General features: G+C 45.5%; 55 protein-coding genes and 2 pseudogenes (1 of these 57 running past the window's edge). 33 read left to right on the forward strand and 24 right to left on the reverse strand.

Annotated elements, in window-relative coordinates:
- Positions 1–369 precede the first annotated feature (369 nt).
- The 6 genes and pseudogenes from QUA27_RS12010 to QUA27_RS12035 all read left to right on the forward strand — a co-directional run bounded on the left by QUA27_RS12010 (position 370) and on the right by QUA27_RS12035 (position 6,751).
- Positions 370–705 carry a hypothetical protein gene (locus QUA27_RS12010; RefSeq protein ID WP_333068199.1) on the forward strand — a complete coding sequence of 112 codons (336 nt, stop codon included), beginning with the start codon at positions 370–372 and terminating at the stop codon, positions 703–705.
- A 166-nt stretch (positions 706–871) separates the two neighbouring features.
- On the forward strand, positions 872–1,744 hold the full coding sequence (locus tag QUA27_RS12015; protein ID WP_333068200.1) for a TetR/AcrR family transcriptional regulator: 873 nt from the start codon (positions 872–874) through the stop codon (positions 1,742–1,744).
- A gap of 111 nt (positions 1,745–1,855) precedes the next feature.
- Positions 1,856–3,568: a DHA2 family efflux MFS transporter permease subunit gene (locus QUA27_RS12020; RefSeq protein ID WP_333068201.1), complete on the forward strand. Its 1,713-nt coding sequence runs from the start codon at positions 1,856–1,858 to the stop codon at positions 3,566–3,568.
- Between the two features lie 1,645 nt (positions 3,569–5,213).
- Positions 5,214–5,717: pseudogene (locus QUA27_RS12025) on the forward strand (chlorophyll a/b binding light-harvesting protein); the annotation flags it as partial.
- Positions 5,718–5,808: 91 nt separating this feature from the next.
- On the forward strand, positions 5,809–6,015 hold the full coding sequence (locus tag QUA27_RS12030) for a hypothetical protein (protein ID WP_333068202.1): 207 nt from the start codon (positions 5,809–5,811) through the stop codon (positions 6,013–6,015).
- 220 nt (positions 6,016–6,235) lie between these two features.
- On the forward strand, positions 6,236–6,751 hold the full coding sequence (locus QUA27_RS12035) for a Fur family transcriptional regulator (protein ID WP_015174051.1): 516 nt from the start codon (positions 6,236–6,238) through the stop codon (positions 6,749–6,751).
- Between the two features lie 252 nt (positions 6,752–7,003).
- Here the strand turns inward: QUA27_RS12035 and QUA27_RS12040 are convergent, their stop codons facing one another.
- The 3 genes from QUA27_RS12040 to QUA27_RS12050 all read right to left on the reverse strand — a co-directional run bounded on the left by QUA27_RS12040 (position 7,004) and on the right by QUA27_RS12050 (position 8,623).
- Positions 7,004–7,855: an Npun_R2479 family HD domain-containing metalloprotein gene (locus QUA27_RS12040; protein ID WP_333068203.1), complete on the reverse strand. Its 852-nt coding sequence runs from the start codon at positions 7,853–7,855 to the stop codon at positions 7,004–7,006.
- A gap of 218 nt (positions 7,856–8,073) precedes the next feature.
- Positions 8,074–8,277 (reverse strand): hypothetical protein, encoded by a 204-nt coding sequence (locus QUA27_RS12045; protein ID WP_015174049.1) that lies wholly within the window; start codon positions 8,275–8,277, stop codon positions 8,074–8,076.
- Positions 8,278–8,377: 100 nt separating this feature from the next.
- A complete protein-coding gene (locus QUA27_RS12050; protein WP_333068204.1) occupies positions 8,378–8,623 on the reverse strand; it encodes a hypothetical protein in 246 nt (81 codons plus the stop codon).
- A gap of 109 nt (positions 8,624–8,732) precedes the next feature.
- Here QUA27_RS12050 and rpsL point away from each other — a divergent pair, with 109 nt between their 5' ends.
- The 5 genes from rpsL to rpsJ all read left to right on the forward strand — a co-directional run bounded on the left by rpsL (position 8,733) and on the right by rpsJ (position 13,999).
- Positions 8,733–9,113, forward strand: a complete 381-nt coding sequence (gene rpsL, locus QUA27_RS12055; RefSeq protein ID WP_006632197.1) for a 30S ribosomal protein S12 — start codon at positions 8,733–8,735, stop codon at positions 9,111–9,113.
- Between the two features lie 145 nt (positions 9,114–9,258).
- A complete protein-coding gene (gene rpsG, locus QUA27_RS12060) occupies positions 9,259–9,729 on the forward strand; it encodes a 30S ribosomal protein S7 (RefSeq protein WP_006632196.1) in 471 nt (156 codons plus the stop codon).
- 349 nt (positions 9,730–10,078) lie between these two features.
- Positions 10,079–12,151, forward strand: a complete 2,073-nt coding sequence (fusA, locus tag QUA27_RS12065) for an elongation factor G (RefSeq protein WP_333068205.1) — start codon at positions 10,079–10,081, stop codon at positions 12,149–12,151.
- A 102-nt stretch (positions 12,152–12,253) separates the two neighbouring features.
- Positions 12,254–13,483 (forward strand): elongation factor Tu, encoded by a 1,230-nt coding sequence (gene tuf / locus QUA27_RS12070; RefSeq protein ID WP_190660866.1) that lies wholly within the window; start codon positions 12,254–12,256, stop codon positions 13,481–13,483.
- Between the two features lie 198 nt (positions 13,484–13,681).
- A complete protein-coding gene (rpsJ, locus tag QUA27_RS12075; protein WP_006632193.1) occupies positions 13,682–13,999 on the forward strand; it encodes a 30S ribosomal protein S10 in 318 nt (105 codons plus the stop codon).
- Positions 14,000–14,221: 222 nt separating this feature from the next.
- On the opposite strand, the gene QUA27_RS12080 is transcribed toward rpsJ, so the two are convergent.
- Positions 14,222–14,359: a hypothetical protein gene (locus QUA27_RS12080; RefSeq protein WP_333068206.1), complete on the reverse strand. Its 138-nt coding sequence runs from the start codon at positions 14,357–14,359 to the stop codon at positions 14,222–14,224.
- Between the two features lie 49 nt (positions 14,360–14,408).
- On the opposite strand from QUA27_RS12080, the gene QUA27_RS12085 reads away from it, so the two are divergent.
- Both QUA27_RS12085 and QUA27_RS12090 read left to right on the forward strand, forming a co-directional pair.
- On the forward strand, positions 14,409–15,050 hold the full coding sequence (locus QUA27_RS12085; RefSeq protein ID WP_006632192.1) for an LON peptidase substrate-binding domain-containing protein: 642 nt from the start codon (positions 14,409–14,411) through the stop codon (positions 15,048–15,050).
- Positions 15,051–15,258: 208 nt separating this feature from the next.
- Positions 15,259–16,197 (forward strand): PspA/IM30 family protein, encoded by a 939-nt coding sequence (locus QUA27_RS12090; protein ID WP_333068207.1) that lies wholly within the window; start codon positions 15,259–15,261, stop codon positions 16,195–16,197.
- A gap of 33 nt (positions 16,198–16,230) precedes the next feature.
- Here QUA27_RS12090 and QUA27_RS12095 read toward each other — a convergent pair whose 3' ends face one another.
- On the reverse strand, positions 16,231–16,872 hold the full coding sequence (locus QUA27_RS12095; protein WP_333068208.1) for a pentapeptide repeat-containing protein: 642 nt from the start codon (positions 16,870–16,872) through the stop codon (positions 16,231–16,233).
- A gap of 50 nt (positions 16,873–16,922) precedes the next feature.
- Positions 16,923–17,870, reverse strand: coding sequence for a prephenate dehydratase (gene pheA / locus QUA27_RS12100; RefSeq protein ID WP_333068209.1), 948 nt, complete (start codon positions 17,868–17,870; stop codon positions 16,923–16,925).
- Between the two features lie 208 nt (positions 17,871–18,078).
- Here pheA and QUA27_RS12105 point away from each other — a divergent pair, with 208 nt between their 5' ends.
- Positions 18,079–18,657 carry a DUF1997 domain-containing protein gene (locus QUA27_RS12105; RefSeq protein ID WP_333068212.1) on the forward strand — a complete coding sequence of 193 codons (579 nt, stop codon included), beginning with the start codon at positions 18,079–18,081 and terminating at the stop codon, positions 18,655–18,657.
- A 146-nt stretch (positions 18,658–18,803) separates the two neighbouring features.
- Here QUA27_RS12105 and QUA27_RS12110 read toward each other — a convergent pair whose 3' ends face one another.
- The 5 genes from QUA27_RS12110 to pgl form a co-directional block, all read right to left on the reverse strand.
- Positions 18,804–19,259, reverse strand: coding sequence for an FHA domain-containing protein (locus tag QUA27_RS12110; protein WP_333068213.1), 456 nt, complete (start codon positions 19,257–19,259; stop codon positions 18,804–18,806).
- Positions 19,260–19,835: 576 nt separating this feature from the next.
- Positions 19,836–20,573, reverse strand: a complete 738-nt coding sequence (locus QUA27_RS12115) for a PRC-barrel domain-containing protein (protein ID WP_333068214.1) — start codon at positions 20,571–20,573, stop codon at positions 19,836–19,838.
- Positions 20,574–20,628: 55 nt separating this feature from the next.
- Positions 20,629–21,120 (reverse strand): FHA domain-containing protein, encoded by a 492-nt coding sequence (locus QUA27_RS12120; protein ID WP_333068215.1) that lies wholly within the window; start codon positions 21,118–21,120, stop codon positions 20,629–20,631.
- A gap of 82 nt (positions 21,121–21,202) precedes the next feature.
- Complete coding sequence (locus tag QUA27_RS12125) at positions 21,203–21,994, reverse strand: double zinc ribbon and FHA domain-containing protein (protein ID WP_333068216.1); 792 nt, start codon at positions 21,992–21,994, stop codon at positions 21,203–21,205.
- A 206-nt stretch (positions 21,995–22,200) separates the two neighbouring features.
- Positions 22,201–22,920 carry a 6-phosphogluconolactonase gene (pgl, locus tag QUA27_RS12130; RefSeq protein ID WP_333068218.1) on the reverse strand — a complete coding sequence of 240 codons (720 nt, stop codon included), beginning with the start codon at positions 22,918–22,920 and terminating at the stop codon, positions 22,201–22,203.
- Between the two features lie 465 nt (positions 22,921–23,385).
- On the opposite strand from pgl, the gene QUA27_RS12135 reads away from it, so the two are divergent.
- Entirely contained in the window at positions 23,386–24,756 is a 1,371-nt protein-coding gene (locus tag QUA27_RS12135; protein ID WP_333068220.1) for a hypothetical protein, read from the forward strand.
- Between the two features lie 172 nt (positions 24,757–24,928).
- Here the strand turns inward: QUA27_RS12135 and QUA27_RS12140 are convergent, their stop codons facing one another.
- The 5 genes from QUA27_RS12140 to QUA27_RS12160 all read right to left on the reverse strand — a co-directional run bounded on the left by QUA27_RS12140 (position 24,929) and on the right by QUA27_RS12160 (position 28,770).
- On the reverse strand, positions 24,929–26,095 hold the full coding sequence (locus tag QUA27_RS12140; protein WP_333068221.1) for an LptF/LptG family permease: 1,167 nt from the start codon (positions 26,093–26,095) through the stop codon (positions 24,929–24,931).
- A gap of 79 nt (positions 26,096–26,174) precedes the next feature.
- Positions 26,175–26,903: an LPS export ABC transporter ATP-binding protein gene (gene lptB / locus QUA27_RS12145; RefSeq protein ID WP_333068222.1), complete on the reverse strand. Its 729-nt coding sequence runs from the start codon at positions 26,901–26,903 to the stop codon at positions 26,175–26,177.
- A gap of 173 nt (positions 26,904–27,076) precedes the next feature.
- Positions 27,077–27,547 (reverse strand): LptA/OstA family protein, encoded by a 471-nt coding sequence (locus tag QUA27_RS12150; RefSeq protein ID WP_333044586.1) that lies wholly within the window; start codon positions 27,545–27,547, stop codon positions 27,077–27,079.
- Between the two features lie 305 nt (positions 27,548–27,852).
- Positions 27,853–28,260, reverse strand: a complete 408-nt coding sequence (locus tag QUA27_RS12155) for a DUF309 domain-containing protein (RefSeq protein WP_333068223.1) — start codon at positions 28,258–28,260, stop codon at positions 27,853–27,855.
- A gap of 147 nt (positions 28,261–28,407) precedes the next feature.
- Positions 28,408–28,770 carry a ferredoxin thioredoxin reductase catalytic beta subunit gene (locus QUA27_RS12160; RefSeq protein ID WP_333068224.1) on the reverse strand — a complete coding sequence of 121 codons (363 nt, stop codon included), beginning with the start codon at positions 28,768–28,770 and terminating at the stop codon, positions 28,408–28,410.
- A 300-nt stretch (positions 28,771–29,070) separates the two neighbouring features.
- Between QUA27_RS12160 and QUA27_RS12165 the strand changes: the two genes are divergently transcribed.
- Together QUA27_RS12165 and cas6 are read left to right on the forward strand one after the other, a co-directional pair.
- Positions 29,071–29,421 (forward strand): hypothetical protein, encoded by a 351-nt coding sequence (locus tag QUA27_RS12165; protein WP_333068226.1) that lies wholly within the window; start codon positions 29,071–29,073, stop codon positions 29,419–29,421.
- A 153-nt stretch (positions 29,422–29,574) separates the two neighbouring features.
- Positions 29,575–30,186: pseudogene (gene cas6 / locus QUA27_RS12170) on the forward strand (CRISPR system precrRNA processing endoribonuclease RAMP protein Cas6).
- A gap of 91 nt (positions 30,187–30,277) precedes the next feature.
- Here the strand turns inward: cas6 and QUA27_RS12175 are convergent.
- Both QUA27_RS12175 and QUA27_RS12180 read right to left on the reverse strand, forming a co-directional pair.
- Positions 30,278–31,678 carry a DUF2079 domain-containing protein gene (locus QUA27_RS12175; protein WP_333068227.1) on the reverse strand — a complete coding sequence of 467 codons (1,401 nt, stop codon included), beginning with the start codon at positions 31,676–31,678 and terminating at the stop codon, positions 30,278–30,280.
- Positions 31,679–31,729: 51 nt separating this feature from the next.
- The gene (locus QUA27_RS12180) at positions 31,730–33,313 is read right to left on the reverse strand and encodes a DUF2079 domain-containing protein (protein WP_333068229.1); all 1,584 of its coding nucleotides are present in this window, start codon (positions 33,311–33,313) and stop codon (positions 31,730–31,732) included.
- A gap of 127 nt (positions 33,314–33,440) precedes the next feature.
- Between QUA27_RS12180 and dxr the strand changes: the two genes are divergently transcribed.
- Positions 33,441–34,631, forward strand: coding sequence for a 1-deoxy-D-xylulose-5-phosphate reductoisomerase (dxr, locus tag QUA27_RS12185; protein WP_333068230.1), 1,191 nt, complete (start codon positions 33,441–33,443; stop codon positions 34,629–34,631).
- Positions 34,632–34,860: 229 nt separating this feature from the next.
- Here dxr and QUA27_RS12190 read toward each other — a convergent pair whose 3' ends face one another.
- Complete coding sequence (locus QUA27_RS12190; protein ID WP_333068231.1) at positions 34,861–35,373, reverse strand: phosphoribosyltransferase; 513 nt, start codon at positions 35,371–35,373, stop codon at positions 34,861–34,863.
- Between the two features lie 54 nt (positions 35,374–35,427).
- Here QUA27_RS12190 and QUA27_RS12195 point away from each other — a divergent pair, with 54 nt between their 5' ends.
- Complete coding sequence (locus QUA27_RS12195) at positions 35,428–36,177, forward strand: pentapeptide repeat-containing protein (protein WP_333068232.1); 750 nt, start codon at positions 35,428–35,430, stop codon at positions 36,175–36,177.
- 327 nt (positions 36,178–36,504) lie between these two features.
- On the opposite strand, the gene QUA27_RS12200 is transcribed toward QUA27_RS12195, so the two are convergent.
- The 3 genes from QUA27_RS12200 to QUA27_RS12210 form a co-directional block, all read right to left on the reverse strand.
- Positions 36,505–36,705: a hypothetical protein gene (locus QUA27_RS12200; protein WP_041622289.1), complete on the reverse strand. Its 201-nt coding sequence runs from the start codon at positions 36,703–36,705 to the stop codon at positions 36,505–36,507.
- 693 nt (positions 36,706–37,398) lie between these two features.
- Positions 37,399–37,596 carry a hypothetical protein gene (locus tag QUA27_RS12205; protein WP_333068233.1) on the reverse strand — a complete coding sequence of 66 codons (198 nt, stop codon included), beginning with the start codon at positions 37,594–37,596 and terminating at the stop codon, positions 37,399–37,401.
- 132 nt (positions 37,597–37,728) lie between these two features.
- Positions 37,729–37,869: a hypothetical protein gene (locus tag QUA27_RS12210; protein WP_333068234.1), complete on the reverse strand. Its 141-nt coding sequence runs from the start codon at positions 37,867–37,869 to the stop codon at positions 37,729–37,731.
- 152 nt (positions 37,870–38,021) lie between these two features.
- On the opposite strand from QUA27_RS12210, the gene QUA27_RS12215 reads away from it, so the two are divergent.
- Positions 38,022–38,240, forward strand: a complete 219-nt coding sequence (locus QUA27_RS12215) for a hypothetical protein (protein WP_333068235.1) — start codon at positions 38,022–38,024, stop codon at positions 38,238–38,240.
- Positions 38,241–39,241: 1,001 nt separating this feature from the next.
- Positions 39,242–39,427 (forward strand): hypothetical protein, encoded by a 186-nt coding sequence (locus QUA27_RS12220; RefSeq protein WP_333068237.1) that lies wholly within the window; start codon positions 39,242–39,244, stop codon positions 39,425–39,427.
- Positions 39,428–39,757: 330 nt separating this feature from the next.
- On the opposite strand, the gene QUA27_RS12225 is transcribed toward QUA27_RS12220, so the two are convergent.
- Positions 39,758–39,925: a transposase gene (locus QUA27_RS12225; RefSeq protein ID WP_333068239.1), complete on the reverse strand. Its 168-nt coding sequence runs from the start codon at positions 39,923–39,925 to the stop codon at positions 39,758–39,760.
- 64 nt (positions 39,926–39,989) lie between these two features.
- Between QUA27_RS12225 and QUA27_RS12230 the strand changes: the two genes are divergently transcribed.
- The 12 genes from QUA27_RS12230 to QUA27_RS12285 all read left to right on the forward strand — a co-directional run bounded on the left by QUA27_RS12230 (position 39,990) and on the right by QUA27_RS12285 (position 56,697).
- Positions 39,990–40,229 (forward strand): hypothetical protein, encoded by a 240-nt coding sequence (locus QUA27_RS12230; protein WP_333068240.1) that lies wholly within the window; start codon positions 39,990–39,992, stop codon positions 40,227–40,229.
- A gap of 561 nt (positions 40,230–40,790) precedes the next feature.
- Positions 40,791–41,654, forward strand: coding sequence for a calcium-binding protein (locus tag QUA27_RS12235; protein WP_333068241.1), 864 nt, complete (start codon positions 40,791–40,793; stop codon positions 41,652–41,654).
- A 277-nt stretch (positions 41,655–41,931) separates the two neighbouring features.
- The gene (locus QUA27_RS12240) at positions 41,932–44,715 is read left to right on the forward strand and encodes a tetratricopeptide repeat protein (protein ID WP_333068242.1); all 2,784 of its coding nucleotides are present in this window, start codon (positions 41,932–41,934) and stop codon (positions 44,713–44,715) included.
- A gap of 24 nt (positions 44,716–44,739) precedes the next feature.
- The gene (locus tag QUA27_RS12245; protein ID WP_333068243.1) at positions 44,740–48,831 is read left to right on the forward strand and encodes a tetratricopeptide repeat protein; all 4,092 of its coding nucleotides are present in this window, start codon (positions 44,740–44,742) and stop codon (positions 48,829–48,831) included.
- Positions 48,824–50,686 (forward strand): tetratricopeptide repeat protein, encoded by a 1,863-nt coding sequence (locus tag QUA27_RS12250; protein ID WP_333068244.1) that lies wholly within the window; start codon positions 48,824–48,826, stop codon positions 50,684–50,686. Before QUA27_RS12245 ends, QUA27_RS12250 begins: the two co-directional genes overlap by 8 nt.
- A gap of 42 nt (positions 50,687–50,728) precedes the next feature.
- Positions 50,729–51,370, forward strand: coding sequence for a Uma2 family endonuclease (locus tag QUA27_RS12255; RefSeq protein WP_333068245.1), 642 nt, complete (start codon positions 50,729–50,731; stop codon positions 51,368–51,370).
- A gap of 160 nt (positions 51,371–51,530) precedes the next feature.
- Positions 51,531–52,265, forward strand: a complete 735-nt coding sequence (locus tag QUA27_RS12260) for a glutathione peroxidase (protein WP_333068247.1) — start codon at positions 51,531–51,533, stop codon at positions 52,263–52,265.
- 205 nt (positions 52,266–52,470) lie between these two features.
- Positions 52,471–53,442, forward strand: a complete 972-nt coding sequence (locus tag QUA27_RS12265) for a sodium-dependent bicarbonate transport family permease (RefSeq protein WP_333068249.1) — start codon at positions 52,471–52,473, stop codon at positions 53,440–53,442.
- A 1-nt stretch (position 53,443) separates the two neighbouring features.
- Positions 53,444–53,755: a P-II family nitrogen regulator gene (locus QUA27_RS12270; protein WP_223300725.1), complete on the forward strand. Its 312-nt coding sequence runs from the start codon at positions 53,444–53,446 to the stop codon at positions 53,753–53,755.
- 493 nt (positions 53,756–54,248) lie between these two features.
- Positions 54,249–55,280 carry a type I glyceraldehyde-3-phosphate dehydrogenase gene (gap, locus tag QUA27_RS12275; protein ID WP_333068251.1) on the forward strand — a complete coding sequence of 344 codons (1,032 nt, stop codon included), beginning with the start codon at positions 54,249–54,251 and terminating at the stop codon, positions 55,278–55,280.
- A 148-nt stretch (positions 55,281–55,428) separates the two neighbouring features.
- A complete protein-coding gene (locus tag QUA27_RS12280) occupies positions 55,429–55,794 on the forward strand; it encodes a DUF1823 family protein (RefSeq protein ID WP_333068252.1) in 366 nt (121 codons plus the stop codon).
- Between the two features lie 207 nt (positions 55,795–56,001).
- A complete protein-coding gene (locus QUA27_RS12285) occupies positions 56,002–56,697 on the forward strand; it encodes a CsgG/HfaB family protein (RefSeq protein WP_333068253.1) in 696 nt (231 codons plus the stop codon).
- A gap of 182 nt (positions 56,698–56,879) precedes the next feature.
- On the opposite strand, the gene QUA27_RS12290 is transcribed toward QUA27_RS12285, so the two are convergent.
- Positions 56,880–57,671, reverse strand: partial view of a PP2C family protein-serine/threonine phosphatase gene (locus tag QUA27_RS12290; protein WP_333068254.1) — the end only. The gene runs 1,590 nt beyond the window's last position; only the last 792 of its 2,382 coding nucleotides appear in the window; the start codon falls outside the window, past its right edge; the stop codon is at positions 56,880–56,882.

A 57,671-nucleotide genomic window follows, 5' to 3' on the forward strand; every position in this document is an offset into this window, starting at 1 on the left:
ACAAATCATTTCGCTATCTTCTTACAATTTCATTCTTGAGGCTTTATTCTATGCAGCTTCATATTAAATTGGTATTAGTTGTTGGGGACACCTGAAATCGAGGCCGTATAAAGGCGGTGGATGCGGCCCCGACTCCGCTCTTGAAAGTGTTAGATCGCAAGCTGCCGCCAGAGATGTAAAGTTGAGTCAAATCTAGATACAATAATAGTTAGGATGCCTGGTTTAAAACAATCCATTGGCTGCTAATTTATCTGTACCGTCATGTTTTACGAACCGCCGCAACTTTAGGGTAAAATCAGAAACATTAAGCGGAGCACCAACAAATTTAATTCGACAATTTGGACTGGTTAGATATTCCTGAGAGAGCGCTTGGTTTATGATGGCGAACTTCCTTTGGCTGTGACACAAAAAGAAGCTATTGAGGCTGCCTTGCAACTGGCAAAACGTATCAAGAAAAAAGCTTTGCTGGAGATTGAATTAAAAGCTATAGGCACTGAACTCTATGTCAAATTGGTTGATTTAGAACTCGTTAACGGTGATAACGGATACTATGCCATTTTTCATAAAGGAGTGCAGCAGTTTCCTGTGAAACCTGCTTCATCTCAAGATGTTCAAGCAGTATTAGAACACCTAAAAACGCTTAAATTAAAACCTGCTCTGATAGATTGCGGATATGTAGATCCAGACTGGCAATCAGAACTCTAAAATTCTTAACGCGATCGCACAGCTCCGCACGCACAGAATTACTTAATAGGGCGAATAAGTGAATTTTGACCCATCTTTTTTTAGATCAAGTTTCCCTCCTGGGCTACAGGTAAGGCTTTTGACGGAATTGTCGCCCCGTCAATCTGTGCGGTGAACAATCGCAAGCATGGTTTCGGAACAGAGGTGGTGGAGTGGCAACACTCCCTCAACTCTACCTCTCGGCTTTAGCCTAGAAACCGGGTTTCCTGCTGCGATCTCTAGTTTCTTTGCGCGACGATTTTTCCTAGTTTCCCGGCATCTGAGCGTAAATCCCACCCGATGTGTTTCAAAAATCCGTCTTTCGGCTAAAGTTACAGCCCTTTGGCGATCTAGAATATGTAAGTTAGTGCTTACATTAATTGAGATGAGTAGAACGAATCGAAGTGCAGCAGAAACCCGCGATCGCCTGTTGAAAGCCGCGATTGAAGTTTTCTCTACAGAAGGCTACGTTGGAGCGACAACTCGTGAAATTGCTCGTGTTGCAGATGTGAGTGAAGTCACTTTGTTTCGCCGCTTTCAGAGCAAAGAGCAAGTGTTGAGTGCGGTTGCCCACCACATTACAGCATTGCGGACGGAGGCGTTGGCGCATCAAGACGAATGGACTTATGACCTACGCCGCGATCTCCTGCATTATGCAAAGCTCCACGACGACATGCTGGAGGAGTACGAAGCTCTATTTCGGATGTTTATTGGTGAAGCTCACCGGCATCCGACAGAAGCACTGGAGGTGCTTCAGCAATCATTTTTACCGCTGCGTGAAAAACTAATTTCCTATCTACAAACCTGTGTTGAACGCGGCAGTATTCGTCCGAATGTGGATCTGGCACTGGCAGTGGATCAATTGACTGGAATGCTGCTGTCTGGTATGATTCGCCGCCATGTTTCTCAAGTAAACCGGGGCTATAGCCGTAAACGATACATCGAAGGCTGTGTGGATTTATGGGTGCGGGGAGTTAGCACAGCAGCGTCTTCTGTAAGTCGTACTTCGTCTCCAGAATGAAGGTTCCTGACAATTTTCGTATGAATTTGGCATTTCCCGATTGAAGCACCCTAACCCGTTGCGGTGGTGCGAAGCACCTGCCGGAGCCGATCGCAAAAGTAGAGACTAAAAATGAAACGCCCTCAAATACAGAGTCATGCAACTGAACCAGATTCTATTGATATTAAGGCTTTGACCGATTTGGAACAGTCTGAGCCTCAAGACCAGCAAAACGCTCAACAAAAGCGAGCCAAACCATTAAAAAAATTGAAACAATCTGCCTCTGATGCAGCGGGGTACGTGCAGGGACCGCTCAAGTGGGCGATCGCCCTGACGGCTTCTTTAGGAGCCATTCTAGAAGTCATTGATACCAGCATTGTGAACGTTGCTTTAACAGAGATGCAGGCGACATTAGGCGCAACCGTGACCGAAATTGCTTGGGTCGTAACGGGTTACGCGATCGCCAACGTTGTGATGATTCCGCTCTCTGCTTGGTTGGGGGACTTCTTCGGCAAGAAAACCTACTTTGTCTTTTCAATGATCGGGTTCACAGCCGCCTCGATGTTATGCGGTCTATCCATCAACCTGCCGGTGCTGGTGGTAGCTCGAATTCTTCAAGGCTTTTGCGGAGGCGGACTGTTGGCAAAAGCGCAAGCGATTCTGTTTGAAACTTTTCCCCCTGCGGAACAGGGGTTAGCGCAGGCGGTGTTTGGAGTTGGGGTGATTGCAGGTCCGGCTATTGGTCCCACGCTAGGCGGCTATCTGACCGATACATTAGGCTGGCGCTGGATTTTCTTTATCAATTTGCCCGTCGGCATTGTGGCTGTCATCATGGCGGTCGTGTTTCTCCGACCAGACTCGAAGCAACACGAACGGAGCCAGCAGAATGTGGACTGGACAGGAATTGTACTTCTGTGTATTGCGGTAGGCAGTTTGCAAGCATTTTTGGAAGAAGGGGAAAAAGAAAACTGGTTTGAATCGGGTTTCATTACGCTCCTGGCGTTTGTGGCGGTTATGGGGCTGTTTCTGTTCATCTGGCGAGAACTCAGCACAAAAGCACCAGCAGTTGACTTGCGGGTTCTGCGGCATAAATCCCTGGCAGCCGGTAGCCTTTACTCTGGTATTTTGGGCATGGGGTTGTACGGAGCCTTGTTTGCTGTACCGCTATTTGCTCAAGGCGTGCTGCGCTTTTCGGCAACGCAAACCGGATTCCTACTAGCTCCAGGAGCTTTAGCGTCCGCCATCATAATGGTTTTACTCGGCAAAATTTCGACTAAGGTGGATGCCCGCATTTTAATTGCGCTGGGAGCAGGTGGAACGGCAGCAGTCATGTTCGAGTTGGCAAAAATCACGCCCCAAACCGGAACTGATGATTTGTTTTGGCCCTTAATCTGGCGTGGTGCAACTACGGTTTTGATGTTCCTGCCCCTGAGTTTGGCAACATTGGGTTCCATCCCCAAAGAAGATGTATCGGCTGGATCTGGCTTCTATAACTTGACTCGTCAGCTCGGCGGTAGTATTGGCATTGCCATTCTGACCTCATTACTAGCTCAACGAGAGGCTTTTCATCGAGCCATTTTGTTGGCAAAGTTAACGCCTTACGATCCAGAAACAACTGAGCGGCTCAGTGCACTAACTGGTTTGTTTCAGAGTCGCGGTTTTGATGCCGCAACTGCCCAACAACAAGCCCTCGCCGTGCTCTCCCAATTAGTCAATACACAGGCAGCCGTTCTATCCTACGCAGACATTTTTCGCTTTGTCGGCATTCTCTTTATCTGCTCGCTGCCATTGCTGCTGTTTCTCGGCAAGGGAGGCGCTGGAGCCAAGGCACCTGCTGCTCACTAATTACTTGATTTTAATTCTGTAGCGATTACTCCACAGCCTCCGGTTGGATAGACTTTGAGATTGCTTGCCTAAAACAACCAATTTGTAAGGAGATGAATATTTCAACAAGTAGGCATTAACTCTCTTGATTAAAAAAGAAACAATCCCGCACCCCCCTCTAACCGTAATTTTACAATACCCCGGACAGTTTTTAAATAAGGATGCGATGCCTTCAGCAAGCTTCGCTCTTTAAAAACTGTCCGGAGTATTGACTGTAAAGCTTATTTTTATAATGGTGTACCTGGTAAATCGGAACAGGGGTTGGAAATTTCTGTGATTTATATTATCGAAATTGAGACGAGTTTATTTTATAGCTTAAGCCTACAGCAAACTCCATCACGCCCTAAAATAAGTTTCGCAAGAAAAAATCCCACAAAATCCTAAGAATTGCCCATCACAAAAATCGCAAAAAACAGGATTTTTAAATTTCAAACCCTTACCTCAAAAGAGTTAATGGTTATGCAGAACATTGGAAAAATACTCGTTATTCCTTCCCCACTTCTGTACGTTATTTGGTGGCTAATGGCTATTATTATCGCTCTAAATTCTGAGATGCTGTGCGGGAGTTAAATTTAAACTTTATTGGCAAGTAAGCGAGTTGATGCTAACTTACGCTATCTCTATACACGTGAACAAAAGAAACGGGGAACTCAGGAGTAAATATGATGGCAAGGTTGACTGCCATGATTTGAGGAATCTTAATTTTGTTAAATAAATAAAACCGGGAGTTTCATTATACACATTGGTTGTAGGCGAGTGGTCGTTTAAATTTCCAATTTTTTTTTGCTTGCATCTCTGAGGTTAAGCCCACGGAAAAATCAATAATGCTTTATTATTGAGCACTGATATTCACTTGCCACCTGAGCAAATTGTTGAATATTATCAGGTTAGTTTTCCGATTAAATTTATTTTTCGTGATGGCAAGCAATTTACGGGATTGTCTGATTGTCAATCTCGTCATTTACACGGCTGGATTTTCATTTTAATGCCAGTATTATTGCCTTAAATTTAGCCAAATATCAACTCTCTAGTTGTCATTCATCTGCCAAGTCGTTTGTGTTTTCAATCTGTTATTATAAACGTCGGGAATTCAATAAACACCTACTGTGTACCTTTATTGACACGTTAGATTTAGACCCGGATTTGATTTTAAATCATCCTAATCTTCCTTCAGTCTTGTATGACGGTACTCTGGCTGCTTAAAAACTGTCCGGAGTATTGCTTTTAGAGAAGCTTGTCCATCGCAAAGTACCGGATTTCTTTTTCCATCTTGTCTTTTCCGAGAAAATTGGATAGCTACTTAAACAATACTCTAGCCCTCATACTGCTTAATAATATTTTTTATCAATAAATTTAGAGGTATTCCTTTAGCCACTATTTTTGCTAACGAGAAGCCAAATTCCGCTCAAGCGCCGAAAACAGTCAGAATCGTGATATAGCGATGTTTTTTCCTACTGATTTACATACCTGAACTCAAATCAGTGAAAATTTTTCTCAAATACCCCTTGACGAAACTACTAAAATTGTTGATTATCTATATCAATAACCTGCGATCGCTTAAAACTCCCCTGACATCTTTCTCAAGAGGTAAATAGCCGTGACCAGCATGGCAGAAAAATCCTTCGCAGCCGAAGGAAAATCATTTCCTTGGTGGGTCGGCAACGCCCGCTTAATCAACCTTTCCGGCCCTTTGCTCGGTACCGACGTTGCCTGCGCCGGCCTCATCGTCTTCTGGGCGGGAGCCTATACCCTATTAGAGCTTTCCCGCTTTAACTCAGAATTGCCCATGTACGAACAAGGCTTAATCCTGTTGCCAAACTTAGCCAGACTCGGCTTGGGTGGGGGTGCGGGAGCCAAAATTGTTGATACCGATCCGTACTTCGCCGTTAGGGCGATTCACCTAATCAGCTCAGCCTTTCTAGGCTTCGGCGGCATCTTTCACTCCCTCAAAGGGCCAGCAACCCTCGAAGCAAGAACTTCTTTCTTTGGCTACACATGGGAAGACCCAGACAAAATGACCACCCTCTTGGGCATCCGCCTAGTTTTGCTTGGTGTCGCTACCTTCTTGTTGGTACCCAAAGCATCGATGGTGCAATTCCTATTTTTTACCTACAAACGCCGTTTAGATTTCGGTCAACCTTGAGACAATAACCGCATGACTGTCTTTTTCTAAAATTTATGTATTGCCACTTTGATTATTTTTGTGGAGTCTGTCCGTAACATTGCCAGAAGGAGCGCATCAAATCAAGCGCTTGTATCCAATTCCTTGTTATTGGGATTTTTTTAGTAACGACTACCGCCTCACATTTACAGTGCGCCCGTGCGTTGCTTGTACTGAAGATGCGATCGGTTTCACTGACTTTGACCCTAAGACTTGTTTTACCAACGCTTATCAGCAACATTGCTAGAAACTTCACAAAAATTACGCATAAATACCGAAAACTACTTTTTCAGTACCACTTTTACGAAGGGGGATAGATGGCTAGCAGATTACCCTTAAGTAAAGGGGAAGTCGAGAATTAGATGGATTATGAGGGGAAATACACTTTAGGAGAATCTAAAAAAGAGCGCGAATAAATAACAGATAATCCACTAGAAGCCTCGTTCAACTTTTTTATTTTTGGCGACATGAATTTATACAGTGCTAACTCACTCAAAGTCGAACTAAACCAGAGAGGTTGCCGCCTAACTCCCCAGCGAGAAACTATTTTGAGCGTCTTTCAAAATCTGCCACAAGGCAATCATTTAAGTGCGGAAGAGTTATACAGGACTTTGCAGAATAAAGGAGAACGAATAGGCTTGTCTACTGTCTACCGAACCCTGCATTTATTAGCAAGAATTGGAATTTTGCGTGAACTAGAATTAGCAGAAGGGCACAAACATTACGAACTGAATTTTCCCGAATTGCACCACCACCACCACCTGGTTTGCATTCAGTGTCACAAAACCTTTGAATTTAGCGATGAATCCATTTTAAAAATTGGCAAAAAGCAAGTTGAAAAAGCTGGGGTCGAACTGCTTGACTGTCAATTAACTGTGCGAGCTGTTTGTTTGGAAGCGCTGCGGGAGGGATGGCCTTCTTTGGTGCCGAGTAATTGGTTGTGTCCGAGATATCATTCAAAAATTGAGGAGGAAATTAGTTGAGTTGGATGAAATACATTTGGGTAATGGGGAATTAGTAATTGGTAATTGGTAATTGGTCACTATTGAACTCAGGTAGGGCAATCGCGTTGCAAGTAATGCTAGCAAAGTGATTCTTAGGAAACCAATCTCACCCATTGAAAACTCGCCGTCTTTCCCTTCCCCTTAATACCGCTGCAAGGAATGTTAGCGAAGAAATTATTAGGAAAGCAATCTCACGCATTCAAAACTTGCTGCATTTCCCTTCTCCTTCCGTCAAGCAACCTCAGAATCGCCACGTTGGTGTTCCATCCGAAATATGTTAGCGTACAAACTAGCCACAATCTGTTTGCCTTCCTGCGTCAACTGCAAGTAACCTAGAGATTCGCTGATGTGAGGATAAATGCCACTCCAGTAAAACTTAGAGTAGCTTTGCAGCAAATCGCCCGGATGTCGATAGCCCAAAACTTTAGTAGCACCGCTTTCTTCCAACTCGTAAAACAGCGCGCCAATTTTCTGCAAATATTGCGGGTTGCTGAGCTGACCTATCAAGTCAGCACCGCGCACTAAACTAGAGTAATTAACTGCATCCTCGTCAGTGTTACCGTCAAGCACCGAGAAACGAGTCTGTTCTATATTCTGCTTAATTATCTCCGCATTAATTAGCTTGTGGTTGCCGAAGCGCTCGTCAATGAACAATTTAGCTCTGTCAACTCGGTAAGGAGCTAAGCTAGCCGCTGTTGCACCGGGAGCAAGTGCAATTCTCATGCCATCTTTTCCAGTAGCATACAATCCTTCTGATTCTTGGTCTTGCCGGCAAACTCCTTTGACATATCCGATGTCTTGACACAGCAAAGAAATGATGAAGTGCAGCCAATCTTCGCAGGAAACTCCGCCCTTGCGAATGTGTTTTCCCCGCAAGATTTCTTGACCGACTAAGCTAATGCAAATGGCGTGTTCTACATTGTGATAAAGAGCGTCGCTGTTGGCGATGTTTTCTAACGCCATTGCCCCCACCCAGGCAATAATGTCAGCATAGTCTGATTTGTAGCCTCCATAAGTGCGGCTGTAACCGTTCTGAAGTTGTTCTATGAAAGCCTCAATCAGCAGTTCTGTAGAATTAAACATACCCTGTCCTTTTACCTTAATATTTACTTTTAAGAGCGGTGCATCTATTGGGGAGTCCTCTAATTTTATGGAGGATATTTTAGCTTACAACTCATGCACCCCGTGTGGGTTGTGCTCTGTGGGTGGCAGGTGGGTGGCAATCTCAAAACTCATTGACGCAGCTACGCCCGGGGAGTCACCCAGCAATCTCTCGCCATGACTCACAATTCCCAAGTAACTCAGTCCATCACTGACACCCATCCCCGCCGTACTGCATACAGCAGCCTGCTGACAATTTTTCGCTCCTCTGAACTTTTTAAACTGTGAGAATTAATTGCGTATTGAATTTGTTGGAACACAGTCCGATCGATCTTACCGGATTTCCAAATGTTCAAGTAAAGTTCGGAAATTTTATATTCAGGAATATAAGCTTTGGTTGTCATCTGCCGTCAACTCAATGTATATTTCTTATTATCCGGCAATTTTAGATAACTTTATGTGATGTAGATCGGCTCTAGACTGTGATGCGATCGCAGGCTGGAGTTAATGCGCCTCTCCTAAACAATGGTAATTCGATCGAAAAAGCGCCATATGGCGATCGTCATAAATTTTGCTGACGGCTGTGACAATCATCATAGTTGCGCCTAAATTATAGGATGTCACATACCATTCGCCCGTTGCGATCGCCTCCGGACAACTGGCAGCAATAAGGAAGTTTGAGCGCGGGTCGCGCAAATTTCTTGCCAAAGAAACACCCGTCGTGTACAATATAGAGTCTGGTATCCTCACTTACCCATAATTATTTTCATTCATCCCGTCCCCCCAGAGGGGAAGGGACTTTCAGTGCGGATACAGCCAAATCACTATATTCAGCAAAAAGCTAGAAATGCCGTAACTCATGCCCACTATTCAGCAACTCATCCGTTCAGCACGGGAACAAACGCAGAAAAAAACCAAATCGCCAGCTCTCAAGAGTTGCCCCCAGCGCCGCGGAGTTTGCACCAGAGTGTACACGACCACCCCGAAAAAACCCAACTCGGCGCTGCGGAAGGTGGCTCGGGTACGGCTGACCTCTGGTTTTGAAGTGACCGCCTACATCCCAGGGATCGGTCACAACTTGCAAGAACACTCGGTAGTAATGATCCGGGGCGGTCGGGTAAAAGATTTGCCCGGAGTTAGATACCACATCATTCGGGGTACATTAGACACCGCTGGGGTGAAAGACCGCAAGCAGGGTCGTTCCAAATACGGGGCCAAGCGTCCTAAAGAGAAAAAATAACACGGAACTCGCCCGATCGTCGGGGTTGGGAAGCAAAAATAAATCCGATCGCGCCGATCAATTGCACCCTCGATCGTCATAGATCGAGATCTGATCCCAAAACCCCAAACTCAATCATTCAAAATCAAAAATCCCAAATAGAACTATGTCTCGCCGCACAGTTATTCAAAAACGCCCAGTTCCACCAGATCCAACCTACAACAGCCGGTTGGTAAGCATGATGGTGAGACGGATCATGCAGCACGGCAAAAAATCCGTTGCCTCCAGCATCGTCTACGACGCCCTCAAAACCATCCAAGAACGCACAGGGGCTGAACCGTTAGACTTGTTTGAAAAAGCAGTCAAAAACGCGACACCCCTGGTCGAAGTCAAAGCCCGCCGGGTAGGTGGCGCTACCTACCAAGTGCCGATGGAAGTGCGTTCCGATCGCGGTACCACCCTCGCCCTTCGCTGGCTGATCAGATTTGCCCGCGCCCGTACCGGCCGCTCGATGGCGGCCAAGCTAGCCAACGAACTGATGGATGCAGCTAACGAAACAGGCAGTGCTATTCGCAAGCGCGAAGAAACACACCGCATGGCTGAAGCTAACAAGGCTTTTGCTCACTACCGCTACTAACTGCAACATCGGGCATGGAGAAGAGCGCGATCGTGCGGTATAAAAACATCGGGTGAGAAATTGGAAAGTGTAGGTTTTGAGTGTTGAGATTGCTTCTCTTGGCGCAGTTGCGATTCGTGAAGCAAACTCAAAACTCCCAAAATCAAAATTCACGCACGCACTCAAAATTTACGCACTCTCTGAATCCTCCATGTCGCATCCTTAATATTTTTGTAAACAAATTTTGCAAAAAATATTAAAATGTAACAATAAGCTCCAGAGACTTTTGTAAGTCGCTGGGGAGTGCAAAATAGGGTTACTGTGTAGTATAATAGTATTATAACAGCAACACAAGATTAAGGAGGTAGCTGTGGCACGTACCGTCCCGCTAGAGAAAACTCGCAACATCGGCATCGCAGCCCACATAGACGCGGGCAAAACAACAACAACTGAAAGAATTCTGTTCTATTCAGGCATGGTTCACAAAATGGGTGAAGTGCACGAGGGAACAGCAGTCACTGACTGGATGGAGCAAGAGCGGGAGCGGGGAATTACGATTACTGCCGCTGCTATCACCACCAGTTGGAAAGATTACAAAATCAACATCATCGACACTCCCGGACACGTAGACTTCACGATCGAAGTCGAACGCTCGATGCGAGTGCTCGACGGAGTGATCGCAGTGTTCTGCTCGGTAGGGGGAGTGCAGCCGCAATCCGAGACAGTTTGGCGACAAGCCGATCGGTACAAAGTACCGCGGATCGTGTTCGTCAACAAAATGGATCGGATGGGCGCAAACTTTTACAAAGTCTACGGCCAAATTCGCGATCGAATGAGAGCGAACGCCGTACCCATCCAAATCCCGATCGGCAGCGAAGAAAACTTCCGGGGAATTGTAGATTTAGTAGAGATGAAAGCCTACATCTACAACAACAACACGGGAACCGACATCGAGGAAGTAGAAATCCCCGATGAAGTAAAAGAGCTAGCAGCAGAATACCGCACCAAGCTGATCGAGTCCGTAGCAGAAACCAACGACGCCCTCACGGAGAAATACCTTGAAGGCGAAGAGTTAACGGAAGACGAAATTCGTGCAGCTTTGCGGACTGGCGCCATCTCTGGGACGATCGTCCCCATGTTGTGCGGTTCGGCGTTCAAAAACAAAGGCGTTCAGCTTTTGTTGGATGCAGTGATCGACTACCTGCCGTCGCCCTTGGAAGTTCCCCCAATTCAAGGACTCCTCCCCAACGGCGACACAGCAGAACGATTTGCAGATGACAGCGCCCCCCTGTCAGCCCTGGCATTCAAAATCATGGCTGACCCCTACGGCCGCCTGACCTTTGTTCGCGTCTACTCCGGTATCCTCAAAAAAGGCACCTACGTCCTGAACTCCACCAAAGACAAAAAAGAGCGGGTTTCTCGCCTAATTGTACTCAAAGCGGACGATCGGATAGAAGTTGAGGAACTCCGAGCCGGAGACTTGGGAGCAGCCTTGGGTTTGAAAGACACCTTCACCGGCGACACCCTCTGCGAAGAAGGAGCGCCAGTGATTCTGGAATCTCTGTTTATTCCAGAGCCAGTCATCTCGGTGGCTGTCGAACCCAAAACCAAACAAGACATGGAGAAGCTCTCCAAAGCCCTCCAGTCACTCTCGGAAGAAGACCCCACCTTCCGAGTCAACGTTGACCCAGAAACCAATCAGACAGTCATCGCCGGCATGGGCGAACTGCACCTGGAAATCCTGGTAGACAGGATGCTGCGGGAATTCAAAGTAGAAGCCAACGTGGGTCAGCCACAAGTAGCCTACCGTGAAACCATTCGCAAATCCGTCCGCGCCGAAGGTAAATTTATCCGCCAAAGTGGCGGTAAAGGTCAGTACGGTCACGTCGTGATCGAACTAGAACCCACCGAAGTCGGAAGCGGCTTTGAATTTGTCTCCAAAATTGTTGGTGGCACTGTACCCAAAGAGTACATCGGCCCGGCAGAACAAGGGATGAAAGAAGCCTGCGAATCAGGTATTGTAGCAGGATATCCCGTGATTGACCTCAAAGCTACTATGGTAGACGGGTCTTTCCACGACGTAGACTCCTCAGAAATGGCATTTAAGATCGCCGGTTCAATGGCGATCAAAGAAGCCGTGATGAAGGCGTCGCCAGTGCTGCTAGAGCCTATGATGAAAGTAGAGGTGGAAGTTCCCGAAGATTACATCGGGAACATCATAGGCGACCTCAACTCGCGTCGGGGTCAGATTGAGGGCCAAGAGACGGATCAGGGAATTGCCAAAGTTTCTGTAAAAGTTCCACTAGCAGAAATGTTTGGCTACGCCACTGACATCCGCTCGAAAACCCAAGGTCGGGGCATCTTCACAATGGAATTCAGCCATTACGAAGAAGTGCCGCGAAATGTGGCTGAAGCCATCATCGCTAAGAACAAAGGTAACTAACGATTTTGAATTTTAGATTTTGGATTTTGGATGAAATCCAAAGTCTAAAATCTAAAATGTTAAAATCTAAAATCGCTAAAAAAAACAAGGAACAGATCGAGAATGGCACGCGCAAAATTTGAACGGAATAAACCCCACGTAAACATCGGCACGATCGGTCACGTTGACCACGGCAAAACAACTTTGACCGCCGCGATTACGATGACTCTCTCTGCACTAGGTCAAGCAAAGGCTAAGAACTACGCCGACATCGACGCTGCGCCAGAAGAAAAAGCACGGGGTATTACGATTAATACTGCTCACGTGGAATACGAAACCACAGGTCGGCACTATGCCCACGTAGATTGCCCCGGACACGCTGACTATGTGAAAAACATGATCACCGGTGCTGCTCAAATGGACGGCGGCATCCTAGTAGTGTCAGCGGCAGACGGCCCCATGCCTCAAACTCGCGAACACATCCTGCTAGCTAAGCAAGTTGGCGTTCCCAGCTTGGTTGTGTTCTTGAACAAAGAAGACATGGTGGATGATGCTGAACTGCTGGAATTGGTAGAACTGGAAGTTCGCGAACTTTTGAGCTCTTACGATTTTCCGGGCGATGACATCCCCATCGTCACAGGTTCGGGATTGAAAGCTCTCGAAGCGATGCTTGCTAATCCCAAGACTGTCAAGGGCGAAAATGAGTGGGTTGACAAAATTTACAAGCTGATGGAAGAAGTAGATGCTTACATCCCCACCCCAGAACGCGAAGTTGACAAGCCTTTCTTGATGGCAGTTGAAGACGTATTCTCGATTACTGGTCGGGGTACTGTCGCCACAGGCCGGATCGAACGTGGAACCATCAAAGTCGGCGAAACAGTCGAATTGGTGGGTCTTAAAGACACTCGCAGCACTACAGTGACTGGTGTGGAAATGTTCACCAAGTCTCTGGAAGAAGGTTTGGCCGGCGACAACGTTGGTCTACTGCTGCGGGGGATTTTAAAGGCGGATATTGAACGCGGAATGGTGATTGCCAAGCCGAAAAGCATCATGCCTCACACTCAGTTTGAATCTGAAGTGTACATCCTCAAGAAGGAAGAAGGCGGTCGGCACACGCCCTTTTTCTCTGGCTATCGCCCTCAATTCTACGTCCGTACCACTGACGTGACCGGCACGATCGCACAGTTCACCGCTGATGACGGTAGTGAAGCAGAAATGGTGATGCCCGGTGACCGGATCAAAATGACTGTTGAACTGATTCACCCAATCGCGATCGAACAAGGAATGCGCTTCGCTATCCGCGAAGGCGGCCGCACCGTCGGCGCCGGCGTTGTTTCCAAAATCCTTAAGTAGGAATCAGATAAAAGCTTAAATAGCAGAAAAGCCACCAAATTTAATCAGGCTTTTCTGCTATTTAGTGATTAGTCATTTTAGTGATTAGTCATTAGTCATGAGTCCGAAGTTAGCAGTTAGCCCGAAAAAAACTGCAAATAGACGACAGACAACAGACAACAAACAACAAACTGAACCTAGAAAATTCAAGAAACAAAAATGGCAACAATTCAACAGCAAAAAATTCGCATTCGCCTCAAAGCTTTCGATCGCCGGATTCTAGACGCATCCTGCGAAAAGATTGTAGATACAGCAAATCGGACAGCAGCCACAGCGATCGGCCCGATTCCCCTACCGACAAAACGGCGGATTTACTGCTTGCTGCGATCGCCCCACGTAGACAAAGATTCTCGCGAACACTTTGAAACCCGCACGCACCGCCGGATTATCGACATTCACCAGCCATCAGCCAAAACAATTGACGCTTTGATGAAACTGGATTTGCCAGCCGGCGTAGATATCGAAGTCAAGCTGTAGATTGACCTATCTCAAACGCAGAAAGAAGGATCAAAGGGAAGAGCATTTGTTCCTTCTTTTTGCATAAAGTTCCCTAGTTATTACTTATTAGGTATAAGTTATTAGTTAATAATCAACAATAATTTCTGCTCCGGCACGAACTTAAATAATTATTCTTATATTAAGGGGCGATCGCTACAAAAACGCTCCTTGAGCAGTCGCTATCATCGCATTCAGCATTACTTAGTTCAGCAAAAAGGTATATTTAGCATTTTGACGAAATAACGCCTTTGTCAAGCTGCCAGCACGGGCGATCGCGCTCGCTGGCTCAAATCCGCGTCGCAAAAGCCCGATCGCTCCTGCCCCGGAATTGCCTTTCATCAGTTAAAGTAAGAAAAAGAAGCGCAAGTACCGTCACTTTTGACCGACAATGGCATCCTCTTCCTCTGTAGCAGTTCGCGAACTCCCCTTATTTCCGTTGCCGGAAGTGGTTCTATTTCCAGGTAGACCGCTGCCGCTGCAAATCTTCGAGTTTCGCTATCGAATCATGATGAATACGATTCTGGAAGGCGATCGGCGTTTCGGTGTACTCATGTGGGACCCCAACCAAAACAAAGTCTCTGCCGTGGGCTGCTGCGCCGAAGTAATTCACTGCCAGCGCCTCCCCGACGATCGCATGAAAATTATGACTCTCGGACAGCAGCGGTTCCGAGTGCTCGACGCAGTTCGGGAAAAACCCTATTTAGTCGGTCTAGTAGAATGGATTGAAGACGAACCGCCGCAAAAAGACCTCAGACCTTTGGGAAAAGATGTCGAACAACTGCTGAGAGATGTAGTTCGCCTCTCCAGCAAATTGATGGATCAGCCGATCGACCTGCCCGAAGACATTCCCAGTTTGCCTACAGAATTGTCCTACTGGGTAGCCAGCTACCTTTACGGCGCAGCGACAGAACAGCAAACTCTTTTAGAATTGCAAGATACTGCTGCGAGGTTGGAACGCGAAACCGAAATTTTGACTTCTACTCGCAATCACTTGGCAGCGAGGACTGTACTTAAAGATACCCTCAAGTAGCCAATTTGCCTAGGAAAAAGCACGATCGGTTTGACCTGAAGTGAAAAAAGAATTACACACAAATCATTCGATTTTTGATTTTTGGTTTTCGATTGACTGATGAACTAAGGGTTTGGATCGCAGCCCTACAGTTCCATTCTTTTGGGGAACTGGCATCTGTTTAATTCTTAACTTCAAACAGGTTCGGATAGGTTCCTTATAGCAGTAAATGCTTGTGTTAGACAATCACGACCAACCGAAACCATACGATGCAGTTAAAGGCGGTCAACTGCCACCTCCTGTGGGCGGTGTAGTGCTCGGCGGACTAGCAGGAGTTAAACATCGGCTGTCTAGTTCTGTCAGCGAACATCGCATCGCCGCCTTGAGAGAGACATTGAATTACGGCGATGCCGGCTTAAAAATAGTCATCAAGATTTGTCAAAGCGAAACAGGGCCGGTGCAGCGGGCGGCCTGCGATTTGCTTCGACAAAGGCTGAATTCGATCGCCCGCGAAAAATTACAGGCCTTTGTAGCTTCAAGTTCTGATTCAGAAGCTAAGGTAAACAGCACTGAAAAAATATTAAAGCACTCATCCGGTGCAGTCTCAGAAAAAAATTACGATCGGCAAATGTCCGAAGCACAGTTAATATTTGAGACAATTACGCAGCAAATGCAACCAAATTTGTTGCTGTTAGAAGCACTGGTAGCCTCTGTAGAACGGGAAGAATTTACGAGCGAACTGATGAATCTTTGGGAACTATTAATCTTAGAAATTCAGGAACCTCTCAAAGAACTGCGTCAGGCTGTGGGCACTGCGATTTCCGCCCAACTGCGGATTCAGTGGCTGTACAATCAAGCTGAATCTCAAGCCAACCAGTGGCAGCAGCGAGCTTTGCTAGCTCTTCAGACACAGGATGAAAATTCAGTCCGCCTCGCCGTGGTTCGCCAGCAGGTTCAATTCGATCAGGCGGCAGAACTAAAAATTGACTTAGACTACCAAACTGTGCGAGTAGAAAATCTAAACCGCAACTTGCTGGCTTTGGAAAGTAAGATTGCTCAAGCTAATTCCAAGAAAGAGATCCTCAAGATGCAGCTTCATTTTGCTAAGGTACAGCAGCAAATAGACTTCACTTTCAGCCAAGTCAATAGTATATTTTTTAGTCCTTAGTTGTCGGATTCTCCGGTTATATATTGCGTGATATCAAACTTGTCTGACGCAAAAATGTATAGCCCCACTTAAAATTGCCTCATCTAGCTTAGCTCCCTCAAGATTAGCACCGCATAAAAATGCGCCGCTCAAATTAGCACCGCTCAAATCAGCTTCTCTCAAATCTGCGCCTTCAAGGTTACTTTCACACAAAAAAGCGCCTTTCAAGTTGGCTCTTCTCAGACTTGATCCCCGCAGTTTTGCCTCGCTGAGATTTGCTTTTTCGAGGTTTGTATTGTCCAAGCAAGCATCTAAGAGATTCGCTTCCATCAGGTTTGCGGCGTACAAGGATGCTCCGCTCAAATTAACACCAATCATTTTGGTGTCGCTCAAGTTGGCGTTTTCCAAGTTTGCTTCAATCAGGTCAGCTCCTGTTAATCTTGCAAAACTTAGATCTGCTCGGCTCAGGTTAGCCCCATTGAGTTTTGTCATCACCAGGCAAGCATTCTTTAGCTTGGCAGCTATTAAGTTTGCCCCACTTAAGTTTGCCAAAGCAAAATTTATTTCTTTGAGATTCGCGCAGGCTAGATTAATATGAATTAGGAAAGCTTCTCGCAAAGAAGCCTCTTTCAAGTTTGTTTCATGAAAATTTCTTTCTCCGGCTGCGTATCGCTTGAGAAGTTCATCAGCATTCATCTCACCAGCCTCCTAAGCTTGACTTAAAAAGTATACTACATAAAATAAAATTATACTACTGACAGTACATTGTAGCAACCAAAGATTTTTAAAGTTTCTGTGTGATTTTTTAATTCTTCGAGTGCCGATCGAACAAATGCTTGGCAGGCGTTAGCCTCCACGTCCATAAAGAAAATATATTCTCCGAGCGATCTTTTAGTCGGTCTAGATTCAATCCGACTTAAATTAATACCGCGACTGGCAAATACTTGCAAAGGTTTTACCAGTGCTCCCGGCATATTGGCAGGTACGCTAAAAGCTAGTGAGGTATGGGTGCAATTAGACGGTGAAGCATCGAGGATCAACTTAGAAGCAGATTGTGTAATGGATTTAATGGATGAGCGCTCCCCTGGTTCTACGTTGGCGATTTCTCCCCCACTCCTGCTGAGTACCCAAAATCGAGTGTAATTATCGGGATAATCATTAATGGGGTGAGCTAACACTGGCAAATTGTAAAGTTCAGCCGCTCTTGGCGAAGATATCGCTGCTACATTTCTATCTTCCAGATATTGCAATGCTTCCGTGGTAGAGTTCGCCTGAATTAATTGAGCTGAGGGAATAAATTGCCCCAACCATACCTGACATTGAGCTAGCGCTTGCGGATGAGAGTAAACTTTTTGAATCTCGTTAAAACTTTTGGCATTAGACACCAGGGCGTGGGAAATGGGCAAAACTAAGGCGTGTTGAATGCGGAGTCGATCGAGCCGCCACAGTGTATCTAAGGTGACAGTCACGCTGCCTTCGATCGAATTTTCGACAGGCACAACTGAATAGTCAACCTGCCCTACGGCAGATGCCTCTAGCGCTTGGGAAATGGTGGAATAAGGACACAGGGTGCATTCCAAGTTAGTTTCTTGGCTCAACCAATTGACATAAGCTAGAGCCGCTGTTTCTGCATTTGTACCAACAGGGCCGAGATGTGCGATCCTCTTCGAGGGCTTCGCTAACGAAATTTTCATTTAGAGGCAATTTTAGGTTACAAATGTTTGCTTTACTCTCATCAGCTAGGAAGTATGATGAAAAATTAGCGATGTCCCGAAAGCTTTTATCAGTGATTTCTCGGATGACATTGCTGGGCGCGCGACTTAGTGCGCTACGTATGTCACCTTAAAAAAGGTGATAGTTTATTAAGATATGCTTAGGAACCCTCTATTTTGATATTTTCTCATGTATATCCGCTTTAATTCTTCCCAATCCGTTGAGATCGCCGTACCAGAGGAACGGGTTCCCATTCAACATTATCTGCGCCAGCCGAGGCGACTGGTGAATGCCCTTGTCGATCAAAGTCGCACAGAACAGCTAAGCGATGACTGTTTCCGCCTAAAAATGCGACCGTTACAATTTATGATGCTGAGCATTCAACCCACAGTAGATATGAGGGTGTGGGCGCAGTCGGACGGCACAATCAATTTGGAGTCCGTCGGGTGCGAAATTCGTGGCGTGGGTTATATCAATGATCGCTTTGCTCTCAATCTCAAAGGACAGCTTTGTGTACAGCAAAGCAGCGGGGTAGCATACTTGAAGGGAAAAGCGGATTTGGAAGTGCAAGTAGAGTTACCGCCACCGTTTTGGTTGACGCCCAAACCGATTTTAGAAGCAACGGGCAACGCTTTGCTCAAGAGCGTACTACTGAGCGTCAAACAGCGGTTGATGTACCATTTGCTCTCGGATTACCGCCGATGGGCAAGCAGCGAACCTGAGATAATATCGAGCGATATCCCCCAAATATTATCTCTAGAAGGGTAATTTCGTAGTCTAAGAAGCTGTTAATTAATTTATAGGCATATTTGGGCAAAAATCAGCGGAATTGTCGAGATATGAGTTAGGTAGGTACTCAAATGGCGCACCCTGAGCTTTGTTTGAGTTCGCTTGCAGGCATAGAGATTGGCCGGTCAGTCAAAATCGATTTGAGTCAGCACTCCATATTCATCGTCTTCGAGGATTCCCACACCCCTAGACCAAGCACTTGACTTGTCTTTTGAAACTTCGTCCTTGTGGCTAGGGAGTTCGCGCTGGGGTGGCTTGATTATTTTGCCCGGTTGATTCGTTGCGCCCAGCCGAATCCTGATTTTTGGCCCGGAATTGCCCAAGCGAATAGTCATCCCGTCTGCCACTGACACCTGAGCGATAGGTCTATCATCTACATAAGTGCCGTTAGCACCAAAATTAATAATTTCCCAGCCATTGGCGTGATTCCACAGCTCTACGTGGTGGCGGGAAACTACAGCGCTGTAAATAATTACATCATTGTCGTTCGATCGACCGATCCGAACCACAGGTTCGGATTCAAAACACCAACTTTGAACTGGGACAGATTGGATAGGATGTAACAGAGTTAAGGTAATCACGGATGTTTTGACACTCCACCGCCAGACACAAAGGGGGAGGCTTCCAGATAGATTCTGTGGGATAAAAACACAAAAAATTTGATTTTTAAAGGTGTCGTCAGTGCGCCAGGATTGTATCTATCTGCCGTAAAAGCTGAAATTTTGGCTGCTTGAGGCATTTGAACAAACTTTTGATCCTTAGCTTTTGGCGAAGGGGGCAGCAATTTTTTCCCCTGCTCAACCAGAGATTTCAACTCAGACCCGCGCTGGTTGCAGAGCTGATTCGAGTTCTCGATCGGGCGACAGTCAACGACCGACGAATCGCTGTTTGTAAAGAAAGAAGTTAACCAATTATTAATTCTGGGGTCTCTACATAAAATACTTGTTGGTTGTATCAAACAGCCTAGGTCTTTTTGAGTTGCTAACATTTTCCTTATTGATGCGATACCTTTAAAATACAATGCTTTGAGCAGCACTGGAATTTTGAGCGACAACGCATCAATCTCTGATAGCGAAAATACCGATCGACCTTCCTCGCGCGCGCGCCCCCAAAATGTGAGTGGCAATTAGTCGCACGGCGAGCGGGAAGGCCAAACTTCAGCTCAAATCTGACTCAGGCGGCTCCCGGTTCGGCTCTGGCGGGACAGATTCTTGCCTTTGCCGCTTCAACTCTGCAACTTTTTCTTGAGCTACATCCCTGACTTCTAGAGCTTTATCTTGGAATTTTTCCGCCAGACTTTGAGCGCCCCGCTTCACACCTGCCACATTTTTGAGAGTTCTGTCGAAATCTTCATGTAAAAACTCTGCTACCAGACCGACTTTTTTGTGCAGTCCCTCAGCGTACTGCACTGGCTCCGATACAGCAGCTTCAGAGACGATCGCCCGCTTGCTGCCGATGGTCGAAATAGCTGCCACAGGTAACAAGTAAATCCCGTCTAAAACGCCGCGCCAGCCGCTCGATTTAAACAGGTAGTGGGTGACTGAACCCGTCCGCACATCGAATAGATAGTCAACCACCGCACCTGCCTGATTCCCAGCGTCCGTGAGCACCTCAAGCCCGATCGGACAAACAGCTTGTTCCGGCTGATGCAATTCCGGCAGTTCCGGGTTAATGGTGACAAAAACATTTTCCCCCACCGTATCAACTTGCGCCCAAGCGAACCAAGTTTTTTTGCTGCCCAAAAGTCCCGACTTGCAAGTAAAGCCGATCGCCCGCTGGGAGTGAGCATCGAGCCAAACCCGATCTACCCTGCCGACCTCTTCCGCCGTTCTGCGGTCGATCGTGCGGCGGTTGAGCAGTTCGCTGCGCCTAACAATCTGTGGTGATGTACTCATAAATAAACTCCTGAGTGCCGCCTTTGAAAAATGTCGATCGTCCAAAGAAGCCGATTTAATATTCTTCTTCCGAATAATGGCGATTATTATCTGCCTCGGTTAACTCCTCCTCTTCCCTGGAAGTGCCAACTTCTTTGTGGTCGGGAACAGGAATCGTGCTAATGTGCACGCCACCCGATGGAGCGTGAATTTCCTTAGCCTCCCTGGGCTTGACGCTAATTTGTCCTAATTGGACAGAGGACTGATTCGGGCCTACGTTGATTTGAATTTTCGGACCTGAGCGAGCCAAGTGAACGATCAGACCGTCCACAATGGGAACCTTAGCAATTGGCTTACCATCGAGGTAAGTGCCGTTGGTACCTAAATTGATCAGTTCCCAAGTTATGCCGCTGCGCCGCAATTCGATGTGGCGACGAGAAACCACAGCGCTAAAAAGAACGACGTGGTTTTCGGTCGAGCGCCCGATCCGGACGACCTGCTCGTCTTCAAAGATCCAACTGCGGACGGGTATAGACTGGAGTGGATGTAGCAAGGTCAGCTTAATCACATTGGCAGCATTGAGTTTTGGTAGAGCGCCTCAAGATGCGATTTTAGATTTTAGACTTTCGATCGCCCAATCCAAACTCGCTCTAAGAGATTTGAAATAAAAACGTAACCAGGTCTCCTTTGCCCAGAGAGATGCGGTCTCCCGGTCGTAACCGATGGCGGTTTCCCTTGGGTAGCGGAGTATTGTTGACGTAAGTGCCGTTGGAACTGCCTACATCTTCTAGGTAGCAAGCATCTCCCTCCACCCGGAGATTTGCGTGTACCCGAGAAACTATCTCAGAATTAGCAAATCCCGAAACATCAATATCCGGCGGTACTAAGTCATTTGGCTTGCCTATGTGAACCACAGACAGACTGTGAGGCAATTCCATCGGCGTATTTGTCTGAACGTGTAGCAGGCGCGCCGACTGCTGTTGCAGTTGAGTTTTAGCTACACCTGCCGGCTGTCGGTCCGGAACCGGAGGAGAGATATTTACTGGTGTTGCCACCGATTCAGTTGTAACAGGAACCGAGGGCGATGGCGGGGAATCGGGAATCGTCGGAATGCTGGCGGGAGTTTTTTCCAAGTTGAGCCCCTTATTCAGGGTAACTAGAGGTTCCATTGCCATCAGGGGATCGGGTGGGACTAAATCCGGCGGCGGTGACGATACCACTGTGGGGTCTACAGGCGAGGGGGACGGTACTGTCTCCTCAACTTCTGGAACTATGGAACCCGGACGCAAGTTAAAGCCACACTGACCGCAAAATGCTGCATCTGTCTGAACTGCTGCACCGCAGTTCGAGCAACTTGCGGTAACAGGTAAAGGCGTGTAGCAAGCCTCACACTGGCTGGCCCCGTCGGGGTTCTGGTGATTGCAATTGGGACAGACAATCATCGATTTCTCCTTGCTATCGGCCAGATTTTCAAATCAGCCTCATAAAAATACTCGTGTATATGGTCAAATTTTAACTTTAACCGCCACAATTCTTATATTGCTTCGCTAATACTAGCAACTGAGCTGACGCCGTGACGTTAGCTGTGATGGGCCTGATTGAGTTAGTGATAATGCTGAGTGTGTTGGCACGCTTGCTGCTCTGTCAGCTATTTTACTGCTTCACCAGCCGCCGCATCGAGCAGCCACCAAAGTTCGCCCTCTGGTTGAACGAATCTGGCTGGATATGTCATTTCGTCAGCAGCAGGGGCAAAAATTTGAGCGAGGGCGGGTTGTTTGCTGGTTCCTGCGACCATGAAGATGACGCACCGGGCCTGGTTGATTAAGGGGACTGTAAAGGTAATGCGGGGTTGACCGTCTTTGTTGCCGACAGTTACTAGGGCATCCCGGACTTCTAAGGCTGTTGTGCCGGGAAATAGAGAGGCTGTGTGGGCGTCGTCTCCTATGCCCAATAAAATGATGTCAAAGGCAGGAAACTCGCCCTCGGATACTTTGAAGAACTGCTGCAATTCGGTTTGGTGTGCCGCAGCGTCGGCTGCGGGGTCGCTGGCGCCTGTGGGCATGGGGTGGATGTTGCTGGCGGGGATATTCACTCGATCGAGCCACGCGAGGCGCGCCATTTTTTGATTGCTGTCTGGATGTTCTGGGGGAACGTAGCGTTCGTCGCCCCAGAAAACGTGAATTTTGTCCCAAGGCAGGTCTTGGTCTGCCATCGCTCTGTAGAGCGGTTCTGGTGTGCTTCCGCCCGCTAAGGCGATCGTACAAAGTCCGCGTTCTGTTATGGCTTCTGAGATTTTCGACAGCACAATTTCCCGCGATCGATCTATTAGTTGTTCCCGATTTGCTAATACTTCAACTACTTTTTTCATTAATTTCCTCTCAACTTTCCTTGGGTGTTGTTCTCAGCAATTGCCAATTTTACCTTGACATTTTGGTTTGAGGTCGAGCTGCTGACAGACTCGGCAGGCCGGACACCGCATCCCATAATATTTTATCATCTTATGCGCCTTGATTTAAGGCAAGCAAGACATATTTATACCAGTGCTTTATGGATATTTTCACCGATTGCATTGAGCTTTCGCAACTTTCAATCAAAATTTTGATCTTACTCGGAGGATCTCTGCAGAAAGTAAAAAGCGTTTTTTGGGAGTGCGATCCGTCCCGCACAGCAAAGTCTATAAATATAGCGAGCCGGACGATCGCACACCGACAGTAAAAGCAAAACCGAGATGCTCCCGATCGCACTTACCCCGGCATAGCAAAAATAATCAAGATTGATGTGGTAGACTAGGAAAAATAGTTTTAAATCCGCACGCTCGGATGGAAGCAAAACTATGTCAATTTTTAAGCGATTTCCTACATCTGTCCGCTATCTAATAGCGCGGTTGCGCCACTGGATCCAACCGGCGGTTTGGGCTCCGTTAGCCGTGCTCTGTGCGGGGGGGTTATTTATCTGGGAGGTCTCTGTAAACCCAGAAAGGTTGAGCATAGATGGCGAAGAAGAAGTAGCCACAAACAATCCAGCTTCGCTATCGGGACTATCTGCTGAAGATACCGCGATTGCGGCTGAAATCGACAGCTCACCAGTGCTAGTCAATCAGTTTAATGGCTCTACTGCTTCTGAACTGAACTTGTTAAATTCATCAGTAGTAAAAAGCCAAGGTTTATTCGAGGAACTTCGAGATCGGGAATTAGAAACTCCTCAGCCATCTTCAGCCCCCAAGCGAGTAGGAAGCAGCGGATTTTTCCCGTTGCCAAATTTAGCAACACCTGCTGTCGAGGCCGGAAACAATAACCCCCAAAATTCCAGCTTGCCAACTTCAAACCCCACCTCAGCGTTGAGTTTATCTGGTAGTGGGAGACTGACTTCCGGGATAAAAACGATCAACCCTGAGTCTGGGGGTACAGCGACAGCAACTTTATCGCAGGCGTCGAGTGATGCTAATTCAGATAAACAAAACAAAAATTCTCTGCCTTTGAGTCCGCTGCAAGCAGCTATGAAAAAATACGTCGTTGCTAACACTTCGGCAACGGCGGCGGAGGCTGAGAAAACAGCAGACTCGGCTACATTGCTCGATCGACCGGCTTCCGATCCGGCGGCCGGAAATGCGACAAATTTGCTCCCAACGACCGCTACAGCTCAAAGTGGAGCCAATCCAGTGAATGTTCCCACAGCACTTCCCCCACTTGTGGCTCCGACAAATACTGTGAGCAAGGAATCTCAAGAATTATTAAAACCGACAGCTACAGTCCCTGAATCATTAGCGGGGTTAACTTCCCGAGTACCGAGCCTTCCCGAAATTAATGCAGGGGCTGCAACGGTGGCTTTGCCGAAAAATCCCTACCAAACTAATTTATCTGGCTCAGGCTTCGCACCTGAAGTTCAACCTGTGGCACTTCCAGTAGCCATACCTTCGCCAACACCTCTACTTCCAAATGTCGGCCCATCTCCCTTTCCAAGTGGGATTGGGGGAAGCAAGATAATTAGCCCTCAATTCTCTCCCAATGCAGCGAATTCTCAATTTCAAACACCTCCACCCAGTCAGCTTAATTTGCCGGCGGGTCAGCCTAACTTTGGAGTTGTTCCCCAAAACACAAATCAGGGCGTGCAGCCCATTCAACCTCAAACTTTTGCTACACCAGGCTCCCTGGCTCCGGGACGCTACATTGGCGGCGGCGAAATCAATACTTTTTCTAATCCTTAAATGAAAGAAGTTCGGCCATGAAAACGATATTATCAATTCCCAAGACTTAGGCTACGCGGTTCATGGCCTTCGACTTCGGTTCTTCTCAGCGTAGTCGAAGGGAAGGGAGCCGAAGGCATTGGAAGGGCTGTACAAGTTCTGAATTACCTATTCCCACTGTTAGTGGTAAAACTTACCTAGCGGCGGCCCGCACCAACAACAATCCCCCGATTCCCAAGCCAAACACGATAGGCAGCCAAGCTGACAGAATCGGAGTCAAAACAGCTTTCACGCCCATAGAACTGGTGATGAAAGAAAATACGTAGTAAGTAAAAATCACAACTACGCTAATACCAAAACTCGTTCCTCGACCGGAGCGGCGCGGTTGAGTTCCCAAAGCTGCTCCCACTAAACCAAATACCATGCACACGAAAGGAAAAGCATATTTTTCTTGAATTCGCACCTTTAATTTGCGAATTTGCGGTTCGTCGCCACTGTTTTTAATGATATCCAAACGCTCTAAAGCTTGGGCAATGTTCATTTCCTTGAAATCGCGCACTCTAGCCGCTAAATCTAAGGGCGTGCGGGGGAGTTGCAATTGCTGGTGTTGAAACCTAACTATATTCCGGTAAGAGCCATCAGGAGCTACTATATAAGCGGTTCCGTTGAAAAAATCCCAGGTATTTTCTGAGGGATTCCAAGTAGCGGATTCTGAAGAAACGATTTGATTGAGGCCTGGGGTAGAGCGATCGATAATTGTTAAACCTTTCATTTGCTGGCCGTCAAATTGTTCTGCATAAAAAAAGCGGGCCAGGATTTCGTCGCCGCCTTTTTCGGGTTTGCGAAATTCTGTGTAGATAATATTTCTATCTTGAAATGTCGGTTTTTCTCGCTTCAGGGCTCTGTCTAAAGTCACAGTAGCTCTGTAGCTGGCGGCGGGTACAACTAACTCTTGCAAAGCAAAGGTGAAGCCTGCAACAATTAAACTCATTATCACAGCAGGCAGTATCAATCGGTATACGCTGACTCCGCAACTGCGGAGGGCTATGAGTTCGCTTTCGCTGGACATTCGGCTGTAGGCCATTAAGGTTGCTAGCAGCATTGACATCGGGAAAGCCAATACTACAAAGTAGGGAATTTGCAGGAGAAAAATTTCTATGGCTGCGCTGTAGGGGAGACCGGATTCTGCAACTCTGCGGACTAATTCAAATAAAGCTCCAACTGTGACGGCGACGGATGTAAAGAGTCCGACGCCAAAAAGAAATGGCCCGATTAGTTCTTTGGTAATGTACCAGTCCATTACTGAAATTCTCGGCAGCCAGTTGATGGGATTGAAGGAATTGGATATTGCTATTTTCATAGTTTGGGCTTTTTGCAGTTTGCTCCTCAATCTAACATCTCAAATCTAAAATTATGGCATGGGGAATGCCTTCAAAAGACTATCGCACAAAGTTATCACCTAAGTAATACTGTCGCACTAAAGGGTTGCTGTAGAGTTCTTCTTCAGCCCCGGAGGCTAAAATTTGGCCGTCTCGCATGATGTAGGCTCGATCGGTAATCTCGAGGGTTTCTCGGACGTTGTGATCGGTGATGAGGATGCCGATTTTACGATCGCGCAGTTTAGCAATAATGGTTTGAATTTCGTCTACTGCGATTGGATCGACACCTGCAAACGGTTCGTCTAAAAATAGGAACATCGGGCCGTCTCGCCCTGCAGCTAATGCTCTGGCTAGTTCAGTCCGCCGCCTTTCTCCCCCCGATATTTGAATTCCCAAACTAGATGCTATTTTTTCTAAGCGAAATTCTTGCAATAGGAAATCGACTCGATCGCGCCATTCCCAGCGCGGCACTTGAGTTTGTTCTAGGACTAACAAAATGTTGTCCCGCACGCTCAGGTTTCGGAAAATACTTGCTTCTTGAGCGAGATAGCCAATTCCCAAATGCGCTCGCTGGTGCATCGCCAATTTAGTGATGTCTAAATCGTTTAGCCAAACAGTTCCTTGATTGGGTTTTTCTAATCCGGTTGCTATGTAAAATGTTGTGGTTTTGCCGGCACCGTTGGGGCCAAGCAGTCCTACGATTTCTCCTTGGGCTACCGAAAGGTTGACGCGACTAACTACATTGCGTTTTCCGTAGGATTTGTGAATATTTTCGAGTACAATTTTCATTTTCGCTCCCGGCAACCTCTACAAGCTAAATTTCCGACTGCGGCTTTGTGCGATCGACTCTCTAATTTAAATTTTACCTTTTCAAGTTTGTGAGTTTTATAAAGACGAAATTTCGCATCTATCCCAAGTAGTATGTTTTGGCTGAGGCGAAATTTCGCTGCTGCGAGCCGCTTTTACCGGGGGGCTGTAGTTGGACGTTGGGAACCCACTGCATTTTGGGCTGCTGCATCTTGTTCCGGGGCAACCAGATAGACCGATTCTACCTGTCCTGGGTTGTCTGGCAGGGCAATAAACCGCCCTTCGTCGATCAGGTATGTTATGGTTTCGCCGCGCAGGCTGTTGCCCTGCTGCAATACGTAAACATCTCCGCTGAGAATGATCCGGCGCTCGCGGCTGAAATATTGAGCTTGAGCCGCAGTTGCTTGTATTTGGCGGGCTGGATAGTTGATTTGGACGTTGCCGCGGGCCGTCACGATGCCGGTTTTGGAGTCGGCTTCTTGAATGTCCGATCGCACGCTGAGAGTGCGGGGCGGCCCGGCTTGCGGGTAGGTGGGAGAGGCGATCGCGCCTGCCAGAGTGAGGGGCAACAGCAGCGATAATCCTTTGAATATTCTGGAATTGAGTAGTTTAGCGGAGGGCATCATAAGCTTGGAGCCTCAATATTTGTGAAATTGCTGAAGCGCATTATCTCCAGTTAGGTATTTTATCTTAACGGCCAGAAACATTCCCGTGAGGTCTATCGATTGACCCGATAGTCTCAACCAATTATCCTAGCAAGACAACAGCGAATTTAATTGGTTATTTTGCTGAGTGGCTACAACTGTCTTAACCGGGAACTGGCAAAAGGCTCGTTGCACAGCAAATTAATATACTTGGGCAGCCGGCAAGAAAGCCAGCCCTCCTCTGTGTAGAGGCTAAGTATACTGCACACCCTAATACAAACATTTATTTAACTTTTTGGTACTTTGATAATTCGCGGCAAGTGCAAGCCTGCAACTTCTGTACCTGCGAATAACGGTTGAAATTTAGATACTTCTTCCGGGCCAGCTTGTTGCAAAGCGCTCAAAAGTTTAGCACTTTCTCCGAGTAAGTATTCAACAGCAATTTCGGCATAACTGGGCTGATAATAACTAAGCCGATTTATTCCTTCTCCCAGCAAGATTACTGCACCGCGCCAGTTTTGATTTCCTAAGTGATAAAGCGCGACAGCAATTTGCAATATTCCCTGATAAAACCTTTTTTCCGGCTCGTCGGCTTCCATCCACAAAGCCTCTAAAGTATCGTGACAAGCGTAAAATTCTTGGCTGTTAAACTGTTCGATACCTTGGCAAAATTCTAGCGGAATTTCCTCTGTCATTCGATTGGGGATTGGGGATTTTCGATGGCGGATGTGTGTTTGAGTAGGCGGCGATCGATTGTTTTTTAATAGCTAAGTCTTAAAAATAGGAAAAATCACGACCTGTTTTCAAAACTACTGCCATTTAACGACCGCCTACTTAACCAATTACATAGTGTCTCTGACAGCTTGAATTTGATCCATTCCTATTTCCTGAGTAGTTCCCGCGAAATCGTTATCTGGGGTCAGAAATAACATACAGTGACACTCTTTGCGCTCGCGCATAGGAATGCACGGACAGTTCCAGTAGGCGGCTTTTACTTCTGCTTCTTTATCTTCGTAATGCCGACAAGGGCATAAGGGAGCGCCTAGTTCATCCTTGTGTTTTGCTAGTCCTTCTATCACGACAGCAGTGACGGAAGGCTCGGAACAAAAGTAAGTTCCGGTGCGCTTGGCGTAGGTTTCGGAGAAATTCTTCATCGCCTCCAAAGTTTTTTCGTTGGAGAGTTTAGATTTTTCTGTTGTGTTCATAGTTTAGGATCGGAGTTGAGGATGCTACGAGCTTTTGACAATTGTAGCGCAGAATAGGATTTTAAACACTTGTATATTTCTGTTTACTTACAAGGAGGAAAACCTTGACAAAGATTGAGTTTTAGGTTGTTGGTTTTTTAGTGGTTTTTCTCTATCCCCGACGGTGCGCGAAACTGGCGGCAGACCCGGTTTTTGGAGTACCCAAAAGATTGGGGCGATCCATCGCCCTCAACAATCATCCCCCAAAGGGGATAAAAATCGGATAATATAGCACAGCCCTGTCCCTGTTAGTGACATCTGATGGCTACTTCCCCGAACTGGACCGGCATCCGCGCTCGAAAATCTTCTCCGTCTGGGCTGATTTGGCGGGCGGAGACCGAGTTAGTCGGATTAGTGTTTGAATTGACTCCCGGCGCTGCTAGCTATCTATACGGGCAGTATGCTATGGGCTTGCACGCTTGTTTTTTAGGTCAAGTACACCAAACTGACCCGGATTTATCGAAACTTTTGCACGAGGAACAGTCAGAACAAGCCTTTACTATTTCGGGATTGGAAGGTGAATTGCTCCCCGGCGGCAAAGAATTTCAGCTTTTGGGCGATCGAATTTATCGCTGGTACGTAACAGGACTTTCAAAGCGAGTAGTGCAGTAGCTGAGTCAGTGGCTGCAAAATTCCCCCCAAGAGATAGATTTGCGAAATGCTCCGCTGCTAATTCGCTCTTGGGATATTGCTTTTGCTCCTCCAACTTACCAGCAATTATTAACAGCAGAGTCCCCATTGTCGCCAACCATTAAACTTAGTTTTGTGACTCCTACAAGCTTTCGTAGCAAAGGCTATCACTTCCCTTTGCCAGTTTCCGAAAATGTTTTCCACAGCTATTTGTGCCGTTGGAATAACTTTTCTGGGCTAAATTTTTACCAAGCATAATTTTTGAATTGGATTGATGAAAATGTAATTATTAGCCACCACAAATAGGAGTTGCAAAAGGTAGCGGCGGGCAAAAAAAGCATGGTAGCGGGATTCACTGGGGCTGGGGAATTTGGGCTAGGGCGATCGGCTCACAATCGCCCTGATTGTGTAGAATTATTTTATGCTTTAGGGCGGTTAGCGCCTTACTGTGGCACTGGCCACAAAACAACTTTTGGATTGGGACAAACGCGAGCACAATGGTTGACAGAAGCGCTCCCTGAAGTGTCGATACAAAGCGTATTGGGGGCGCGAATAGATGAATTGACACAGAAGTTTATGGCGCACAGAAAGCGTACAGGTGGAAGTCCGGCTGCTGAGGTTGCGGAAACTTGGGCGACGATTTTGGCGCGCCGGGAATTGGGGGAATCTTTGTTTGATATTGCGGCTGATTTGGAAATGCCTTATGAAACTGTGAAAACTTACGTGAAGTTGGCAAGAATGGCTTGAAAAGTGGAGGATTAAGGTTAAATGGATTTGTAAATGAGATTTGTTTTACGAACCGCGAAGGCGCCAAGGGCGCGAAGGAGGAGAAGATGATTTATTTGTTAGCGTTTTGGGTAAATAGGTATATGTCGTCTCGCTGATATTTTAGTTGAAATTGAGGGGTATTTTTTAGTTTAGTTATGAGGTTTCCCACAAAAGCTCCATCGCTCATCCAGCCAGGATATCTGAGGTTCAACAATACATAATCAAATTCTGCGAGATTTGCAGGCGGCGCCTGAGCCTGAGTTAATTTTACTACAGGGCGGTGCGCTAAGTGGGGAGCAATCTGAGCATTTGTTAAAACACTGCCTTTGGTTTCAACAAGAGAAATTGCTTCTCTGGTAGCGGGCAAAGTGTCGAACCCATTTAAATAAATAGTCCAAAAATAGCCGTATTTCGCTAAAGCTAAGAAAGCAATCAACGACCAAATTACCATGACTCTAGCCAATGGATAATTAGGAAGTGGCAATCTCTCAAACATTATTTTTCCCTTTTGCTGATTGCTAGCTGCTAAACTGGAAATTACGGCAACCAATAAAAACGGCAATATCGGCACAGAATATTGATGAATTAAATCCCGCTGAGCGGGGATATCGGAAAGAATATTCATCGCCAACATTGGCACAGCACTAATTAAAGATGACAGATGACGCGGGGACAGCCACCAAATTAAAGGTAATAGCAATAACGCTAAATATTCAAAAGTATCTAAAGAAAACAAACGCCCTAAAACTAAATTGGGTTTCACTATTAAATTAATAGCTATTTCAAAAACGGAGTTTCCCAAATAGTGATATCGCCCGATCCCCGCGTGTTCTCTTCCCTGATTAAAATACGGTATAACTGCCTGAGTAGCTACCACGAACCAACCCGCGCCTAGAAATAAAGCTATGAGCCCACAATTGCGTTTTTTGTCAAAACACAGCAGCCACAAACCCATCGCAGCCACAGTTAAAGATAGTACGGCTTTGCAGCTCAAAACTAATACAATAGCAACACAAAACCACAAGGTTTTATTCAGCCTCGCGGCTAAGATTGCTGCTAGCAGTGCTGGTAAAGCAATTACTTCTGGGTGGAAGTCGAAGAGATTGACATTAAATACTGCGGGATAAAGCAGATATACGGCTGAAATTGCAATTGCTTTTCGTTCGTTTAATCCCGCTTGACGTGCCAAACTCCAACTCGGCCAAGCGCCTAAAGCTAGGGAAACAGCTTGCACTAAAAAAAGCCAGTGAACATCAGGATATATTTTGTAAAGTAAAGCTAGTGGATAGAAAATAAAAGCGGCGTGATCTCCCCAAATATTTATTGCCATTAAAGAGGAAAATGGCGTTTGATTTTGGGAGAGTAAATAAATTGCTTGGTCAAAAATTGCTAAGTCGAATGCAGTTGACTGAAACAAAGCGTGCCGCGCGCTGCTGGCGGCAAATAAGACTATCGTTGTCACGACAATCATTAAAAATACTGGATAATTTTTTAGGGATTTTAAAGTTAGCATTTTATTGGTTTAATCAGCCCTTCGTTTAAATAGCAGGACTTCATTTTTTTGATAACTTAATTTAAAATCTGGAGATTTTTTAAGTTTATTTGCTAAGGTATCACCCATTTTTTCAGTATCGGGCCAGGGATGGCGCAGGTTTAATAATATGTATTGAAATTCAGCTAAATTTGTTTGGGGCGAAATTTGTGAAAACAATTTTACTATTGGGCGGTGGGTAAAGTGAGGGGCAAGTCTATTATCGGTTAAAAGACTGCTTTGGGGTTGAACTTGTGCGACTGCTTCGCGTGTAGCTTGCCAGGTATCTAGCCTATTTAGGTACAGATAAAAATCTTTATATTCGCCCACACATAGGAAGATTAGTAATGACCAAATTATCATGATTCTCGGCAATTGAATTCCCTGCCAAAGTTGAGAAATTCGGAAGTTTTTAAATTGTGGCAGATTGACCCATGTTAAAAAATGTTGGTTATTTGCTTTATCCTCTTCCTTGTTGCCTTTTATTTCTTCCTTGTTCCTTTTTTCTTCCTTCGCGATAACTGCTAAAAATAAGAATGGAATTACAGGCACTGAATACTGATAGGCTAAGCTGCGTTGAAAGGATAAGTCAGAGAGGATATTGATGAGCAGGGTAGGGAGGGCAGGAATTAGCGCTGTTAAATATTGTAGGCGTAGTTTGCCAGAGAATGGCAATAGCAGCCAAATCACTGGTAAGGTGAGGAGAAATAAATATTTGAATGTATCGAATGAAAGAATTTTTCCTAATACTAACTGGGGTTTTAATATGAGATTGATAATAATTTCTAGTACGGATTTGCCTAAATAGCTGTAGCGCCCGACTCCAGCGACTTCGCTGCCGCTAAAGACGGGGATGATTTTCTGGGAAGCTATCAAAAACCAAGCTGCACCTAGCAAAAGTGCGATCGCCCCACACCGCTGCTTTTTTTCGCAAAAAAACAGCCAGAAACCCATAGCAACAACGGTTAGGGACAAAACCGCCTTGCAACTGAGAACTAACACAATAGCGGTAAAAAACCACACAATTTTATTTAAACGCGCCGCTACAATTGCTGCAAAAAGTGCGGGTAAAGCGATTACTTCCGGGTGAAAATCAAATAAATTGATGTTAAATACCACCGGATAGAGCAAATAAATCAATGCGATCGCACGCGACTGTTCTTGATTTAAACCTGCCAAACGCGCTAAACTCCACGTAGGCCAAGCCCCCAGGGATAATGCAACTGCTTGTACCAACAGCAGCCAATGCACATCCGGGGAAATTTTGTACAGCCAAGCTAGCGGATAATAGATTACCGCTGCGTGATCGCCCAAAATATGAATCCCCATTAAAGAAGAAAAAGGCGTTTGGTTTTGGCTGATCAAGTAAATTGCTTGGTCAAAAATTCCCAAATCGAAAGCAGTTGATTGGAATAAAGCGTGCCGTAAACTGCTACACAAAAAGAAAATTGCCGCAGCAGTGGCGATCGCCCAAACCAAACTCGACGGTAGCTGCGATCGACCTTCCTCTATATTTTCGGCGATCGAGACACTGATGTCCTCACGGTCATCAGCAAAATTTTCCCTATTCTGCATGAAATCTGGCACTAGGTGGTCACTCAAAATATGATTCCATCGAATGTGCTTTCCACGCAATAGTTAACCACTAATTTTTATCCCCGCAATCGTAATATTAGAATAATCCACAAAACATTAAAAAATTGTGAAAGCAATAACTCTTCTCGGTTCCACAGGCTCCATCGGCACTCAGACTCTGGATATTGTAGCTCAATACCCCGATCAATTTCGGATTGTCGGGTTAACCGCCGGACGAAATGTAACGTTGCTGGCCCAGCAAATTCGCGTATTTCGACCGGAAATTGTCGCGATTTGCGACGAAGATCAATTACAGGAATTGAAGGAGGCGATCGCAGATCTCGACCCTCAACCTATTTTACTTGCTGGCGAATCAGGGGTTGTCGAAGTTGCCCAATACGGTGACGCTCAAGCCGTCGTCACGGGCATAGTTGGCTGTGCCGGTTTGCTGCCAACAATTGCGGCTATCAAAGCAGGTAAAGATATCGCCTTAGCAAATAAAGAAACATTAATCGCAGGGGGCCCCGTTGTCAACCCCTTAATCGAAAAATACGGTGTTAAAATATTGCCTGCTGACTCGGAACATTCGGCAATTTTTCAATGCCTGCAAGGTGTTATGGTTGGCGGGTTGCGGCGAATTATTCTCACTGCTTCGGGGGGTTCTTTTCGAGATTTGCCGATCGACAAATTAACCGCAGTAACAGTAGCCGATGCTTTGAAACATCCCAATTGGTCGATGGGTCAGAAAATCACGATTGATTCTGCTACTTTGATGAATAAAGGATTAGAAGTAATCGAGGCTCATTACTTATTCGGAATGGATTATGACGACATTGATATTGTCATCCATCCTCAGAGCATAATTCACTCGTTAATTGAGCTGCAAGATACGTCTGTTTTGGCGCAATTGGGATGGCCGGATATGCGATTGCCACTGCTTTACGCTTTGTCTTGGCCGGAGCGAATTCATACAGATTGGGAACGGCTGGATTTGGTAAAAGCTGGGGATTTGACTTTCCGAGAACCCGACCACGAAAAGTATCCTTGTATGCAGTTGGCTTATGCGGCGGGACGTGCGGGCGGTTCCATGCCGGCGGTGCTGAATGCGGCAAATGAACAGGCCGTAGCGCTATTTTTGGAGGAGAAGATTAAGTTTTTGGATATTCCGAAGTTGATTGAGAAGGTCTGCGACAAACATCAAACCGATAACTGTGAAAGTCCTGGTTTAGACGATATTTTGGCCGCGGATAGGTGGGCGCGGCAGGAAGTTTTGGCAGATAGTATGGAATTGGGCGATCGTATTCTTTCGGTTCGCTAATGGTATCAGCAGATTGGCGCTTACCCACAAGCCCGCCGGGGAATTAATTCCCCGTCTCATAGCTAAAGTCGGTTGAAACCGACTGCCCAACCTTGATAAATATCTAGTCCTCTTTCAGAGGACTTTAGCTATGAGACAGGGGTTTTTAACCCCTGGCGGACTATGCCAAAAAGTGCAAAATATCGCCAAAACCCTATAAAAAATTGACCTGATTTTAGCCTTTTATACACTAACTCCCAACTTGCGCCACCAAATCAGCCGCACTCATCTTTTCGTACATTTCAAAAGGTTGGTGAATCCAAGGGTTGTCAGCCAAATAATCTACATAATAATCCGGCTTCGCCACAGAACAAGCCTTGTACCAAAGCACAGCAGTCCGAATTTCCTGAATATCCTCGCCGTAGCGACTGTTGAGCCAAGCGATACCTTGCTCTAAACTAATTCCCGAATCAACCAAATCGTCAACCAGGAGAATGTGGCTGCCCAAATTATCGCCCACCATTGTCAAATCGCGGGCAAACTCGATCGCACCCCGGACATTTCCCTCGGCCCCACCATAGGAGGAGGCGGCTAAAATCGCCAGAGGTGTGTCGAAAATCCGCGACAGAGTATCTCCAACCCGCAGCCCTCCCCTCGCCAGACAGACAATTCGATCGAATTTCCAGTGAGATTCCTCAATTTTTACAGCCAAATCCTCAATTTTCCGATGGTACTCAGGCCAAGAAACGTAAAGGTCACTCATTCCTAATATTATTGAAATATCAAAGGTATTATTAATTATTTTGGGGAAAATGACATGGATGCAGATGAACTTCTCAAACGGTATGCAGCCGGAGAACGGATTTTTCACAAAGTAGACCTGAGCGGTGCCCATATGTCAAGGACAAATTTGCGCGATATTGACCTGAGTCACGCTAATTTAAAAGGTGCAAATTCGATCGGTCTCACCCTCTACAGAGCTAATCTGTATCAAGCAGATATCAGCCAAGCCAACCTCTCCCAAGCCAACCTCATGTCCGCTAATTTTGGCGAATGCGAGGCGGTGGGAGCGAACTTGAGCGGAGCCATCTTGCGGAGTGTCCTGTTCAGCGGGGCCGATTTAACGGGGGCGAGTCTCAGGGGTGCAGACATGAGAGATGCAAACCTTCAGGGGGCAATTTTGATTCAAGTTTATGCAGTTAACGCTAACTTGCAAGGTGCAAACTTGACAGAAGTAAAACTTTGCGAAATCAACCTCAGTAAAGCAAATTTAACCGATGCGAACTTAACACAAGCTGACCTCAGCCGTGCTAATTTAACTCAAGCAAATCTGAGTTGGGCAAATTTGACGGAAGCAAATCTGGAAAAAGCTGATTTGAAGGGAGCCGATTTGAGCGGAGCTAACTTGAGCTGTGCAAATCTCCATCGAGCAGATTTGAGCGGAGTTTCCCTTAAGGGAGCAAATCTCCGGGGAGCAAACTTGCATCAAGCTTCTTTGCGCGGGACAAATTTGAATGAAGCGAATCTGAGAGAGGCCATGATGCCTGACGGCACAATCTCTGACTAAATAAGCTGAGAAAATACAAGTTAAAACCGCAGGGTGCCTGTGGTGCACCCTACATTTAGGCTAATGCCTGATTTTTTTAAAGGGATTTAATTCTGCGTTAATCTCATGCGCCCAAAAATCGAGAGAAGCCCCGGACTCGTGTTGTGGAGAGGCAAAAATTTTAGAGTCTTGTTCAAGCTCCCAGATTCATCTGTGGAGTAAGTCTAAAATCTCAAATTGTTCGAGTAAGCGGGACTCCACGGTTCGACTGAGCGCTTGCGGAAGTCTAAAATCCAAAATTGACTGACAGTTCATTTAAAGAAAGTGGCAAAAAAAGTTGGCGATAATTTAATCTACAACCTTCAGCCAGCCCCGGCGAACGGCGTGGAGCAAGCGGTTGATGGCTGTTTGATCTTCTTCGGTAAGACAGTCATTTAACAGCGCTGTCTTGAGCTGTTGTCGGTGAGTGGGTGTCAGCAGACCGGAGTGATATACCTGAAAGACTAGCTCTGCGATAGTAAATTGAGGTAACAGCGTTTGGGTTTTCATCATGTGTTTTTTTTTAACTCACTTTTGACAGTATTAACTAATTTTTCCAAAATTTATGTGATTTAACTACGGGAGTAAATGTGATCGATTAGCTCTTTATAAGTGATTTGTGTCAGCGGGACATGGGGAGCGGATATTTCCTCGATAGCTCTGCTACTTGAAACACAAACCCCGTCCCGATTCCTCGCTTCTGGCAACTCCCACATCTCTACTTTTGGTTAAGAAACTGTGACAAATAAATTAAGATTTATCTATTAAGAGATTACTAATGACTGCTAGCGAAAGCGCTAGGCTTAATTCAGAGTAAAACGTTTAGCCTGTTTAGAAACCCGCTTTTACCTACATTTACCTAGTTTCTTGGTGGGGTCTTTGTTCCGTGGATCTACTTAATAACCCGCCCAAAAACCGATACAAGTTTCCGACAGGAGCGGGCATCCGCCCCAAATTTTAAGCTCAAGTTCAAGCTCCAGATTCATCTGTGAAGTCAATCTAAAATCTAAAATCTAAAATCTACTGGCTGCTTCAAATCAAAAATCCCGGCTTCTTCAAGAAACCGGGTCGAGCTTTTCGATCGCTGTACAATTTTTTTTGGAGAGGGTTAATGGAGCGACCTATTCACGAAAATTTTATTGTTGGCAAAGCTTGACAGGAGAGAAAGTAAAAATACTCATCTCAACTTTGTGTGTGAGGGGACTAATCGGAAATCCTGACCCATCCGCGGCGGATGGCGTGCAGCAGGCGGTTGACTGCATCTCTGGCGTCTTCGCTGAGAGCGCTTTGGCAGAGTTCGCGCAGTCCGTGGCTTTCAATGCGAGTCAGATTGCCTGAATGAGTGACTTGATAGAACAGTTCAGCGATCGCGCGATCAGATTTTAAAGTCAGAGCTTGCATGAAATCTCGTTGAACTCGACTATTGCAATATCGAGCATTTGAGAAAAGAGTAGGGTGATTGCAGTCGGCTAAGCTGTGTGATCCTTCTTGGCTCGATTTGTGACCAAATTCTGCTAGTATACGTGATTTAAATCACAGAAAACCAAATACCTCGATCGCATAAGCTATGATTGGGGTGGTAACCTCAAGGTTTGACAAAACCTCAAAAAGCCCTGAACGCAAGGCTTTGAGTTCCCAATACCGCCACGCAGCGGGAGTAAGTCCGCTCAACATCGCAGGCTCTGGACTCGGAGATATGTGAAACTTTGGGTTTTAGACATTTGCAGCTTGCAGCTCAGGGCACAAAGTTGCGATCGGCGAGCCACGGCCTGAGATACAATAATTATAAATACTTCTATGCCATCTATAGGCAGGCAGGTAAAAAAATGATAATGATTAGCTACTTTTCGATTGCCTTAATCGTTTTTCTTGTTTGGTTCAAAAGTTTTTGGAATGATACAGCGACATCTAAAAAAGACGTGATATCTTGGATAGCCTTAATAATGGGGCCTTTGTTTTGGCCTGTTGTTCTGCCCCTATCCCTTTTGCAAATTACCAGCAAAAAGTCTGTTGTAAAAACAGCCCAATGTGAGCAAGAATTATAATAAATTAGGGAAGGAGCTGGCTTCAAAACAGTCGCTTATCTCGTCCTAAATTATTCGGCGTGCATCGCTCCAGGCAGCGAGTAATTTATATTTTTTGATGAGAAGATAAATTTAGCGAGAAGGTAGAATCCCAGCAAAATTCTGAATTCTAAAACAGTATTTTTTTACCGCTATCAAATTCTGCCTTCTGCTTTTTGACCCCGCCCAAAAACGTATACAAGTTTCAGACAGGAGTCTGCAGCAGCCCAAAAATTGAGGCTGTTGTTCAAGCTCTCAGATTCATCTGTGGAATAAATCTCCAATTTCCAATTGTTCAACTGAGCCAGATAGACTCAGCCCTCGCTGAACGTATCACACCGAAGTCTCCAATCGACTGAGGCCTACTTTTTTTGTCACATCGTGATTTAATGGTGCGACTCAGTCAAAATTGTTCAGGCAAAATTGTCAGACTCAAATTATCGGACAGCGACCACAACATTTTTACCCAAAAATTACCTGCCACCTCAACCAAGCTCAAAATTGATATGTAATGTAACGTGGCCTGTTGCTTGCAAAAATATAACTTAAGACATATTTTCGCCTGCCGCTGACCAGCTTAAGAATTTTTATACTACCGGTGGCCACGTACCATTAATCGAATGTGGAAAATCCTGGCTAGGCGTTGAAAAACAGCTAGGCTCTTTGCCCTTTAAGCTTTTCCAGCTCCCTTTCTTCAAATCGTAGCAGCTCTAAACGGGAAATTGTATAGTTCGCTTGCGTCCAAATAGCCTAACTATTACCGCAGTTAGATACACAATTCAAGGCAGAGACAGCAATATGAAATAGGCAACAAGAACTGTCGTCTCAAATCGCAAGTAAAACTTATTTTCGGCGATCGGGCATCAGGAGTGTATAACGGGAGCCAGCTAAATTTTTAGAGGTGCGAGATGTTTGGGAACTTCTAAAAAAAAGTGCCGTCACGGTATCCAAATTAGTTATTTGCATAAAAAGTAGGAGTCAAAATGAACCAAGTATCTGAGAAACCAATTTATAGAGTTCTTAATCTATTGTCGTTGCTAGCGCTGAGCTACTATGCAGCTACTTCCATCAATTATATTTTCGAGAGTGACGCTCACATCTACAAGTACGACAGCCAGAGTAATTCCAACGCATCACCAGCGCAACTAGAAGCACACCGCTCGGAATAAATAGTAGAGATTTTCTCGGAATTACTGCCGAACCAAATTTCGGATAATTTGCTAATCGTTAACGATCGGCTCGAAGTCAACAACAATTAGTAAACAACTCTTGGCTAAAAACTTAATATTTGAACTCACAGGTATTAGCCATCGAATATTAGCCATCGAATCTACCACAAAAATCAACTATTTAGTTGGTTCTCAACAGAGACTAGAGTGATGAAAGGATGGCAAAGCATTTTCATCAGTAAAAGCATTAATAGCTTTAGTCATCGCTTCATCAAGAACATTTGAAGGTGGATATGCTTCTGAACGGAAAATAGCTTTGATTTGGGCCCACTACAACTCTATCGGAGATAAATCCGGCGAGTAGGGAGGTAAGAATTTTACCTTGGCTCCGATAGATGCAATCAGAAAATTGATGGCTTCAGCATTATCAACAGGTAAATTATTCATAACTATAATTGCGCCAACCCATAACTGGCGGAGGATTCGCCAGCATCCCAAAATTTTATATCTTAGTTCCAGTTCCCAGATTCATCTCTGGAGTAAATTTAAAATCTAAAATCTAGTGACAGTACCGTCACAAATCTACCGGCTCACCTTTCATCCCAACTTCACCAAAAGACTAGCGCTGCATTGTCCGATTGTCCGGATGGATGTGGATCACGGTGGAAATGACGGATTGGGGTTGAAAAACTGGGTTTTTAGCCAAAATCTTGTATTGAGCGTGAGGGATTTCGGTAGAAACATCAAGGTGATAAGGCTCAAAAGTCCGTCAGGGACTGTGTTGGGAGGCACTTTTGATTGAATCCGGCCTCGATCGTGCACGGGCTTGCTTTCAAAGCCAGCTAAAAAATTTTGATTTCTGGGGAACTATTGGCGAAAATCAAAAGTCTGGTCAGGTACAGTGTACTTAAAAGAAATCGCAGCTCAGTTCCAGCCCCATTGCGGGCGATCGAACTCTCCAGCGATCGACAGTGCCAAGGACCCGGTGCAACTTCTCAATCTTGAGAGCATACTCCGATTAAAAATGGTCTCTGTGTATCTTCCGGGTATTGTTTTAATAATGACTAGCCATATCGACGGTCATTATGGTAAACTCGCAAACGTTTAAGTGGAATATTTTCGTGTTAGAGGAGGCAGTGGTGGAGTCGAGAGTCAAAAGCAGGAAACAACCGAGATTTGCTGCTCAACGAATACAGGATTCAACTCGCGCTCCGAGGCTCGCTGCTGACAATTTAAATTACATGACAGCTTATAGCAGCCGGGTCAATTAGGGTCTCAACCGATGTCCGGTTTCATTTATTGAATCCCTTTGGAGGGAAAAGTGTATTGTAGAAAAATGATTGATCTTTTAGGAGGAGTGTAAATGACACAGGTAACTAATCCAACACAGCCAGCAAGTTCACTACCAGGTGGTACTGGTGGCGGTGGCTCAACCGTTATCGGAATCGAAGGTCAAAACAGGCTGAACGGAAGCTCCGGCAGCGATATCATCTTGACTTTTGGGGGCGCTGATGTCATCGCTGGTGGCAGTGGCAACGAGCTGATTGTATCGGGTGGCGGAAATGACAGTATCGGCGGCGGCGACGGCAACGATACCATCCTTTCAGGCAGCGGCAGCGATGTGGTCGCTGGCGGCACCGGCGATGACTTCATCTTTGGCGGTAAAGGTGATGACCTCGTAGACGGTGGCGATGGCAATGACTTAATTTCTGGCGATAGAGGCAACGACACCGTACTCGGCGGATCGGGCAGCGATACAGTCTTTGGCGGCCAAGGCAACGATATTGTCGGCGGCGGCGACGGCAACGACAGCCTGTTCGGCGGTAAAGACAACGATACTGTCGATGGCGGTGCTGGCAATGACTTTATCTCTGGCGACAGAGGCGCTGATGTCCTGACCGGCGGTGCTGGCAGCGATACGTTCTACTTCTTCTCCAGCGGTGGCGATTATGGCGTAGATACGATCACTGACTTTACCCCAGGTGAAGATAAGATCCGCTTGAAGCAGGGCGGTGTGTTCGCTGGTTTGGGCAGCAGCTTCGAGGCAAGCGAGTTTGTCGTCGTTTCTGGTTTCAACGCAGCTACCCCAGGATCAGCCACGACGAACAAGTTGGTATACGACCCAACAAGCGGTGCGTTGTACTTCAACGGCAGCAATGGAGTTCTAACTGTTGCTCAGTTGCAGCCTGGCCTGACAATTACCTCGAACAACTTCGAGTTGTTCTAAAACAACTGGCTGTTGTGGGGCAGCACCGGATAAGATTCGGGGCTGTTCTCACAAAATCGGTAGTTTTAAAGGATTTCAACCTCACTCTGCCACAAGCGGGGTGAGGTTGAAATATTAAATGCAGGAACTGAAGCAGAGGCAGTTAAAAAAAGTCGATCGAGAGTTATTGATAAAATTAATCGATCGCCCGATCGGGCAGAATATAAATACAAAGTTTTTAACTTAAAATTTCTAGGTTTTACTGAAGCGGTAAAGAAACCGCAACTGCTGGCTAGCAATGAGCACTGAAGAATATATCCGGCAAGCCAAAATTTATTTGAACCGGGGGAAGTTAACTGAGGCGATCGAGTTTTGCAAAAAGGCGATCGAACTTCAACCGTTTTCGCCCTCGGCTTACACGACTTTAGGCGAAATTCTCGAAGCTCAAGGCGATCCGACGGCGGCAAGAGACGCTTTTGTGCAAGCTTTGGAGATTTCGCCCCAGTTTTTTCTGGCTCATGCTTATTTGGGTCAACTTTACAGCGACTATTCGTGGCTGGATGAGGCGGTTTTTCACTACCGACAAGCTCTGGATTTGAAACCAGATTGGGCGGAACTTCATTATAACTTGGGAAATATTTTTCACAAGCAGGGTAATTTGTTGGGGGCGATCGAGTGTTACCGAAATGCGATGGCCCAAAAACCCGATTATCTCGATGCTTTATACAATCTGGCTGTGGTTTTAGATGAAAATAGTCAGCTAGAAGCGGCAATGGATACCTACCGACAGGTGATTGCCGTGGCGCCGGATTACGTGAAAGCTTACAGCAATCTGGGTGTGATTTTGCTCAAGGACGATCGGGCTGCTGAGGCGATCGAGCTTTACCAGCGGGCGATGGAGATTAAGCCGGATTGGGCAACGCTGCACAATAATTTGGGTCAAGCCTTGCTGGACAAAAGTCCGGAAAGGGCCATCGCATCTTACCTCACAGCTATTGAGTTGGAGCCGGACATGGTTTTGGCTCACTACAATCTGGGGAAAGCGTGGCAATTACAGGGGGAACATTCGGTGGCGCTTGCTTGTTTCGATCGCGCGATCGAGATCAATTCCGACTATATTGCGGCCTATACAGATGCCGGTTTTTCTTTGATGGTTTTGGGTCAAGTTGCGGAAGCCATGCCTTATTTTGAGCGGGCAATAGCTCTGAAGCCTAATTTTGTTGAGGCTTACTGCCGCTTGGGAGACAGGCGCAGAGTTGCGACGGTAGAAGATGATGAATTGTCAAGGGCGATCGCTGCGTGCGATCGATTTCTCACAGCACTAACTGGAAGGAAGAAGGAAGAAGGAAGAGGGAAGAAGGAAGAAAAAGAAACTATTCCCAATGCCCAATGCCCAACGCCCAATGCCGAATTACCAATTGCTGAAATTTGCGATAATTTAGCCGAAATTTACTTGCATTTGGGAAATGCTCTAACAGAGTACGGCGGGCACGAATCCGCCGCCGCTTATTATCAAAAAGCTTTGCAAATTCAGCCACAAAATGCAGAGCTTTACTGGCGCGTGGGAAATTCCTTAGCCCAGCAACAGCGGTTCAGTGCAGCAATTGCAGTTTACCGCATAGCTTTGACGATTCAACCTGCTTTACCGCAGGTTTATTTTGAGTTGGCTAAACTGCTGGAAAAACAGGGGCGCTGGGAACGAGCGATCGATTATTATCAAAAAGTTTTAGAGTTGCAATTGCACGGGTATGGAGAGCAGAAAGAGTGGAAAAAACAGAGTTTTATCTGGCCAGATAGCACTTCTATAAAACCTCCTCAGGGTATTTATTTATCGAGTTGGGATTGGTTGGTTAATGCTAAGTTGGATGGTGACAATTATGTGGAAATATTTTGGAAACTTGCACCAGAAGCAAGTCCAGAAAATATTCCGACTTCCAAATTTGCGATATCCAATTCCAAATTGGCAAATTCCGATTGTGCCGGGTTAACTTGCGGGCTGTGTTTGCAGCGACTTTCTAAGTGGTTCGATCCCGTACATTTGGGTTGGGGAGTGTGCCGTTTGTCCAACTCGCAACCGATACCTGTGCAGTCGCCCAAAACTTTTGTGGCTGCAATTCCCAACGGGCGAGTTTGGATTGTGCCACAAGAAAATTATTGGCTGATTTGCAAGGCGATCGCTGTAATTACTCCTGACAATTATTTGTTAGCTGATGTGTCGAGAGATTATCCGGGGTTTTTACCTGGATGTGAAAAGCATGATATTAGAAAACACAGCGTTTTTAAGTTAGAATCATTCCCGCCTCTCAAGCAAATTGACGGCAGCGTGGCGGTGCTTTCTGGTTTGTCGGGAAATGTCTATTTTCACTGGATGGTTGACGTTTTGCCGAGGATAGAATTGCTGAGGCACAGCGGTAGGGATTTGGCGGAAATTGATTGGTTTTTGGTGAATAGTTGTCAGCACCAATTTCAGCGGGAAAGTCTGAGAATTTTGGGGATTCCCGAAGAAAAAGTCTTGGAGAGCGATCGCTTGCCTCACATACAAGCAACCGAGTTGATTGTACCTTCTTTTGCGGGATATTTGGGCTGGCCTTCTGAGTGGGCGATGGATTTTTTGAGGCGCGAGTTTCTCAATGGAATTATACCTAGTTCTAGCTATCCAAAACGGATTTATATCAGCCGCAGCAAAGCAAGATATCGACGAGTTTTGAACGAGGAAGATGTAGTTGAGGTTTTGGAGAAATTTGGCTTTGTTTCTATTTTGCCAGAGTCGATGTCTTTGGCAGAGCAAATTGCTCATTTTTACCACGCTGAGGTGATAGTGGCTGCCCACGGCAGCGGCTTGACAAATACGATTTTTAGTTGCCAGGGAACTAAAGTAATTGAGTTGGTGTCGCCTCACTATATCAGCCATTATTACTGGGGAATCAGTCAATATTTGCAGTTGGAACACTACTTTTTAACGGGTGAGGCTTTTGAATGCTATCCTATTAGACAGTTGATGTATCAGAATTCCCTGACCGAGGATATTTTGGTGAACTTGAGTTCGCTGAAAAAGATGGTTGAAGTTGTGGGTTTGGGTTAGTTGGTGTCTGGAGCAAGTTTAATTATGCCCTCGATTGAGAAGATGGAAAAGGCAGCGGTTGATTTGAGTCGGCAAGCAGAAGTTTATTTAGCCGAAGGAAAGTTGAATGAGGCAGTTGCTGCTTGCGAGTCAGCGTTGAAAATTGAACCGAATTTGGCGACAGCTTGCCAGACGCTGGGAAAGGTGATGCAGGTGCGAGGGGAAATCGAGCAAGCTAAGCAGTGGTATGAATCGGCAATCGATCGCAATCCAAATTTGCCGGAAGTTTATGCTAATCTCGGCAGTTTGTATTCTCAGGGGAAACAGTGGGAAAAGGCGATCGTAAATTGTGAAAAAGCAATTTCGCTAGCTCCGAATTTTGCTGCTGTTTATCGGCAGTTGGCGAAAATTTGGACGCAGTTAGAGAAGCGAGAAGAGGCGGCAGACTGTTGGTATCAAGCTTTTAATATCGAGCCGAATTGGGCAACTGCTGAGGAACAAGTCACTCTGGGAAATAGTTTGGTTGAATTGGGCAAGTTCGATCGTGCTATTGAATGTTATTCGCGGGCAATTAAGTTAAACCCGAAGCTGGCAACAGCTTATCACAATTTGGGAGAAATGCTGGTTGGTCAGAAGCGGTGGGATGAGGCGATCGCCAATTACCGACAAGCCATTGCCATCAATCCAAATTCGTTTGAATCTTACCACAGTTTGGGTAAAACTTGGGCGGAGCGAGGAGAATTCGATCGGGCCATCGCCTGTTACAACAAAAGCCTCGAACTCAATCCCAAATACGCTCGTGCTTACGTGGGTTTAGGTAATGTTTTCGCGCAAAAACAGGACTTTGATGCAGCCATTAAATGTTACCGTCAGACTCTAGAAATTAATGATAATTCCTACTGGGCATACAATTGCTTAGGGGACGCTTTGGCTCACAAAGAACGCTGGTCCGAAGCTATTAGTTGCTACCGCAAAGCTATTGAAATAAATCCCAATATTCCTTGGTTTTATGTCAATTTGGGAATTGCCTTAACCTGCGAAAAATCCTGGGATGAAGCTGTGGCTGCTTTCCTGCACGCGGTTCAGATTGAGCCGAATTTGACTGGAATTAATCAGCGGTTGGGATATGTTTTGCGGAAGCGCAGCGAATCGGGTTTAGACAGCACAATCGAAACTTATTGTCAAGCTATTGAGGTACTGGCAAGCGGGAAAATTTACCACAAATTGCTGGGAATTGAGTTAGATGGAGCGGAGTTTTATATAAATTTAGGCAATAGTTTAGCAAAACAGAAGCAGTTGGAAGGTGCGATCGTATTTTATAGCATGGCACTGCAAATTGAACCCAATGCTGCGGAAGTTGTCGCCCAACTAAATGATGTTCGGGCAAAACAACAGGAGTTATACGCACAAATTGCCGCTTACCGCCACCAAATAGAAATCGATCCGGCTAATTCTAAGCCTTACAACGATTTAGGAAATATTTTACCGCAATTAGGGGAATTAGAAGAAGCAATTATTTGCCACCAAAAAGCCAGCGAATTGAGGGGTTGGCCTGAGTGTGCGTCAAAAAATTATCAATTTACCCAAGATTGGTTTACCCACAATATTCCTATTTGGAAACGGCATTTACAGGAATTGACCGGAATTGCGGATTTTCAAGTGGTGGAAATCGGCAGCTTTCAGGGAATGTCTGCTTGCTGGCTGCTGGATAATATTTTAACTCATCCGACGGCAAAGATTACTTGTATTGATTTGTATTTTCAACAACATTTTAAGGGCAATATTGTTAAAACGGGAGCAGCAGATCGGGTAATTGAATTAGAAGGTTACTCTCAAGAGTTGTTAATTAACTTGGCTGAGGAATATTACGATGTTGCTTACATTGACGGCTGTCACAAACCTACCAGTGCTCTGCAAGATGCGATTTTATCTTGGAGGTTGGTGAAAGTTGGGGGATTGATGATTTTTGATGATTACGAGTTTACGTTTCCCGACAGCCCTGAGCAAGATACAAAAATTGGCATAGATGTTTTTTTGGAGATGTTTGGAAGTCAGTTAGAAGTTGTACATAAAGGCTATCAACTGATTGTCAAAAAAATCGGCAATCAAAGTTTGGGCGAAGAGCAAACTCTGTTGTCTCTGGGTTGGGAAAAGTTGGGAGATATTGCGGCGAATTCGGGTTATTTGGATGAGGCGAGCGCCCGCTATCAAACAGCTATTAAAATTAAGTCTGGCAACTACTTAACTTACCACAAGTTGGGTAAAACTCTGCAAGAGAAAGAACTGTTTGACGAAGCTCGGGCCGCTTACCAACGGGCGATCGCACTCAACCCTCATTTCAGTTGGGCTTACCACTTTTTGGGGGAAAATTTGCAGGCGATTGAGCAACACGAGGAAGCCGCTTCTGCTTACCGCAAAGCTATTGAGTTAAATCCAGATTTTTGTTGGACTTACAACAATTTAGGCGATGTGCTGATGGAGCTTTCTGAGTGCGAGGAAGCTGCTGTTGCTTACCGCAAGTTAGTTAAACTCAATCCCGATTTCTGTTGGTCCTACGAAAGATTAGGTAGGGCTTTGGTTGCACTGGAAAATTGGGAAGAAGCTGCGGCGGCTTACCGCAAAGCTATTGAATTAAACCCCAATGATTGTTGGCTTTACAATAGTTTGGGGGAAGTTCTGGAATTACAAGAAAATTGGTCGGAAGCAGCCGGGGCTTTTGATCGTGCTATTGAGCTAGAACCTGAGCATAGTTGGCTGTACAAAAAGTGGGGTGATGCACTGCGGAATCAAGGGGAATTAGAAAGGGCGATCGCCATTTACGAAAAAGGCATAAATCTCGATCCCAAATCCTGTTGGTGTTACCAAGGATTGGGTTTGAGTTTAATTGCCAAACAGCAGTGGGAACCTGCAATCACTAATTTAGTTCAAGCATTGCAAATTCAACCCGATTTGTTTGAAGCTTACGATAATATAGGTTATGCTCTGGAACAACAAGGAGAAGTCGATGAGAGCGATCGGGCAAAATGCAGTAATCAAAATTTACCCTTAAGTGTTCTCAAAAAATACTGTGGGTTTACAGAAGATTTGACCGTTGCTGCAGAATCCAATCCGCACCTCGCCTGCATTGACATCCACCCTGCGAGTCAAATCTATTTATCTGATTCCAAAACAATCGATAGCAGCCACAGATTTTGGGAACATCAAAGTCATTCCAGAAAAGCTTTTGTTGCCGTATTGCGAAACGGAAGAGCTTGGGCAGATGTTGTGACTAGCGCTGTGATTACTTCAGACAATAAACTTGTTGCTGATATTTCAATGGGTTGTGCTGAATTGGTAATTACTTCCGGCAAATTGCCTCCCGCTGAACACGTCGATGGAAATATAGCTTTTTTATCGGCTCGCTGGGGTGGAGCCGCTTATTTTCATTGGATGTTTGATGTAATTACGCGATTTGACCTTTTGCAGCGCAGCGGATTGATAGAAACTATAGATAAGTTTGTTGTCAATGCCTCGGATTCTTCCTATCAAGCAGAAACTTTAGAGATTTTAGGAATTCCTCAAGATAAAATTTTAGAAAGTCGCTGCCATTTACACATTACCGCCGAAAAATTAATAGTTCCCTCAATATCTTATGACGGATCGGGGGCGGTTTCTAAATGGAAGTGTGACTATCTCAAACAGACATTTTTAAATGAACAAAAGCCAATAAATACAGACTATTCAGAGCGAATTTATATCAGCCGCCAAGAAGCATCCTATCGGCGAATCGTCAACGATGAAGAGGTAATTAGATATTTAGAAAAATTTGGATTTCGCAGTGTCAAGTTAGAAACGATGTCGATTGCCGAACAAGCATCGTGTTTGGCTGCTGCTAAAGTAGTTGTCGCACCCCACGGCGGGGGGTTGACTAATCTAGTTTTTTGTAATCCGGGAACTAAGGTAATTGAGATTTTTTCTCCCCTTTACGTTCCGCATTGTTATTGGATGATTAGCAATTTGTGCGGTTTGGAACATTACTATTTAATTGGTGATTTGGTTGATGATGAGACTCCGACAAAACCTTTACATAAGAATATGCGGTTGGATTTGAACTCGCTGGAAAAATTACTGACTATTGCAGGAGTTTTCCATGGATAATGACTACCACGCTTTGGGGAATTCCTTGCAAGAAATCGGTCGGTTTGATGAGGCTGTTGCTGCTTACAAACAAGCTATTGAATTAAATCCTAATTTTTCTTGGTCTTATCACAGTTTGGGCGATGTTTTGCTGAAACTTGAAAACTGGGAGGAAGCTGTCGCTGCTTACAAAAAAGCTGTTGAGTTAAATCCCGATTTTTCCTGGTCTTATCACAATTTGGGCGATGCTTTGCTGAAACTTCAGCAATGGGAAGAGGCTGCTGCTGCTTACCGCTGCGAGATTGCACTCAACTCGGATTTTGCTTGGTCTTTTTGCAATTTAGGGGACGCTTTAACTAAACTCAAACAGTGGGATGAAGCTATCGCTACGTATTTAAAAGCTATTGAAATTGACGGAGATTTGCCGGGACTTTACGAGAAGTTGGGATACGCTCTCCGACAAACAGAGTCGGATTTAAACTTAGTGTTAGAACAATCTCACTTGCAAATTACACCGGAAAATTGGGAGTTTTATTTGCCGTTAGGAAAGAATTTAGCCAAGTACGATCGCCCAAAAAGCGCAATAATTATTTACAAATTGCTATTGACAAATATACCGAGTTGTGCAAAAAGATCAGCGAAATTAGAGGATTTGTTGCAGCAGCAAGAAAAGTGCGTTAGCGCAGCCATTGAAGAGGATCGCGCATTAGCCTCATCTCGCGCAACTGTCGCCCAAAAACCCGATGATTGCTGGTCTTATTACAATTTAGGTGCTGTTCTGAGCCACCATAAATATTGGGAGGAAGCGGCGGCGGCATTTTTCCAAGCTATAGAAATAAATCCCGATATTCCTTGGTGGTTTTATTACAATTTGTGGGAAGTTTTTGTTAGGCAAAACAAGCTAAATGAAGTTGAGAACTTGTGCCGCGAAGTTGTTGCAGCTCAACCGGAGGCTTTTTGGCCTTATCTGAATTTGGGAGAAGCTTTGACGAGGCAAGGTAAAATTGCCGCAGCGATTGATTTTTATCGAACTGTCAGTTACAAACAAAGTTTTGCATCTCTTATCAGTAAGAGAACAGGCAAGATACCTGTTCCACAAGCAGATACAGGCAAGATGCCTGTTATACAAAATTGGAACTTAAAATCAGTCAAAGTTCCTAACTTTATAATTATTGGTTCTCAGCGGTGCGGGACGACTTCTCTGTATACTTATTTATCCAAACACCCGCAAATTTTGACTCCGATTAAAAAGGAGATGGATTTTTTTTCGTGGCACTTTGACAGAGGTATTGACTGGTATTTGGCTCATTTTCCGCCAATGCCGCAGGGAGAGCAATTTGTAACTGGCGAAGCAAGTCCGAGCTATTTTGACTGTCGGGAAGCACCGGAACGCCTCTACAGGCTGTTTCCAGAGGCGAAACTGATTGTACTTTTGCGAAATCCCGTCGATAGGGCGATTTCTCAATTTTACCGCTTGACTGGCTTAAATTGGGAAGCGCGATCGCTCGATCGGGTAATTAGCGATGAAATTGAACGGTTGAATCAAAATCCCGAATACATCATCGGCGAGGAACCGGGTAATTATTTAGCTCGCGGTAGGTACATAGAATTTATTAAAAACTGGCTGGCTTTCTTTCCTAGAGAACAGTTGTTAATTTTGAAAAGTGAAGATTTTTATGCAGGTGCGGCGGCTATAGTCCAGCAGGTTTTAGAATTTTTAGATTTGCCGGAATATCAATTGTCTGAGTACCAAAATGCTAATCCTGGTTCTTATCAGCCGGTTAATCAATCAATTCGCGATTGGCTGAGGGATTATTTTCGACCTTACAATCAGGAATTAGAGGAATATTTGGGGAGGCAGTTTGATTGGGAATAAAGTTTAGCTAAGATTAGAACAACTTGTAAGGAGGTAATACCGATGCTGACGAGCGAGCTAGATACGCTACTTAAGGAACAAGCACTCCAACGCCAAGATCCTGAAGATCGCTACATTACCGATAGCGCCAACTGGGAACAATACGAGACACTGCTGAATCGGATTGGAGATACAGCGGGATATCGAGTTACTTATTTAGATGGAGTTTTGGAAATTATGTCGCCTTCTCGCCGCCATGAAAGTCGCAAAACTGGCATTGGAAATCTGCTAGAAATTTACTTTGTAGAAGCTGACATCGAATATTTCCCTTTTGGGTCTACAACTCTGCGACAAGAGGAAAAAAGTGGCGGTACGGAACCGGATGAAGCTTACTGTATTGGCACAGATAAAGAATTTCCCGATTTGGTAATTGAAGTGATTGTTACCAGTGGCAGCATCAATAAACTAGAACTGTATAGAAGGTTGAATGTGCGAGAGGTTTGGTTCTGGCGAAATGACCGATTTTCTATCTACCATTTGCGAGAAGAAATTCCGGTTGAATTCGTGTCAAACTGCGGTTATGAATTAATCACACAAAGCGAATTGCTACCGGGAATTGATATCGATATGTTGACAGAATGTGTAAAAAATCCTCACCCGTTAGCAGCAGCAAAGGATTGGAGACAGAATTGCCGACCTACTTAAACAGCAAGTTTTAAATCTGCTAGCTGTCCCAAAGACAATGAACTGAGCGCGCGCGCCCAAGTCCGAGAAAAAACCCGCCTCCCCTTGACAAGTCATACTCGTTATGAGTACGCTATAGTCAGCAAAGGAATTTAACCCAAGTACCCAAGAATTTAAAATCATGCTGACGAACCAAGAAGGTCAAAGAGTACCCAAAGTCACCTTTCGCACTCGCAAAGACAACGAGTGGGTGGATGTCACCACGGATGATATATTTGCAGGTAAAACCGTAGTAGTATTCTCGCTGCCGGGAGCTTTTACTCCCACTTGTTCGTCAACGCACCTGCCCGGTTACAACGAATTGGCCAAAGTTTTCAAAGAAAACGGCGTAGATGAAATTGTTTGTATTTCGGTAAACGACACCTTTGTGATGAACGAGTGGGCAAAAGACCAAGAATCAGACAATGTGACGTTAATTCCCGACGGTAACGGCGAATTTACTCAAGGCATGGGAATGCTGGTAGACAAAACAGATTTAGGCTTTGGCAAGCGGTCTTGGCGTTATTCGATGCTGGTAAAAGATGGCGTGGTTGAAAAAATGTTTATTGAGCCTGATGAACCGGGCGACCCTTTCAAAGTGTCCGATGCCGAGACGATGCTCAACTACATCAACTCCTCAGCAGCTAAGCCGAAGCTAGTGTCGCTGTTTACAAAAATGGGCTGTCCCTTCTGCGCTAAGGCTAAGGCAATGCTGAGTCAAAAGGGCTTGGATTATGAAGAAATTGTCTTGGGCCGGGAGATCACAACTCGATCGCTCCGGGCTATGACTGGGGCTACAACTGTGCCGCAAGTATTTATCGACGGCAAGTTGATCGGTGGTTCCGAAGCCCTAGAGTCTTATTTGGCAGTTGCTTAGTTAAACCAAAATACTTAACCTGCAGGTGCCCGCATGCACACCTTACAACGAGTAAGGTGTGCACTGTGCGCCTTTGCCGTATTTTGCGGTATTTAGCCCGATCGAGCTTCGGAGTCAAAAAGTTCGATTGGTCTATTGATCCATTCTCGTGCAACAATTACTGGGGAAGTAATATTAAAAACGCAAGAAATGGGAGTTAACGATCGTGGATTTGAGTTTAGTATCGTCAAATATCTTAAATCCCCCAATATTAGCTTTTTTCATGGGAATGCTGGCAATTTTTCTCAAATCTGATTTAGAAATTCCAGCGCCCATCCCTAAACTATTTTCGCTGTACCTGCTGTTTGCCATCGGATTTAAAGGTGGCGTCGAACTGTCCAAAAGCGGAATTGACCAGCAAATAGCCCTGACAATTTTGGCAGCGATGCTGATGTCTATGCTAGTACCAATTTATACTTTTTTCATACTGAGAATCAAACTGGACTCTTACAATGCCGCGGCGATCGCAGCCACCTACGGTTCCATCAGCGCCGTCACATTTATTACCGCAACCTCCTTCCTCACAGCACAGGGGATCGACTTTGACGGTTACATGGTAGCCGCGCTAGCATTAATGGAATCCCCGGCAATTATAGTAGGTCTCATTCTAGTCAGTGTATTTGGCGGGGAAGAAGGAAAACGCGAAATAGTTTGGCCAGAAGTGTTGCAAGAAGCATTCCTAAACAGTTCAGTTTTTCTGCTGATTGGCAGCCTAATTATGGGCGTACTGACAGGAGAACATGGTTGGGAAGTTATGAGTCCGTTTACTCAAGACTTGTTTTACGGAGTTCTGACTTTTTTCTTACTAGACATGGGGCTGGTTGCAGCCAGCAGAATTAAAGATTTGCAAGAAGCAGGAGTTTTTCTGATCGGCTTTGCAATCCTAATTCCGATACTCAACGCAGTAATTGCTTTGGTAATAGCCAAATTAATCGGAATGCCGCAGGGAGACACTTTGCTGTTTTCCGTACTCTGCGCGAGTGCTTCTTATATAGCAGTACCAGCAGCCATGCGCCTAACTGTTCCCGAAGCGAATCCAAGTCTTTACATTTCAACTGCCTTAGCAGTGACATTTCCATTTAATATCATTGTAGGCATTCCCCTGTATCTATACGGAATAAATATGTTTTGGAGGTGAGATGATGGAGTCAGTCAAAAGAGTAGAAATCATAGCCCACTCAGTCGAACTAGGCAAGATTTTAGACGGTTTAGACAAAGCTGGCGTACCCGGTTATTCGGTGATCCGTGATGTCGCTGGAAAAAGCACTAGGGATCACGTTTCCCGTGATTCATCAATGACGGCGCTGGATAATATTTATGTGCTTGCTTTTTGTTCACCAGCTCAAGTTTCAGCAGTTGCAGAAAACATTAGACCAGTGCTCAATAAATTTGGTGGGTCGTGTTTTATTTCAGATGCGGTGGAATTGCTAATTACTAGATGCGTCGGGTAGTCATTAGTTATTAGTGATTATACCAATTCGGAAAAATTGAGCTAAACATAGATTCTACGCCATATGTTTAGGGACACGGCATTGCCGTGTCCTTGAGCGAATAGGCAACTTTCATCTTAGGCTTTGGTTCCCATAATCGCCACTGGTGAGAATGCCAATCCGTTTCGCCTTTTGGGTAACTTTTTTATTATTACTTTAGCCTGATTAAAAAAAGGCAATTTTGAAAATAATTTCTGTCTATTATAGCACTTTTACAAGTTGATAAAAATCAGCCATTAGCCATTAGTCAGCGGTCATTTCATGATTAATTGCCCTTCCCAGCCGGGGCAGAATTCAGAATTCTTAAGAGATAGAAAAGAATCAGTTGCAAAAATCCGTTAGCGTGGTAAATTCTAAGCCACAACAGGCGATCCTCTTCGTTGGCGTAGCCCCCGTAGGGGCGGGCTTCGCTAACGCCCGATCGACTAAGGACATTTTCAAGAGGAGTTTAAACATGGCTGCATTAAAAGTCGGCATCAACGGATTTGGTCGCATCGGACGGCTAGTCATGCGTGCCGGCATCAAAAACCCCAACATCGAATTTGTAGGCATTAACGACTTAGTTTCGCCAGACAATCTGGCTTATCTTTTCAAATACGACTCCACCCACGGCATTTACGACGGCGAAGTTGAAAGCAAACCAGACGGGATTGTCATTGACGGAAATTTTATCCCCTGTACAGCGATTAGAAATCCTGCCGAATTGCCCTGGGGTAAATCCGGCGCCGATTATGTTGTAGAATCTACCGGATTGTTTACAGATTTTGAAGGCGCATCAAAACACTTGACGGCGGGAGCAAAACGAGTAATACTTTCAGCACCCACAAAAGACCCGGAAAAAGTTCCAACTTTTCTAGTAGGCGTCAACCACCACAAATTTGACTCAGCCAAAGATACTGTTGTTTCTAATGCTAGCTGTACGACGAATTGTTTAGCACCAATTGCCAAAGTAATTAACGATAACTTTGGTTTGGAAGAAGGTTTAATGACTACAGTTCACGCGATGACAGCTACTCAACCAACTGTAGACGGGCCCAGCCAAAAAGATTGGCGGGGAGGACGCGGTGCGGCTCAAAATATTATTCCATCTTCCACCGGTGCAGCGAAAGCTGTTACTTTGGTGTTGCCAGAATTGAAAGGAAAATTGACGGGAATGGCCTTGCGGGTGCCAACTCCCGACGTGTCTGTAGTTGACCTTACTTTCAAAACGGCGAAGGAAACTAGCTATAAAGAAATTTGTGAAGCAATGAAAAAAGCTTCGGAGGGCGAACTCAAAGGCATTCTAGGATATACTGAGGATGCGGTGGTTTCGACAGATTTTCAGGGCGACGCGCGATCGAGCATTTTCGATGCAGGTGCGGGAATTGAACTGAATTCTAAGTTTTTCAAAGTTGTTTCTTGGTACGACAACGAGTGGGGTTATTCTAGTCGCGTGATAGACTTAATGCTGTCTATGGCCGAGAAAGACGGAATTTTGAATAATTAATTTTTTTGGGATGGCATTTTGGGCGGGTAAGCGTGTCCACCCCACACACCAATTCCTATGAATTTTTGTGGAACGGGCATCTTGCCCGTTCCTGATAATGTTATCTAATGTGAGTTAAAATTTTTTTATTTCCGATTCGATCGCGCTCATGTCTGAATTACCACCGCTGAATAACGAAACTATTTGGGCTATTCTCAACGAAGAAATCGACGATGCTGCCGTCAATCAGCTAGTTTGGCGGTATCTGGGCTACCGCTGCGATACCGAGACTGGCAAGTGGAACAGTACAGGTGTTGCGCCCGAATGGCGGCAAGAGTACCCGGAACCGCCGGATTTTATCGATTCTAGGCCGGCGACGGTGAAATTGACTCGATCGACTCCTCCAGAAAACAAGCAGTTGCTGAAGGAAAAATTGGGCTTTAAAGGCTATAAAATTGGGGAATTCGGGCCCAGACAGACTCGCAGGGCGACGATGGCTAATTGGTTGATGGGTTTTATGGAATCTGGGGCGTAAGAGGAATTTTTGGATGGCTGTGCGGTTCTTGCCACCTTTAGTCTGTCTCCTCTGCGTCCTCTGCGGTTCATTAACAAAAATTAAGCCTGTTGAAAGTCAAAAAAGACTACAAATCACCAATTCCAACCTCCTCACCCCTAACCCTGACATCGGGCTGTTCCGTAAAGTATCCTAGAGTCGGCACAAAACAACTGTGAGGAAAGCTTTATGAAAACAATCACTATATCTCGCTTAACCAGCATTTCCCTGGCTACCCTAATGCTAGCAGGCGTTTCAGTCAATGCGATCGCCACACCAGCCACCACCGAACCCACAACCCAAGTCGCCCAAGCAACGGCCAAAAAGCGCCTCGTAGTCATGGACTTCGACTACGGCCCCACCAACAGCTATTACACTTCCTACAGGGGAGTCGGCGCCGCCAAAGGCATCAGCGAACTGTTAATCAACGAACTCGTCAACAATGGCACTTATACAGTAGTCGATCGTAGCAAACTCGAACAAGTGCTCAAACAGCAAAATCGCAGCGGCGCGATGGATGCCGGCACAGCAGCCGAAATTGGCAAACAATTAGGAGTTGACGCCGTGCTCATCGGCACGATTACCAAGTTTAATATCGACAAACAATCCGGCGGCGGCAGCTTCATGGGAATCGGTGCCGGTTCACAAAAAACCAAAGCTACCGTTCAAATAGATGTGCGGTTAATCGGTACAGCTTCAGGAGATATTCTTGCCACCGCCAAAGCAGTTGGAGAAGCCGATCAAAGCGATTCTAATATTTCCGTTAGGGGTATTGGCGGCAATTCGGGCAGCAGCAATGAAGACTCACTTTTGAGCGCGGCAGTTGACAAAGCCGTATCCCAAATGGTGACTAAACTGGCAGAGGTATCTAAGAAATTAGGTTAGAAATTTTTCAAAATTTTTAGATTTTAGATTGGTAATTGTTAACTCCCCAATCTAAAATCTAAAAATTTTTCAGATCCTTGACCTGCAATTGTACCCGTTAATATTAGTTTTTTTTACGAATCTGCATTTTCCTTTATACTAAACTATATCCATTTCGCTCAATATACTCAAGCATTAACAGTTTAATTAGCAGTGGGACTTGATCCAGCATCAACGCATTTTCCCTTTTGAGTTGGGTTTAAGGCTAGGTTAGAGACTACTTTAGAAACGCCAGCTTGTTCTTGAATCCATCCGATTTCCCCCGGTTGCAGCTTGGCGCTTTCTACTTCAACTGTTGGCTTAACTGCCGGGGAAGGCGAGGGAGTTGTCACACCGGGAGGCAGCTTGGCGCTTTCTACTTCAACTGTTGGCTTAACTGCCGGGGAAGGCGAGGGAGTTGCCACACCGGGAGATGGATTCTGTGCCGGTTTTGAAACTTTAGAAAAATCTTTATTTGACTCGGGTTTGGGAGAGTTCGATCGCACTATTTCAGGAATCGAACAAACTTTCAATTCCAGCCAATTGCCTTGAGGTGTAAGCTGTTTGTTTGTCACCTGCAAAACGCTGCCGACTGGGACTGTTCCTTTGACAGTCAACTCACCAATTGCGACTCGCAAATCCAAGCGATCGCTCTCTTTTTCCACTTCCCCAGCCCCAGAACTTTTAATCTCTATAAACGAGCCGATTTCTAAAGATGTGACCGGAGAAGGTACAGATTCAACAGTTTTTTCTGGCTTGCTTCCAGGATTAATTAAACCGCCTTTGCCAAAAATCGACTCCCCGGCAGTATCGATCGCGCGACCCACCGGAGGGATGAAAAAATAAGCAAATACACCCCCCAAGCCTAATAAAAATAAAATTTTCAGCAGCAGCGAAAATGGGCTTTTGCTTTTGTCCGGCTGTAACAACTGTGTTTTTCCTTCAGAATTCCCATC

This window comes from Microcoleus harperi Pol14_C6 (genome assembly GCF_036701295.1).
In the GTDB taxonomy this organism is placed as follows: Bacteria; Cyanobacteriota; Cyanobacteriia; order Cyanobacteriales; family Microcoleaceae; genus Microcoleus.

Excerpts from the sequence above, each read along its gene's own strand:
- QUA27_RS12015 (WP_333068200.1), top strand. The coding sequence starts at position 872 with ATGGTTTCGGAACAGAGGTGGTGGAGTGGCAACACTCCCTCAACTCTA.
- QUA27_RS12020 (WP_333068201.1), top strand. The coding sequence starts at position 1,856 with ATGAAACGCCCTCAAATACAGAGTCATGCAACTGAACCAGATTCTATT.
- QUA27_RS12035 (WP_015174051.1), top strand. The coding sequence starts at position 6,236 with ATGAATTTATACAGTGCTAACTCACTCAAAGTCGAACTAAACCAGAGA.
- QUA27_RS12040 (WP_333068203.1), bottom strand. The coding sequence starts at position 7,855 with ATGTTTAATTCTACAGAACTGCTGATTGAGGCTTTCATAGAACAACTT.
- QUA27_RS12045 (WP_015174049.1), bottom strand. The coding sequence starts at position 8,277 with ATGACAACCAAAGCTTATATTCCTGAATATAAAATTTCCGAACTTTAC.
- rpsL (WP_006632197.1), top strand. The coding sequence starts at position 8,733 with ATGCCCACTATTCAGCAACTCATCCGTTCAGCACGGGAACAAACGCAG.
- rpsG (WP_006632196.1), top strand. The coding sequence starts at position 9,259 with ATGTCTCGCCGCACAGTTATTCAAAAACGCCCAGTTCCACCAGATCCA.
- tuf (WP_190660866.1), top strand. The coding sequence starts at position 12,254 with ATGGCACGCGCAAAATTTGAACGGAATAAACCCCACGTAAACATCGGC.
- rpsJ (WP_006632193.1), top strand. The coding sequence starts at position 13,682 with ATGGCAACAATTCAACAGCAAAAAATTCGCATTCGCCTCAAAGCTTTC.
- QUA27_RS12080 (WP_333068206.1), bottom strand. The coding sequence starts at position 14,359 with ATGAAAGGCAATTCCGGGGCAGGAGCGATCGGGCTTTTGCGACGCGGA.
- QUA27_RS12085 (WP_006632192.1), top strand. The coding sequence starts at position 14,409 with ATGGCATCCTCTTCCTCTGTAGCAGTTCGCGAACTCCCCTTATTTCCG.
- QUA27_RS12090 (WP_333068207.1), top strand. The coding sequence starts at position 15,259 with ATGCTTGTGTTAGACAATCACGACCAACCGAAACCATACGATGCAGTT.
- QUA27_RS12095 (WP_333068208.1), bottom strand. The coding sequence starts at position 16,872 with ATGAATGCTGATGAACTTCTCAAGCGATACGCAGCCGGAGAAAGAAAT.
- pheA (WP_333068209.1), bottom strand. The coding sequence starts at position 17,870 with ATGAAAATTTCGTTAGCGAAGCCCTCGAAGAGGATCGCACATCTCGGC.
- QUA27_RS12105 (WP_333068212.1), top strand. The coding sequence starts at position 18,079 with ATGTATATCCGCTTTAATTCTTCCCAATCCGTTGAGATCGCCGTACCA.
- QUA27_RS12115 (WP_333068214.1), bottom strand. The coding sequence starts at position 20,573 with ATGAGTACATCACCACAGATTGTTAGGCGCAGCGAACTGCTCAACCGC.
- QUA27_RS12125 (WP_333068216.1), bottom strand. The coding sequence starts at position 21,994 with ATGATTGTCTGTCCCAATTGCAATCACCAGAACCCCGACGGGGCCAGC.
- pgl (WP_333068218.1), bottom strand. The coding sequence starts at position 22,920 with ATGAAAAAAGTAGTTGAAGTATTAGCAAATCGGGAACAACTAATAGAT.
- QUA27_RS12135 (WP_333068220.1), top strand. The coding sequence starts at position 23,386 with ATGTCAATTTTTAAGCGATTTCCTACATCTGTCCGCTATCTAATAGCG.
- QUA27_RS12140 (WP_333068221.1), bottom strand. The coding sequence starts at position 26,095 with ATGAAAATAGCAATATCCAATTCCTTCAATCCCATCAACTGGCTGCCG.
- lptB (WP_333068222.1), bottom strand. The coding sequence starts at position 26,903 with ATGAAAATTGTACTCGAAAATATTCACAAATCCTACGGAAAACGCAAT.
- QUA27_RS12150 (WP_333044586.1), bottom strand. The coding sequence starts at position 27,547 with ATGATGCCCTCCGCTAAACTACTCAATTCCAGAATATTCAAAGGATTA.
- QUA27_RS12155 (WP_333068223.1), bottom strand. The coding sequence starts at position 28,260 with ATGACAGAGGAAATTCCGCTAGAATTTTGCCAAGGTATCGAACAGTTT.
- QUA27_RS12160 (WP_333068224.1), bottom strand. The coding sequence starts at position 28,770 with ATGAACACAACAGAAAAATCTAAACTCTCCAACGAAAAAACTTTGGAG.
- QUA27_RS12165 (WP_333068226.1), top strand. The coding sequence starts at position 29,071 with ATGGCTACTTCCCCGAACTGGACCGGCATCCGCGCTCGAAAATCTTCT.
- QUA27_RS12175 (WP_333068227.1), bottom strand. The coding sequence starts at position 31,678 with ATGATTGTCGTGACAACGATAGTCTTATTTGCCGCCAGCAGCGCGCGG.
- QUA27_RS12180 (WP_333068229.1), bottom strand. The coding sequence starts at position 33,313 with ATGCAGAATAGGGAAAATTTTGCTGATGACCGTGAGGACATCAGTGTC.
- QUA27_RS12190 (WP_333068231.1), bottom strand. The coding sequence starts at position 35,373 with ATGAGTGACCTTTACGTTTCTTGGCCTGAGTACCATCGGAAAATTGAG.
- QUA27_RS12195 (WP_333068232.1), top strand. The coding sequence starts at position 35,428 with ATGGATGCAGATGAACTTCTCAAACGGTATGCAGCCGGAGAACGGATT.
- QUA27_RS12200 (WP_041622289.1), bottom strand. The coding sequence starts at position 36,705 with ATGAAAACCCAAACGCTGTTACCTCAATTTACTATCGCAGAGCTAGTC.
- QUA27_RS12205 (WP_333068233.1), bottom strand. The coding sequence starts at position 37,596 with ATGCAAGCTCTGACTTTAAAATCTGATCGCGCGATCGCTGAACTGTTC.
- QUA27_RS12210 (WP_333068234.1), bottom strand. The coding sequence starts at position 37,869 with ATGTTGAGCGGACTTACTCCCGCTGCGTGGCGGTATTGGGAACTCAAA.
- QUA27_RS12215 (WP_333068235.1), top strand. The coding sequence starts at position 38,022 with ATGATAATGATTAGCTACTTTTCGATTGCCTTAATCGTTTTTCTTGTT.
- QUA27_RS12220 (WP_333068237.1), top strand. The coding sequence starts at position 39,242 with ATGAACCAAGTATCTGAGAAACCAATTTATAGAGTTCTTAATCTATTG.
- QUA27_RS12235 (WP_333068241.1), top strand. The coding sequence starts at position 40,791 with ATGACACAGGTAACTAATCCAACACAGCCAGCAAGTTCACTACCAGGT.
- QUA27_RS12240 (WP_333068242.1), top strand. The coding sequence starts at position 41,932 with ATGAGCACTGAAGAATATATCCGGCAAGCCAAAATTTATTTGAACCGG.
- QUA27_RS12245 (WP_333068243.1), top strand. The coding sequence starts at position 44,740 with ATGCCCTCGATTGAGAAGATGGAAAAGGCAGCGGTTGATTTGAGTCGG.
- QUA27_RS12250 (WP_333068244.1), top strand. The coding sequence starts at position 48,824 with ATGGATAATGACTACCACGCTTTGGGGAATTCCTTGCAAGAAATCGGT.
- QUA27_RS12255 (WP_333068245.1), top strand. The coding sequence starts at position 50,729 with ATGCTGACGAGCGAGCTAGATACGCTACTTAAGGAACAAGCACTCCAA.
- QUA27_RS12260 (WP_333068247.1), top strand. The coding sequence starts at position 51,531 with ATGCTGACGAACCAAGAAGGTCAAAGAGTACCCAAAGTCACCTTTCGC.
- QUA27_RS12270 (WP_223300725.1), top strand. The coding sequence starts at position 53,444 with ATGATGGAGTCAGTCAAAAGAGTAGAAATCATAGCCCACTCAGTCGAA.
- gap (WP_333068251.1), top strand. The coding sequence starts at position 54,249 with ATGGCTGCATTAAAAGTCGGCATCAACGGATTTGGTCGCATCGGACGG.
- QUA27_RS12280 (WP_333068252.1), top strand. The coding sequence starts at position 55,429 with ATGTCTGAATTACCACCGCTGAATAACGAAACTATTTGGGCTATTCTC.
- QUA27_RS12285 (WP_333068253.1), top strand. The coding sequence starts at position 56,002 with ATGAAAACAATCACTATATCTCGCTTAACCAGCATTTCCCTGGCTACC.